The sequence below is a fragment of the Methylobacter arcticus genome (genome assembly GCF_050917435.1).
Taxonomy (GTDB): domain Bacteria; phylum Pseudomonadota; class Gammaproteobacteria; order Methylococcales; family Methylomonadaceae; genus Methylobacter_A; species Methylobacter_A titanis.
Map to the genome: position 1 here is coordinate 571,415 of NZ_CP159583.1, position 57,671 is coordinate 629,085.

A 57,671-nucleotide genomic window follows, 5' to 3' on the forward strand; every position below is an offset into this window, starting at 1 on the left:
TTACACGAAATCGCCGCCGATGGTGTGATAACGTTTCTGGGGATTTGGGTCATCCTGCCGTCGTTACTCGGCATTCTGGCGCATCGCCTCATCGGTGAGCATCGTCTTGCTGGGGCAAAATCTCATGTAAAACTCATAAACTACTGCATCCTGTTGTTGCTTAATTATTCCAACGCTTCTCTAAGCCTGCCCAAAGCATTGTCCCAGCCTGATGTCGATTTTCTAGCCGTCATGTTGATCATTGTCGTTATGCTGTGTATTGCTGCATTTGCTACCGGTTATCTGCTGGCGCGTATCTTCCGCGCAAATCGCAAAGACATGGCTTCGCTGATGTTTGGCCTTGGCATGAATAACAATGGCACTGGACTGGTGCTGGTCTCAGTCGCTTTAGCCGACCACCCGCAAGTCATGTTGCCAATTATTTTTTATAATCTCGTCCAGCATCTTACGGCTTCCTTCGTTGACTTTGCCCTGTTTCAGCGTGGAGCTAAATTGTATAAGCCCGCGTAGGCCATAGCTGTGTTTTTATTAAAGTGGGAGATTATCAACGTGACCACAAGCCGGATGGGGCATGTTGCCCCGTCCAAAACGTTTTGCGTTGGTTAAGTGCAACCTCTTTGCTTAGAAATCGCGAAAACGTTAAGAGCGGGGTTGCAAACCCCGCCCTGCCCACCACACTAACCGGTTACCGAACAGGACATGAGCGAGAAAACATTTCAACCAAACAATGAACCGTCGGCAAATAGCTATCGCAACCAACGGGTCGCCCTGCTCACCCAGCACGGCAAGGAAGCCGTGATAGCGCCTGTGTTGGCAGAGCTGCTGGGTTGCCGCGTGGAAAAAGTGGACGGGTTCGACACCGACCTTCTCGGCACCTTTACCCGCGACATCGCCCGTGAGGGAAGCCAGCTGGACGCAGCGCGGAAAAAGGCGCGCATCGGCATGGAACTGTCAGGGCTTTGCATCGGCATCGCCAGTGAGGGCGCATTCGGTCCGGACCCTTTGGCCTTCATGCTGCCAGGGAACATGGAGCTTTTGATCTGGATTGACGACCGGCTCGGCATCGAGGTTGTCGCAACCTCGTCCGGCAAGACCAATTTATCTCACTGTCTGGCCGAGAGTTGGGAGGAAGCCGAAGATTTCGCCCGATCGGCCGGATTTCCCGAACATTACTTGGTGGTTCGTCCGGTCGACGAAAATCACCCCGAACTCCGCAAAGGGCTGGCAGACTGGGCCGACTTAAAGGATGCGGTAATCTGGGCATTGGACTTGGCGCCGAACCGGCACGCTTTCATCGAGACCGACATGCGCGCGTTCGCCAATCCGACACGCCTTGAAAATATCCGGCTAGCTGCCGAGGACCTAGCGGGGCGCCTCGCTTCGCTCTGTCCAGCGTGCGGTGCGCCGGGATTTTCTCTGGCCGGACTGGTGCGTGGACTCCCCTGCGAGGATTGCGGTACGCCAACCCGCGAGGCAAAGGCAGATGTTCACCGCTGCGTTCGCTGTGAGCATCAGGTGCTGGTGGAGCGGGAGCGGGAATACGCCTCCGCTCGATATTGCGATTACTGCAATCCTTAAACTTACTGGAACGCCTCCTGCTTTTCATGCGGCATATCCCTATGCCGCACCCTTCGGGCGCGATGCGTGCAAATCGGCTGTCCTGCCGATTTGTGGCTACACATGAAACACCAAAGCTGTGTGTGCAAATTTATACCTTTTTAGGAGATTATGCGTGACTTCATATCATTTGACCCATCTGAAACAGCTTGAAGCGGAAAGCATCCATATCATCCGCGAGGTGGCTGCGGAGTTCGAGCGGCCGGTAATGCTCTATTCCGTCGGCAAGGATTCCGCCGTCATGCTGCAACTGGCGCTGAAGGCGTTCTTTCCCGGCAAGCCGCCGTTTCCGCTGCTGCATGTGGATACCACCTGGAAATTCCGCGAAATGATCGAATTCCGCGACCGGTTTGTGCGCGAACTGGGTCTGGAGCTGATCGTTCACATCAACGAGGAAGGCGTGAGGCAGGGAGTCAACCCCTTCACCTACGGCAGCAAGAAACACACCGACATCATGAAGACCGAGTCGCTCAAACAGGCGCTCAATAAATATCAGTTCGATGCCGCCTTCGGCGGCGCCCGCCGCGACGAGGAAAAATCCCGCGCCAAGGAGCGCGTTTATTCGTTTCGCGACCGGAACCACCGCTGGGATCCCAAGAACCAGCGCCCTGAACTGTGGAGTCTCTACAACGGCAGGATAGACAAGGGCGAGTCGATCCGTGTGTTTCCGCTGTCCAACTGGACCGAACTGGATATTTGGCAATATATCCATTTGGAAAACATTCCTATTCCAACGTTATATTTCGCCAAGGAACGTCCCGTTGTCCAGCGCGAAGGCACATGGATCATGGTCGATGACGAGCGCATGCCGCTGGAGCCTGGCGAGCAGCCTCAGATGAAAATGGTGCGTTTCCGTACCCTGGGTTGTTATCCGTTAACTGGTGCCGTCGAATCCACCGCCAGCACGTTGCCTGAAATCATCCAGGAAATGCTATTGGCAACCACCTCAGAACGGCAAGGTCGGCTCATCGATCACGACCAGACCGGTTCGATGGAAGATAAAAAGAAGGAGGGGTATTTTTGATGAAAAACATCCCTGTTTTTCACTCACCACATCCCTGTGCGTCCACAAATCAGCAGGATAGCTGGGTTTGCACGCGTCGCCCCCGAAGGGTGCGGCATAGGGATATGCCGCATCAAATCCTCACCCGGAGGATTTGTAATGGCTAAACGAATTCCCCAAGGTCTATTTGTAACCGGCACCGACACCAGCGTCGGCAAGACCCAGATTGCCGCAGCCTTGGCTCGCCTGCTCGCGGAACGGAAGCTGATCGTACGCCCCCGCAAACCGGTGGAATCCGGCTGTCGCCGGGAAGGCGGCTGTCTGGTGCCAGAGGACGCCAAATTGCTACAAGCTGCTGCTCGCACCGACGAGCCCTTGGAACTCGTCTGCCCTTATCCTATGGAACCGGCATTGTCGCCGGAACGGGCGGCAGCTTTGTCCGGTAAAATCTTGACTTTGGATGATGTGCAGGCGGCCTGCCTCGAAGGTGTGGCCGAAACCGACTTCCTGTTGGTGGAAGGCGCAGGGGGATTCTATTCCCCTCTGGCACCGGGTGCGCTCAACGCCGATCTGGCCGTGGCGCTGTCCTTGCCGGTGCTATTGGTGGCAGCGGACCGGCTAGGCTGCATCGGCCATACCCTGATGGCCGTGGAGGCGATCAATCGACGCGGTTTGGTTCTTGCGGGGGTGGTATTGAACCGGCTTGACCCCCACGGCGACCCGCTTATGGACAACGCAACAGACCTGTCCCAATGGCTGGGACAACCGATGATCGTGACCGACCGGTTCGATACGGGCACCGCTGGTCCCGGCTGGATGATGCTTTGTCCGGCGCTGGCAGCCCTGGCTGACCGGTTGGCGGCGTTCAACTCAAATTTAATGTCATAGAAGCTTCCATGAGTTTGAAAACCTTACAAATCTGTCTGGAACAGATTTGCATTTACCCGAAGAGCGTCAGGCAGGATAGCCTGACGTGAAACCCTGATTCGGCATTGAACGTTTACGAGGAATTGTAGCCATGATCCACGCCCGCTTATCCGATGCCGCCCAATGGTCTGGCGCGGAGCATCTTGGTCAGGATGCTGAATTTTCCGGAATCGCTATCGATTCGCGCAGGGTAAGCCCCGGCACCCTGTTTGTCGCGCTGAAAGGAGCGCATCACGATGGCCACGATTATCTTGATGAAGCGCATTCCCGTGGGGCTGTCGCCGCATTTGTCGCCAGGCCCATAACGGCGTCCTTGCCGCTCCTGGTCGCAGAGGACACGGTGCCGGCCCTGGGAAGGTTGGCGGCCGCTTGGCGGCGGCAGTTCCAATTGCCGGTGATCGCCGTGCTCGGCAGTAATGGCAAGACTACCGTCAAGGAACTGATTGCCGCGATTTTGCGGCAGCAAGAGGGCGATGCCGTACTGGCGACGCAGGGCAACCAGAACAATGCGCTTGGCGTACCGCTGACCTTGTTCCGCCTGGGGCCTTCGCATCGCGCCGCCATCCTTGAATTGGGCGCCAACGGGTATGGCGAGATCGCTACTCTCGGCGAAATGGCAAAGCCGGATATTGCGGTGATTACCAACGCCGGACTGGATCATCTGGCCGGATTCGGCGGGTGCGAGGGTGCCGCCCGCGCCAACGGCGAGGTATTTTCCGTAATGGCTGGCAATGGCATCGCGGTGCTGAACGGTGACGATGAATGCCTGCCAATCTGGCGGCAACAGGCGGGTGAGAGGCTGTGTATACACTTCGGATTCAAGTCAGGCGCGGATGTGCTGGGCAACTGGCAGCCCCGGTTCGACGGCGGTGATTTGATCATCGAGTCACTGTGGGGGCGGATCCAGACTCGTTTGCGCCTCATGGGTCGCCATAATGCCCTGAATGCCTTGGCGGCGGCAGCGGCCTGCCTGGTGCTGGACATTGAGCCGGAAGCGATTGCGGCGGGTTTGGCGGCCGTGCGGCCGGTAGCGGGGCGCTTACAGTCCCGGCCAGGCGCAGGCGGTGCGCATATCATCGACGATACCTATAACGCCAATCCCTCGTCGCTGGCGGCGGCATTGGACACATTGGCTACCATGCCGGGCAAAAAAATCCTGGTGCTGGGCGATATGGCTGAACTGGGCGATGACGCGGATACCTGGCACGACTGGGCCGGACAGGCTGCCCGAGCGGCAGGCGTTGTGGAGCTTTTTGCGGTGGGAAAGAGGGCACGCCTTGCCGCTGAAAGTTTTGGAGAAGGCGCTCAGCATCTGCCTGACGGCCAGGCCCTGGTTAAAGCCTTGCTTCCGCAGCTTCAGCTTGGCGTTAACGTTTTGGTCAAGGGCTCGCGTTGCATGGCGATGGAAAGTGTTGTCGAGGAACTTTTGCATCGTAGCCGCTAGCCGGTGCGCTGGAGCAAAGAAAGATCAGGCGAAAGGTAAAAGGCGAAGGGCGAAAAAACCTGAGCCTCAAATTAGGCCTCTCTTAGCCTTTAGCCCAATGCCGTTAAGTTAAGCGATTTAGTCCCTTCTCCCTTGAGGGAGAGGGAGAAGGTTAAGATGGGGGGGATAAACACTTGATTTTAATCTCCTCACCCGACCCTCTCCAGCAGGAGAGGGAGTTTTCTTTTTTAACTTAACGGCCTTGAACCTTGAACCTATATTGCGAGGAAAATGCCATGAAAAAATTTGAATTGCTGATAACATGGCTGACTGCTCACGCCAGCGCCCTGTATCGCTTTATTGGTAGTGTGACAGTCGGCATCATATTGTGCATCCCAACCTTGTTCCTGTTTGGCGATACCCTGCTGTCGCTGCTCGGACATGGTCTCACGGTGCTCGGACATGGTTTGCATTTGCTGTTTGAGGTTTTTGAATCGATAGCCGGACATTTCCTTGAGGAGGCTTTCCATCTGTCTAAGAAAGCGGCGGAAATTATCATTTTCTGGAGCAGCTTAGGCGTAGCCATTGGCTTATCGTGGACTCTTTCGCGCAAGGCGCATAGTGCCGCGCGACGCGCAGTCACCACCGTTCAGGAGCGACGGCTTGCAATGGCGGAATCGTCTAAAATCATGATCTGGATCCGGTTTGCGCTTATCATCAGTTCGCTAAGCGCGACACTTTATTTTTTCACCTAATGCCTGGTAGTCGGTTACTTTTATAATTTCTGGTAACGTTTTTCAATTTATCGCGTAATTATTCATCACCATCAGAAGAAAGGCACAAGGCTAAAGGCGAAGGGCGAAAAAAACCAATCTTATAAGACGAACCGACCTTTGGCCTTGTGTCTTTAACCCTTAACCTTGCACCTAAACAACTATCATTTATATGCCTGTCTCCACCGACAATAAGCTTAACCCGCAACGTAAGCAAGCCATGCAGACACTGCTCGGTTTTTTGCTGGGGTTGTTAGAATTACAGACGAAAACTGCCAAGTCATTGGATCGCCTTACGCGACTGGATTTTGTTGATGAGCTGGATAATCTGTCCGATATCGGCGAAAACATTGGCTTGCGCATGGATCGCGCGGCATTGACTGCCAGCGCTGCGGCGGAGACATCCGCCGCACAGACACCGCTGGTGACGCGTCTTGAAGGCGGGCGCGGCTGGCTGGTATTGTACGGATTTCGTGCCGGCCGGGTGCGTGTGGCGCTGGTGCAGGGCGAGGTGATTGAAAAACGTCTGCTCAAGCCCGAAGGCGTAAGGGAACTGCTGGGCTTGCCCGATGGCCATTTGGGAGACTGGTTGCTGGTGCAAGCCAAGGCGCCGCTTAGCTGTGCAGTCAGTCATGATCATCATGCGCATTTGCCGCCGTTACGTCGACTCATCGAACTGATGCGTGCCGACCATGCCGACCTGTGGCTGGTACTGGGACTGGCGTTGGGTTCCGGTTTACTGGCGTTAGCCTCGCCGGTGGCGGTGCAGGCCCTGGTGAACACGGTGGCAATGAGCGGCATGGGGCAACCTTTGCTGGTGCTGTCGACTATCTTGTTCTTCTTCTTAACGTTCGCCGGTGCGGTGCATGTGCTTCAGTCATACCTGGTGGAAATTGTGCAGCGGAGGATCTTTGTGCGCCTGGCGACGGATTTGGCTTACCGCCTGCCCAGGGTACATAGCGATGCCTACGAGCATCACCATGGCCCGGAACTGGTCAACCGCTTCTTCGACGTGCTGACGGTGCAGAAGGCTGGTTCGTCCTTGCTTCTGGATGGCTTGAGCACAGTGGTACAGACTTTAGTCGGCCTGATCGTGCTGGCTTTCTATCATCCTTTCCTGCTGGCTTTCGACGTGGTGTTGGTGCTGGCGATCTTTTTCATCATATTCGTGCTGGGACGCGGTGGCGTCGCCACCGCCATCCAGGAATCGTTATCCAAGTACGCTTTGGTCGCCTGGCTGGAAATCATCGCCGGCAACATACAGACCTTCAAATTCAACGGCGGGCCGGAACTCGCCGCCAAGCGCATCGATGCGCTCGCACTCGCCTATCTGGACGCGAAGCGCACCCATTATCAGATATTGCTGCGCCAGATCGTCGGTTCGGTGACCTTGTATGCGATAGCCCAAACGGCCTTGCTCGCCATCGGCGGTTACCTGGTCATCGAGGGCCATCTGACCCTCGGGCAATTGGTGGCCGCCGAATTGATCGTGTCGGCGGCCCTGGTCTCGCTGGTCAAGTTCGGCAAGCATCTGGAAGGTTACTATGACCTGATGGCCGGCGCCGACAAGATCGGCCATCTGCTGGATTTGCCGCTGGAGCGCGAGTATGGCATTGCGCCCGTCATGGCCGGTCCGGTCTCGCTTGCGGTAAAGGGCTTGTCCTTCGGTTTCGGCGCGAAACAGCCGGTATTTTCCAACCTCACAATACTGGTTCAGCCTGGCGAGAAGGTCGCCGTGTCCGGCGGCCACGGCAGCGGCAAAAGTACGTTGGCGGCGCTTTTATGCGGCTTGCGCCAACCGGGAAAGGGGCATATCGAAATAAACGGCGTCGATCTGGGCAACTTGCGCCTGGAGGCCTTGCGCAACCGGATTGCCGTGGTCGGCCGCATAGAAATCGTCGAGGACAGTCTCTTCGAAAACGTTCGCCTCGGCCGAGCAGAACTTGGGCTGGACGAGGTGGAGCAGGCGCTGGATGCGGTCGGCCTGATGGGAGGAACCGCCGGTCTACCGGAGGATGGCCTGGATACCGACCTTAGTCCCAGCGGCGCACCGCTATCCGCCACTCAAGCGCAACTGTTGATGCTCGCACGGGCCATTGCCGGACGCCCCGCCTTATTGATTGTGGACAGTCTTCTCGACGAGATTGACGAAGCAACGCGCGAGCGCATCGCTCCGGCGCTGTTTGCCGTCGACGCACCCTGGACCCTGCTGGTGCTGACCGGCTCGCCGAACGTCGCCGCTCTGTGCGGACGGGTGGTGGAACTGCGAGGAGTTGACACCCGTGCCTGAACTACATGCTCGCCTTTCCGCCCTCTCCAGCGCACACACACCGCGCCTGATCAGCACACTGGCGAGAGCCTGCATGTGGCTGTTCTTGGCTACGCCGCCGGCTTTGCTGCTGACGCCGTGGCAACAAACCATCAACGGCACTGGACGGGTCACAGCCTTTGCTCCCCTCGAACGACAGCAGACCGTGGAAGCGCCGGTTTCTGGGCGCATTGTGCAATGGCAGGCGCGTGAGGGCGCCAAGGTCAAGGCCGGCGAGGTGTTGATGGAAATAGCCGATGTCGATCCCGAACAGTTAGAACGCCTGCGTCGGCAGACTGACGCCGCCATCGCCAAACTGGCGGCCAAGGAAGAAGAATTGCGCGCCTACCGGCTGCAAATCGACAATCTGACCACCACCCGGGATTTGCAGGCCGCCACCGCTCAGTACCGGCTGGATGTCGCCCGCCAGCGCGCACTTTCAGCCGGCGAGGCGATAGCTTCAGCGCGGGCGACCCTGGATGCGGCAGCCGTTCAGACCGGGCGCTTGCAACGGTTGCTGGGTGACGGCCTGGTGTCGAAGCGTGACTTCGAGGTCGCCGAGCGTGACGGCATTGTCGCCCGGCGCAGCCTGAACAGCGCCCAGGCGGCGCTGGATGGAGCGCTGGCCGAACAGCGTGCCGCCGAAACGGAGATCGGCCGCATCCGCGCCGATGCCCAGGCGCGCATTGACTCCGCCAGCGCTTCGGCCAACAAGACCATAAGCGAACTGGAAGACAGCCGGAGCAGCTTACTCAAGAGTGAGATTGACCTGTCGCGCCAACAATCGCAAGTGGTGAAAGCGCCACGCGATGGCAGTATCTTGCGCCTTGTGGCCAATCCGCAGAGCGACATCGTCAAACAGGGGGATCCTTTGCTGGTTCTGGTGCCGGATCCGGACCTTAAGGCCGTGGAACTGTGGGTGGATGGCAACGATGCGTGGCTCATCATGCCAGGTCGCCATGTACGCATGCAATTCGAGGGCTGGCCGGCCATGCAATTCCAAGGTTGGTCGGAACTGGCGGTGGGCACTTTCGGCGGCACCGTCGCCTTCGTGGATGCCACCAACAATGACAAGGGCAAGTTCCGTGTGCTCATCGTCCCGGACCCAACCGACCGCCCTTGGCCGTCGGAGCGCTTCCTGCGTCAGGGCACGCGCGTCCAGGGCTGGGTATTGTTGAACCGGGTCACGATGGGCTATGAACTCTGGCGTCAGTTGAATGCCTTCCCGCCGGAAATAACGGAAGAAAAACCGGCAACTGACCCGATCCGCCAAAAGTTGAAATAACCCATGATGAAACAATTTCCGCCTTACCGCCTAGTCCGGGCCGCATGGCTTTTAGCCTCATTGTTAACGGGTTGCAGCTATTACTTTGACACTGCGCCCGACCGACACTTGGCTCGGCGGGTTGAAGAGCGCATGCAAAAAGGGGAAGGCTTGCCGGTGGAGCAGCTCTCGAAACCTCCACAGTTAAGCGTCGAGCAGGCCCTGCCCAAGTTCAGGGAAGGCCGCCTTCAGACCGGCCGCGCTTTGCCGTCTGCAAAGCCTGGCCTGAGTGGAGCCGAAGGGCCTGTCCCGAGCAAAGTTGAAGAGCCGGATAGTCCGCCTCCGCCCGAAGCCAGCAAACAGCTATCCATTGCTAGCGCGCGTATGCTGGCGCTGGAGAATAATCTGGACTTGAAGATCGCCCTGGTCGACCCGAAGATCGCGGCCACTGCGGTCAGCCAGGAACAAGCCAAGTTCGACGACCTGATCTTCGCCCGCGCAAAATATTCCTCCAAACATTTGCCGCCCGATATCACCGAGATAGACAAATTTGTTGCAGCGGATCCCAACTCGCCTCTTGCCGGACAAGAGGCTCTGCGCGTTGATTCGGAGCAGAAAAAAGAATTTCTGGATTTCGATGCAGGTATCTCCATTCCGCTACGCACCGGCGGGAAGATTACGCTGATCGCCCCGCTCGATGAAAAGTCCGTAAGAAAAAAAGGTCTCCAGGCGGAACAGTATGGCGCCGCGCTACGCTTCTCCATCAGCCAGCCCCTGCTGCGCGATGGGGGGATCGACACCAACGTCGCCGGTATCCGCATCGCCCGTTACGAGCAACAGGCCGTGGATGTGAGAACCCGGTTGCAGACGATTCGTGTGCTGGCCACCGTCGAACGCAGCTATTGGGGGCTTTATATCGTCTGGGGAGAGCTGGATGTACGCCGTCAGCAATACGAGAACGCGGCGGACAATCTGGCGATGGTGAAAAAGCGCGTGGCGGAAGGACTGACTGCAGCTGTGGAGATCAACCGTGCCGAGATTGGCGTGGCCGAGCGGCTGGAAGCGCTGATTATTGCAGAAACTACGCTTAAGATCAGACAGCGTCAGCTCAAGTTATTGCTGAACGATCCCGGCCTGGATTTGGACTCCCCCACGGTCTTGATCCCGGAGACTACGCCAACCCTGGTCGAATTCAAATTCGACCGCAAACAACTGGTGCAACATGCGCTGGAGGGACGGCTGGATCTGCTGGAGCTGGAACTGAAGCTTGCCGCCGACCTGACCAAGATTGATTATTTAAGCAACCAAACACTGCCGATGTTCATGCTCGACTATAGCTATGCGTCGCCGGGACGGGATACATCATCCTATGGCGGCGCTTTAGGCCAGACGATCAGTGGCAACTTTTCCGACTGGTCGGTGGGTATGCGCATGGAAATTCCGCTCACCAACGAATTGCGTAAAGCGCAGTTGGATCGGGCGGTACAGGACCGCATGCAGCGCCTCACCACCCAGCAACTGAGGGAGCTCAGCGTGCGTCGGGAAATTTATGACGCGCTGGATCAGCTGGAGCAGAACTGGCAACGCATTCTCGCCGCGCGGCAGAATGTCTTGCTCGCCGGGCTAAACTACGACGCCGAACTGAAACAGTTTCGCGAGGGGCTCAGAACCATGACCGAGGTGCTGGAAACCCTCACCCGCCTCGGCGAGGCGCAACTGCGCGAAGTGCGCGCCATCGGCGACTATCAGGTGTCCATGATCGACCTCGCTTTCGCCACCGGCACCCTTTTAGGCCATAGCCGGGTGGATTTGGGTATGCGTATGATTGCCGACTGATATAACAAAACCAATCCGATTAATCTTTGGCTTGGCTGTTGCGTTAAGGAATGAAAAATTAATAGGCGGAAATAAGGATTATCCGTTTTGTAGGGCGACTTCAGTCGCCCAGTGATTTTAGCCACGACGTCGGGTTAGCATAGCAGCTCGACATTTGCGGCACGAATGCACGCTGTGCGTATCTTTTCGGCTATCCGGTTTTGACAGGCAATTGCGCCGATTGGGTTTGAGCCGATACATTACACCTAACAATGGAGATACACCGTAATGCCACTGGTTAATGATTTATTCAATAGTGATTTTTTTATAGAAGTAGCTGACTTACTGGCAATCGCCATAGTAGTAGCAATTTCAGGTGCATTGATTTGGTTAGCCGCGAGGCGTTGTTTTTATAAACGTCGCCCACCGCGCCTGTTCGAGGCAAGCTTGCGGCATACACGCCATCCTAGGCGACTTGTTGACAGCTCTGCACAGGACAATACGGCATCCTATCCAGATGCAGTAACCAGACCTGCCTGGCATACACTGTCAGCAGAAGAAGCACTCCATGAATTGGCCTCTGATCATGGCACCGGCTTAAGCCAAACAGCTGCCGCAGATCGATTACACCGTTACGGCCCCAACCGGCTGACCGAGAAGCCGCCGCACCCTGCCTGGCATTTGCTGCTATCCCAGTTCAAGAGTTTTCTTATTCTGGTGTTGATTGCTGCGGCCATCCTGGCTGCCGCTATCGGTGATTTAAAAGATGGCATAGTGATTCTGGTGGTAGTCGTCATTAACGGCCTATTGGGATTTTATCAGGAATTTCAGGCCGAAAAATCGCTGGCTGCGCTAAAAAAGATGCTTGCGTTGCGGGCCCAGGTACGCCGGGACGGTAGTAATGTTGAACTGTCTGCCGACCAGCTGGTGCCGGGGGATATTGTCATCCTCGAAGCAGGCAGCAAAATACCCGCAGATGGCCGCATAATATCGGCTCATACCCTGGAAGTCGATGAATCCTCGCTGACTGGTGAGTCGATACCCGTAGCCAAGCAGAAACAGGCGTTTACGATGGCATCCCCGCCTCTCGCCGAACGTAGCAACATGCTTTATATGAACAATGCCGTCACCCGTGGCCGTGCTGAAATGGTGGTGACTGCCACCGGCATGGAAACCGAAATCGGCAAACTGGCGAACCTGTTAACGCAAACAGAAGACGGATCCACGCCGCTGCAAATTCAGCTCGACAGCCTGGGTAAACGCATGGCGCTGATTGCGCTGGCGGTCATTGTCGTTTTGTTTGTCAGCGCCCTGTGGCGCGGAGAACCGCTGATCCAGACGGCTTTTACCGCCATCGCCCTGGCCGTGGCTGCCATCCCCGAAGGCTTGCCGGCGGTGGTCACGGTAACGCTTGCGTTGGGAATGCACCGTATGGCGCGTCAGCGGGCCATCGTCAAACGTCTGGCCGCCGTGGAAACGCTGGGCTGTACCACGGTGATCTGCACCGACAAGACCGGCACCTTGACGGTTAACCAAATGACTGCGCGGTCAATCTTCTATAAAGGCCAAAGCTATAGCGTTAGCGGCGAAGGTTATGACATTGCCGGTGAAATTTTGCCAAACACTTCGACTAGGGATCTGTCGGATTTATTGTTGCCGCTGGCTTTGTGCAATAACAGCCATTTGCAAGGGAAGCAGGTAGTGGGCGACCCGATGGAAGGCGCATTACTGGTGCTTGCCGTTAAAGGCGGTATCGACAAGGAGCAGGCAAACAGCCAACTACCCCGAATTGCCGAAATCCCTTTTGATGCCGAGCATAAATTCATGGCGACATTTCATCGTCATGGCGACGGGATCAAGGTGTTCATTAAAGGCGCACCGGAAGTATTGCTTAATAGGTGTCAATCGGTTGTCGATAACAATGGAAGCCCTGTCCCCATTCAGCAAGACACGCTGTTGACACAAAACGAAATCATGGCCGGCACCGGTCTGCGGGTACTGGGAGTGGCAGTGCGAACGCTGCCCGCCGAAACAATTCAGCTTGATGGCGATCTGTTCCAATACATCGAGGAACTTACCTTTGTCGCGCTGGTAGGTTTAATGGATCCGCCAAGAGCCGAAGCCCGCGAGGCCATCAAGCTCTGCCAGCAGGCCGGCATTGCAGTCAAGATGATCACCGGCGACCAGAAGGTGACCGCTAAGGCGATTGCCAAGGAGCTCGGTTTGCTGGGTGAAGTCATTGAAGGCAAGGAATTGGCTGCTTTGGATGATCGCGCTCTGGCCGCACGCATCAACGCCATCGCCGTCTTCGCCCGCACTGCGCCCGAACAGAAAGTCAGGATTGTAAAAGCCCTGAAAGCCGACGGCCACATAGTTGCGATGACAGGCGACGGCGTCAACGATGCCCCAGCCCTGAAGAGCGCCGATATCGGCATCGCCATGGGCATCACCGGCACCGATGTCGCCCAAGAAGCGGCAACGATGATACTGACCGATGACAATTTCGCCACCATCGTCACGGCGGTCAAGGAAGGGCGAGGGATTTACGACAACATGGTCAAATTTATCCGTTTTCAGCTTTCCACCAATATCGGCGCTATCATGACGGTGGCCGGCGCACCGCTGCTGGGCATGCCGGTGCCCTTTACCGCAGTGCAATTGCTGTGGATTAACATCATCATGGACGGCACGCCGGCTATGGCGCTGGGCGTTGATCCCGTCCGCACCGGCAGCATGGACGAAGCTCCGCGCGACCCTAAAGCGCGGATACTGTCATTGCGGCGCTTCGGCAATCTTCTCAGCTACGGATTGACCATGTCTATCGGTACTTTGGGGATTTTATATTACGGCTTACAGGCGGAGGGTGTGTATGCCGCAAGCCTGCCGGGCGGGGGGAATGCGGCGCATGCTACAACGCTGGCTTTCACTACTTTCGTGCTGTTTCAAGTGTTCAATGTTTTTAATGCCCGGGCTGAAAAAGGCACCGCTTTCAACCGGCATTTCTGCTCCAACAGAATGCTCTGGGTGGCTATTTTCGGGGTGATTTCATTGCAGGTACTGGTTATTCACTGGCCGCCTGCGCAAGCCATCTTCCATACCACAACATTGACGCAGACGGATTGGCTGATTGCGACCGGCGTTGCCGCGTTTGTACTCATCCTTGAGGAATTGCGCAAATTTTTGTGGCTGCTATTGCGTTGGAGTTTTAAAAAATAGCCAGTTACAAGTAAGCCGGAGCAAGTTCGGAGTACAGGCTTCGCCTGTTTGCAAGCGAAGCTTGCACTCCGCATACCGTAGCCTATTAACACTGTACCGTCTTAAGCGGGTAGCCAAATAGTCGACCCAATGCTAAGGCGATTTTCTAAGCACACCCCATCAAAAACCAGGAGACAAAATGAAACAAATCAGTAAAACATTTTAAAAGGCTTATTCGCTATTGTAGCCCTTACGGTCCCCCTTTATTTGCTGTATTGGCTGGCGGCGACTGCAGAAAATGCTATCAGGCCTTATTAAAGTCCGCACACTTTTACCTTGAACCTTGAACCTTGAACCTAATTTATGTCCCACCAATCCGATTTAATCAGCACTGACATCAACGCCTATCTGGCCCAACACGAACGCAAGGAACTGTTGCGCTTTTTAACCTGCGGTAACGTTGACGACGGTAAAAGCACGTTGATTGGCCGCCTACTGCACGACTCGAAAATGATTTACGAAGACCAGCTGGCGGCGGTGCAAGCCGACAGCGTTAAATCCGGTACCACCGGCGCCGGCAAGATCGATCTGGCGCTGTTGGTCGACGGTTTGCAGGCCGAGCGCGAGCAAGGCATCACCATCGACGTGGCCTACCGCTATTTCTCGACGTCGACCCGCAAATTCATCATCGCCGACACGCCGGGACACGAGCAATACACCCGCAACATGGCCACTGGCGCGTCGACCTGCGATTTGGCGGTGGTTTTGATCGACGCCCGCTACGGCGTGCAAACCCAGACTAAACGGCACAGCTTTATCGTCTCGTTGCTGGGTATCAAGCACGTCATCGTCGCCATCAACAAAATGGATCTGGTTAGCTATAGCGAAGAGACTTTCAACAAAATCAAAGTCGACTATCTGGCGTTTGTGAAGACATTGGATTTACACGACATTCATTTCATTCCGATGTCGGCGCTGGATGGCGACAACGTCGTCAACCCCAGCGCCAATATGCCCTGGTTTACCGGCAAGCCGATGATGGGGCTGCTCAACAGCATCGCAATCGCCGGCGACCACAATTTCGTTGACGCCCGTTTCCCGGTGCAATACGTCAACCGTCCCAACCTGGATTTTCGCGGCTTTTGCGGCACGGTAGCTTCCGGCGTGTTCCATAAAGGCGACATTATTACTGCATTGCCGTCCGGCAAATCCAGCAAAATCAAAGCTATCGTCACCTACGATGGCGAGTTGGAGCAGGCATCCGCCGCTATGGCTGCGACCTTGACGCTGGAAGACGAAATCGACATCAGCCGAGGCGATTTGATTATCGGCAAGCAAGCCAATACGCCGACTGTGGCCGATAAATTCAAGGCCACTATAGTCTGGATGACCGAGCAAGCAATGATGCCGGGCCGGCAATATGTGATTAAGCTGGCAACCCGCAGCGTTTCCGGCTCGGTATCGATGATTCATCATCGCATCGATGTCAATACGCTGGAACACCACGACGCCAACGAGCTGAAGCTCAACGAAATCGGCTCCTGCACCGTCGTTGTCAATGCACCGGTGGTGTTCGATCCGTACCAACGCAACAAAGCCACCGGCTCGTTCATCGTCATCGACCGACTGACCAACGCCACCGTCGGCGCCGGCATGATCACTGGCGACGCCAGCGCCGAAGACTGGTCGCCGGTCACAGCCGAAGAACGCGCTACCCGCTTCGGCCAGACCGCCTCTATCATCCTCTTGAGCGGCGGCAACGCCAAACAGACGGCTTATCGTCTGGAGCGCAAACTGTTCGATACCGGTCATGCTGTAACGGTTTTGGAGCATGCCGGCGACGAATTGGCGCTTGCGATCAAAAACGCCGGTCTGCTCTGCCTGTGTCTGGGTCACAAGCCTTCTGCCGCCGATCTGGCGTTTGATTGCGATCAATATAAAGCCGATGACATATACGGCACACTGGTGAATCGTGGAACAGTTTTTTAATTAATTAGCTATGCCGAAAGCAGTAAGGCCAAAGGCGAAAAAATCTCACATTAACATTGAGGCCACCCTTTAGTCTTTAGCCTTGCACCTTTATTTTTATTGCAAACAGATAATTTATGTCGATTCAACCCAGAAAACAAACGCAACAAGTATTAGTCGGTAACGTCAAGGTTGGCGGTGGTGCGCCGATTGTCGTGCAGTCGATGACCAACACGGACACCGCCGATGTGGCGGCAAGCGTGCAGCAGATCATCGAGTTATCGACTGCCGGCTCAGAAATAGTTCGAGTCACGGTCAACACCGAAGAAGCGGCCAAAGCCGTACCGGAGATCGTCAACCGGCTCGAACAAAAAGGCTTTTCAGTGCCGATCGTCGGTGACTTCCACTTCAACGGGCACAAGTTACTGGAAAAATACCCGGACTGCGCGCAGGCGCTGGCCAAATATCGCATCAATCCGGGTAACGTCGGCAAAGGCAAGGCCCGCGATCCACAATTTCAGCAAATGATCGAATTTGCCTGCCGCTACGACAAACCGGTGCGCATCGGCGTCAACGGCGGCAGTCTCGATCAAATGGTCTTGACCCGATTGTTGGACGAAAATCGGCAATTGGCCAAGCCAAGAGATTTGTCGGCAGTAACGCGGGAAGCCATTATCCTATCGGCGCTGGAAAGCGCCGCCAAGGCCCGGGAATTGGGTTTGGGCAAAAACAAAATCACCCTGTCCTGCAAAATCAGCAACGTGCAGGAATTGATCAGCATTTATGAAGATTTGTCTAGCCGTTGCGATTATGCCCTGCATTTGGGGCTTACCGAAGCGGGCATGGGTTCGAAAGGCATGGTGGCTTCGGCAGCGGCCCTTGGCGTATTGATGCAACAAGGTATCGGCGATACGATTCGCGTCTCGTTGACCCCTGAACCCGGCGCGTCGCGTACCCGGGAAGTCATCGTCGCCCAGGAAATCCTGCAAACCATGGGTTTCCGTTCGTTTACGCCGATGGTCATCGCCTGTCCGGGCTGCGGCCGCACCACCAGCGACTATTTCCAGAGGCTGGCGCAAGACATTCAGGGTTATCTGCGCGATCAAATGCCGGTCTGGAAGGATAAATATAAAGGCGTGGAAACCATGGAAGTGGCGGTGATGGGTTGCGTGGTCAATGGCCCCGGCGAAAGCAAAAACGCCAACATTGGCATTAGTCTGCCCGGCAGCGGCGAATCACCGGTGGCGCCGGTATTCGAGGACGGCGTCAAAACCGTCACCCTGAAAGGCGACAAAATCGCCGAAGAATTCCAGGCTTTGGTCGAACGTTATATCGAGTCGCATTACGGTGCGCATTGAAGCAGCGCACTATTTTTATCCATGATCGTTGACAACAATTATCGCTCAAAGCTAGCTTTGAACTCCGAAACAACAGTGCATCGCAAAGCCGACGTTGAACTCCATACCGGAGTACAAGGCTCGCCTTGTACGTGTAACACGCCGGGTTTTCCCGGCAATAGTTTCTCAAGCCCTCGAGGTTCACCATGCCGCAATACCGTTCCCGCACTACCACCCAGGGCCGCAACATGGCCGGTGCACGCGCACTGTGGCGTGCCACCGGCATGAAGGATGAGGATTTTTCCAAGCCGATCATTGCCATTGCCAACTCCTTCACTCAGTTCGTGCCGGGCCACGTCCATCTCAAGGACATGGGTCAACTCGTCGCCAGGGAAATTGAACAAGCCGGCGGCGTGGCCAAGGAATTCAATACCATCGCCGTGGACGACGGCATCGCCATGGGCCACGCCGGCATGCTGTATTCACTGCCCAGCCGCGATCTGATCGCCGACAGTGTGGAATACATGGTCAATGCCCACTGTGCCGATGCGCTGGTGTGCATATCCAACTGCGACAAGATCACCCCAGGCATGCTGATGGCTGCCCTGCGTCTCAACATCCCCGCCATTTTTGTCTCTGGCGGGCCGATGGAGGCGGGCAAGCTGAACTGGAACGGCGAAACCCGTGCGCTGGATTTGGTCGACGCCATGGTGGCAGCCGCCGATGACAGCATCAGCGACGAACAGGTCGCCGCAGTGGAGCGCTCCGCCTGTCCGACCTGCGGTTCCTGCTCCGGCATGTTCACAGCCAACTCCATGAACTGCCTGACCGAAGCGCTGGGATTGTCATTACCGGGTAACGGCAGCCTCGTCGCCACACATGCGGATAGAAAACAGCTGTTTCTGCGTGCGGGTCGTATCATCGTAGAGCTGACCAAACGTTATTATGGACAGGACGACAGCTCTGTCCTGCCGCGCTCCATCGCCAGCTTCGATGCATTCCAGAACGCCATGAGCCTGGATGTGGCGATGGGCGGCTCCACCAACACCGTGCTACATCTGCTGGCCGCGGCCCATGAGGCGGGGGTGGATTTCACCATGAGCGACATCGATGCCATTTCCCGCCGCGTGCCATGTTTGAGCAAGGTCGCTCCGGCCACGCAGAAATACCACATGGAAGATGTCCATCGCGCCGGTGGCGTGATGGGCCTTCTGGGCGAACTGGATCGCGCCGGCGTGATCAACCGCGATGTGCCGACTGTGCATGCGCCTAGCATGGCTGCCGCACTCGAGCAGTGGGATATTCAGCGCACCAGCGATGAGGCGGTGAAAGATTTCTACCGTGCCGCGCCCGGCGGCATCCCGACCACCATCGCCTTCTCGCAATCCATGCGCTACCCGACGTTGGACGACAACCGCGCCGAGGGCTGCATCCGTGATAAAGCGAACGCCTATTCACAAGATGGCGGCCTCGCCGTGCTCTACGGCAACATCGCGCTGGAGGGCTGTATCGTCAAGACCGCCGGCGTGGACGACAGCATCCTCAAATTCATCGGCCGCGCTCGAATTTTCGAAAGCCAGGACGCTGCCGTGGCCGGCATTCTGAACGACGAAATCGTCGCCGGCGACGTAGTGGTTATCCGTTACGAAGGGCCAAAGGGCGGTCCCGGTATGCAGGAAATGCTTTACCCCACCAGCTATCTCAAATCCCAGGGTCTGGGCAAAGCCTGCGCACTGCTGACGGACGGACGATTCTCCGGCGGCACATCGGGCCTATCTATCGGCCATGCCTCGCCCGAAGCAGCCGAAGGCGGCGCGATTGGCTTGGTGGAAGAAGGCGATACCATCGAGATCGATATCCCCAACCGTCGTATTCACTTGGCAGTGGCGGATGAAGAGCTGGAGCGGCGCCGAGCGGCCATGGAAAACCGCGGCGCACAGGCCTGGCGGCCGGTCAAGCGCGAACGACATGTGTCCCCGGCACTGAGAGCTTATGCGGCCATGACCACGTCGGCCGCCAAAGGTGCCGTGAGAGACGTTTCCCAAGTTGAGCGCAACTAAGTTGAAGATTTCGGATAGATTAATGGTTCGGTTTTTGAATTCTCAAACAGGCTTCGGCGGTAAGTCATGAATAATCAAACGATTGTGCAACGCGATTTGAAGGTGCTCTGGCATCCTTGCAGCCAGATGAAGGATCATGAATCAGTGCCGTTGATCCCCATCAAATCCGGCCGGGGTGTCTGGTTGCAAGATTTCGAGGGCAAGCGTTATCTGGATGCGATCAGTTCTTGGTGGGTGAATCTTTTTGGGCATGCCAATCCGGTTATCAATCAGGCGGTCAAGCAACAGCTCGATACTCTGGAACACGTGATTCTCGGCGGTTTCACGCATGAAGCAGCGCTGACATTAGCCGAAAAACTGGTTGAAATCACGCCGCCGGGACTGGATAAATGCTTCTATGCCGATAACGGTTCGTCAGCCGTCGAAGTGGCGCTGAAGATGAGCTTTCACTATTGGCGCAATCTCGGTAAAACTCAAAAAACTCAATTCATTACGCTGGAAAACAGTTTCCACGGCGAAACACTTGGCGCACTGGCGGTCGGCAATGTTGCGCTGTACAAGGAAACCTATGCGCCGCTGCTGATGGATGTCATCACGGTACCCGGTCCGGATTGCTACTATCGTGAAAACGGCGAAACTTGGCAAGATTATTCAATTCGCCGTTTCTCGGATATGGAGCGAGCTCTGGCGAAACACGCCGATTCGGTATGTGCGGTGATCGTCGAGCCGCTGGTGCAATGCGCCGGCAGCATGCGCATGTATCACCCTGTCTATCTGACCCTGCTGCGCGAGGCTTGCGACCGATACGGCGTACATCTGATCGCCGACGAGATAGCGGTTGGTTTTGGTCGCACCGGCACCTTGTTCGCCTGCGAACAGGCGGCCATCAGCCCGGATTTCATCTGTCTGTCCAAAGGACTGACCGGCGGCTATCTGCCATTGTCGGCGGTGTTGACCAGCGACACGGTTTATCGGGCGTTTTACGACGATTACCAAAACCTCACCGCGTTTTTGCACTCGCACAGCTACACCGGCAATGCGCTGGGTTGCCGGGCGGCACTGGCAACTATCGGCCTGTTTCAGCAGCAGGATGTACTCGGCAACAATCGCCGGTTGGCGGCTGTCATGGCCAAAGCAGTCGAACGCTTCCGGGATCATCCCAACGTTGCCGAGGTTCGGCAAACCGGCATGATCGTCGCCATTGAGCTGGTCAAAAACAAACAAACGCGTGAAGCTTACCCGTGGCAGCAACGGCGAGGCTTGAGGGTCTATCAGTATGCGCTCGATCGTGGCGTGTTGCTGCGGCCATTGGCAATGTCATCTATTTCATGCCGCCCTATGTGATCACGGAACAGGAGATCGCACTGATGATCGAAGTTGCCTGGCAAGGCATTCAATACGCGGTGCGCGACTGATGTGCGTTTTGCCTTGCGACGGATCGCGTCTCGGCATCGCTTCTTCGGCAGTGTCGAACGGATTGACTTCACCGTTGGCGGGGGCTGATAAATTGGCAATACCGCAAGGTTTCGGCTTGCCGGGGGGCGAATATCAAAAACTGCTGAATTCGCATACCAAACTGGTGTCGTTCACGCAGGTTTCCAACGCACTGGGCACGGTGACGCCCGCTCGGGAAATGATCGAGATGGCGCATCGGGTCGGTGCGCGGGTGCTGCTGGACGGCGCTCAGTCGGTTTCGCATTTGCGCGTCGATGTACAGGCGCTGGATTGCGACTGGTTCGTGTTTTCCGGGCATAAAATATTCGGCCCGACCGGTATCGGCGTGTTGTACGGCAAAGCGGAATTACTGGAAGCCATGCCGCCATGGCAAGGCGGCGGTAATATGATAGAAGATGTGACCTTTGAAAAAATCGTCTATCAACCCGCTCCCGCCCGCTTTGAAGCAGGCACCGGCAATATCGCCGATGCGGTAGGACTGGGCGCTGCATTGGAGTACCTGCTGAAAATCGGTATCGACAATATCGCCCGTTACGAGCACGAGTTGCTGGTGTATGCGATGGATGCGTTAAGAAGCATATCCGGCTTGCGTTTGATCGGCACGGCTGCTGCAAAAACCAGCGTATTGTCGTTTGTACTGGAAGGACACAGCAACCAGGATATTGGCGTCGCATTAAACCGCGCCGGTATTGCGGTGCGCACCGGCCATCACTGCGCTCAACCCATCTTGCGTCGTTTCGGCCTGGAAAGCACCGTGCGTCCGTCACTGGCGTTTTACAATACCCATGAGGAAGTCGATCTGTTGGTTAAAACAGTGAGACGGATTCAGAGCGGCAAGGATTTTTAGCGGTAAGGGATTTTTGTAGGAGGAACTTTAAGCGAAGCTCCTCTTACTGAGCAATGCTTGTTACTTAACGTAGGGCGTGCCGCGCGCGCCTTTTCCATTTAGGGTTAAATTGATACTTAACTTCCTTCTGGCGCGCGCGGCACGCCCTACTCCGTTGCTTTGAAGGAACATTTCGGCGTCAGTTACTTTTATTCACCACGAAGGACACGAAGTTTATGTTTTTTCTTCGCGCCTTCGTGGTGAATAACCTGCCGTGACACACAGCCCCACGAAGATTCGTCATAATTTATCTGTATAACACTATAGATACGATTCCAGAAAAACGAATACCTGCACCGTCTCAATCATTTAAGAGACAATACGTTCTGATGACTACCCCGGACAGGATTGAACATGTCGCCGACTACATTGAAAACTGAATCCAACTCTACGATAACCATTCCCAGAGGCTACCGGGAAATTCCGTTCAACTACACGTCTGCGGACGATTGGCAGGTCGTGTCGTTCCTGCTGGGGACGGAGATAGCCCTGATTCTGGAGGAATTGCGCGACCGGCGCGTCACCGGGCGCTCCGCCCGCTTGCTGATGCGTTTTTTCGGGGAGATCCTGATTTACCGCCGCAATCCTTACCTGTTTCAGGAGCTGGTCAGCTCGGCCGGCAGACGCAAGCGCATGTTCGAAAATGCCGAAAAGCACTTGGGCATCATCGAACAGAATATCGGCGACGAAGCCCGAGTGCATAAGGTGCTGGTCGCGTCGCGCCAACTGCTGGACGATTTTCGCAACGACGTCGAAAAAGTGCCCGGATTGCGCCGCCGGATGAAAAGGGAGCTGGGCGCTGTGACGGGCGTCAGTAACGTATTGTTCGATCCGTTCACGCTGGTTTCCCATGCTACCGATGCGACCGACTGGCGCTTGTATCTGCCGGTGGCGGTGGTGATGCCTGAGAAGGAGGCGCAACTGTCGCCGCTGCTCACAGCCATCGCCAAAATGGGACTCAAAGCGGTGCCGCGCGGCGGCGGTACCGGGCTAACCGGCGGCGCAGTTCCGTTGCGGCCGGACTGCGTGGTGATCAACACCGAAAAGCTTGACCGCATTCGCGGCACGCGGGACATGGCATTCAAGCTTTGGGATGGGCAGACCGCCACGGCACAGGTGCTTGAAGTTGAAGTCGGCGTCATCACCGAAAAAGCCCATCAATACGCCGGCAGCCGGGGCTTGGTGTTTGCCACCGATCCCACCAGCGCCTGGGCGTCCTCGATAGGCGGCAATATAGCCGAAAACGCCGGCGGCAAGTGCGCGGTGCGCTGGGGCACCTGCATCGACAACCTGATTTCCTGGCGGATGGCGATGCCCGGCGGCAAGCGTTGGGAAGTGCGCAGAACCGACCATCAGTTGCGTAAAATCCTGCCGGAAGATAACGTGACTTTCGAAGTAGCGGACATGACCAGCGGCGAGTCGATCAAAACCATTGTTTTAAAAGGCAGCGAGATCAGGAAGAAAGGCCTGTGGAAAGACATCACCAACAAGGCCTTGGGCGGCGTTCCGGGCCTGCAAAAGGAAGGCACCGACGGCATCATCACCTCGGCGGAATTCATCCTTTATCCGAAATTCGAAGCCACGCGCACGATTTGCCTGGAGTTTTTCGGTCAGGACATGGAAGAAGCCAGCCGCGTGATTGTCGAGCTGTCCAAGGCGTTTCCGTTTCCCGATCAAGGCGAAGATACGCTGGTGGCGCTGGAGCATTTCGATGACGAGTATGTGCGGGCTATCGACTATCAGGTCAAATCGACCCGGTTCAAAACACCCAAAGCCGTGCTGCTAATCGATGTTGCGGGGCATACTGAAGATCAGACGCAACGCGGTATCGACAAGATACGCGCGATTCTGGACCAGTATCCGAACAGCGAACTTTTTGAAGCCCACGATGCGGCCGAGGCCGAGCGGTACTGGGCGGATCGCAAGAAATTCGGCGCGATTGCGAGGCGCACCAATGCCTTTAAGCTGAACGAGGATGTCGTGATCCCGCTGGAAACGCTGGCCGAATTTGCCCGCTTTATCGATGAGGTCAACATAGAAGAAGAGCGTTATGCGCAGATAAAATTCCTGGACCGGGCGGCCGCATTATTTCGCGAACCGCCGGTTGAAGACAATGCCGATTCATTTTTAGCCAGAGCCGGTGTTGCGCTGGAGCTTTATGCGAACGCCAAAAACGGGCTGCCTACCGCCGACGAAAAGACTTTGCGCAGCCTGTCGATCATCAAAAAGTTCAAAAAGGACTTCGCCGAACTGGCGCGCGGCTTCCCCAAAATTATCGCCGCCGTGAACCTTGCCCATCAGGAAGTGCGCGACCGGCGCATCGTGCTGGCGACGCATATGCATGCCGGGGACGGCAACGTGCATGTCAACTTGCCGGTGCTGTCCAACGACCGGGACATGCTGGAGCGCTCGGGCGAAGTCATCGATCAGGTCATGTTCAAAGTGCTCGAACTGGGCGGCGTGGTTTCCGGCGAGCACGGCATCGGCGTCACCAAACTCAAATACCTGGAACCGGAGCGCATCGCGGCGTTAAGCGCTTATCGCCGCGAAGTCGACCCAACCGGGCTGATGAACCCCGGCAAGCTCGAAGATTTCGCCGTGCTGGAACATATCTTCACGCCGTCGTTCAATCTGCTGGGGCTGGAAGCGCGCATCCTCCGTCACGGCCAGCTGGAAGAGCTGGCGAACAAAATCGCCCATTGCGTGCGCTGCGGAAAATGCAAACCCGATTGCGGCGTGTTCCATCCGGCGGACAGCCTGTTTTATCATCCGCGCAACAAGAACCTGGCGATCGGCGCGATTATCGAAGCCTTGCTGTTCGACGCGCAGCGCGAATATTCGACAAAATTCGAACTGCTGCAATGGCTGGAAGAAGTGTCCGATCATTGCACGACCTGTCACAAATGCGCCAAGCCTTGTCCGGTCGACATCGATTCCGCCGACGTATCGGTACTGGAACGCCGAATTCTGGCCGATTGGGGTTATAAGCACACGGCAGCGGCGACCAAGATGACGCTGCGCTATCTGCACAGCGACTCTCCGACCTTCAATAAGGTTTTCCGCTTCGGCGTGCTTCGGGCCGGTTTTGCAGGTCAGCAGCTGGGCGCGGTATTAGCCAAGCCGCTGCAACCGAAAAAAGGCCCGTCAAAACATTACCCCTTGCAATTACTGAGCTCGCCGATGCCGACCGTGCCGGCACTTACGTTGCGCGATTTGCTGCCCAACTGCAAGGAAGACCAGGTTTTGGTGTTTGAGCCCGATCAGGAAGCCGAACGCACCGTGTTCTATTTTCCCGGCTGCGGTTCCGAGCGCATGGTGTCCGACATATCGATGGCGGCCATTCATGTGCTGATGGGCTTGAAAACCCGCGTGGTGTTACCGCCGCCGTTCTTGTGCTGCGGGTTTCCGGCCTATGCCAACGGCCAGGCCGAAATGCATTCGCAAAACGGCTTGCGCGTGACCATCCTGCTGAATCAAATCCGGGACATGTTCACCCATCTGGAGTTCGACGGCTGCGTGGTGACCTGCGGAACCTGCCGCGAGGGCTTGAACGAGATGGAAGCGGCCAAGTTGTTCGGCGGAAGGCTGGTCGATATAACCCGCTATGCGCTGGAGCGGGACTTGCAATTGGCAAGCACCGGCAGCGAGTCTTATCTGTATCACGCGCCGTGCCATGACTCGCTGGACGGCAAGGCGCTGGACGTGCTCGATCAGCTCGGCGGATTCGGTAGCGTTCAGGCCGTACCCAATTGCTGTTCAGAGGCGGGCACGCTGTCCTTGTCCCGTCCCGACATCTCCGCCGCGATGCTGCATCGCAAGCGCGAATCGTTGGCGGAAGCTATGCCTGAAAAGGGCAGGGCCACCATCCTGACCAACTGCCCGTCCTGTATGCAGGGCTTGGGGCGGAACAAGGGCATGGGCGTTGACCCGCAGCATCTTGCGGTTGCGTTGGCTGAAAAGTTGTCAGGAAAATCCTGGTTGAAGCAGTTTAAGGTGCAGGCCGGCAAGGCTAAGGCGTTTAATTTTTGAGGTGACTTATTGGGCTATAATGCAGAAAATATGCATATAAGATGAAATTAAGATATATTAATAGGCGAAATAAACTATTCAACTACGGTATTTCTGCATGTTAATCGAGTTCTCTGTCAGCAATTATCGTTCTTTTCGCGAAAAGCAAACCTTTTCTATGGTTGCAGCGCCTAGATTGAAGAAAGGCGATAACGTATTTAAGCCTGTTGTTAAAGGCGAAAAAATTCCCGACTTGCTAAAAGTTGCTGCTATTTATGGCCCAAATGCATCGGGCAAGAGCAACCTAATAAAAGCACTTGGCATTGTTAGCGACACCGCTAAACGCCAACCCAGCGCACAACATATAGCTCTTCCTGTTTCCCCATTCCGTTTCGACCCGCAACTAGCCGACCAACCGAGCCGCGTTGAACTGCACTTTATTTATGCCGAACAGCGCTATGAGTTTGAGCTGGCTTTAACCCAAGATCGAATTATCGAAGAACGTCTGCTTGTTTTTCCGAAAGGTAAAGAAACGCTCTTATACGAACGTCGTCACTTGGCTTCCGGCGACGAATATACCTTTGGATCACAGCTGGAAGGTGGCAAAGATTTGCATGAGCTCTGGAAAAAAACCACCGGGCCGCAGGTGTTGTTTCTTGCGCAAGCCGTAGCAAATAGTAGTGAGGATTTAAATCAATTGAGGCACCCGTTGAAATGGTTGCAGTCTGGATTTTTAGTCGTTTCTGGAAATATGGATGGGTGGGCAAATAGTAGCCAAGAGCTTGCAGAAAAGTATCCTTCCTGCGCTAACGAGATTTCATCATTTCTACAAGATGTGGATGTTCCTGTCACAAATATTCGTGTCGACCAATTAGCGTCTAATTCAGCGGGTTTACTGCAATCAATTGACTCAAAACCAAAAAGTAGAACAATATTGACGCATCGAACAGCTTTGGGAGAAGCCGAGTTTGATTTCCAGGAAGAATCGGAAGGAACCAAAAATTTAATCGGATTTTGGCTACCTTGGGGCGTTCGTTCTCTATCAAGCTTCACCAAAGAAAACCGCATCCTAGTAGTAGACGAACTGGACAGTAGTTTACATCCTGAGATTGTTGCCTCTTTGGTGGCAAAACACATTAAATCCGACTCCCCCGCCCAGCTTATCTTTACCACACACGACACCCATTTGATGGATGCCAAGCTATTGCGCCGCGACCAGTTCTGGCTTACCGAGCGCGACGCCAACGGCGCAACGCAATTACGCTCTATCCATGATTTTGAGGGGCGTGAAAGCGAAGACTTGGAAAAGCGCTATTACGAAGGCCGCTACCGTGGTCTTCCCTTTGTGCGCAAAGGCTGAACATGGCGCGTGATTCTAATTCTCTCAAACGTCAAAAACCTAAATTTAAACCTCAGCCGAAAGTATTAGTCATTTGCGAAGACAGTAAATCAGGAAAACGCTATTTGGAAGATGCAAGCTTGCATTTTCGGGTCAACGTATTGGTGGAAATTACCCATTGCGGAAATACCGATCCAAAGGGAATCGTTACTGAAGCAATCAGCCGCCAAGGAAAATTCGATCGTGTCTTTTGCGCGATCGACCGGGACACTCATGAAACCTTTGACGAGGCGCTGAACTTAGTTAGGGACTCCAAAAAAGTCGAAATTATTGCTTCTTATCCATGCTTCGAGTTCTGGCTGTTGCTGCACTTCGGCTACAATCGCAAACCTTATGCGGCGGCAGGCAATCACTCGGCAGCAGATTTACTTATTAAAGATTTGCGGACTAATTCCGGCATGGAAAAATATGATAAAGGCAAGGTTTTGGGCATCTTTCAATTACTGCTAAATCGGCTTGCCGAGGCGCGCCGAATAGCGCCCATAGTTCTTGCCGAAGCCATAGCAAGCGAGCAAATGAATCCCAGTACCAGATTGCACGAGCAGCTCGATTTCTTTGAAGAGCTATCTTCGCCCCGGAAAGCCGCTCCTACTCCATAAGACAATAATTATGCTGATTTCCAAGCTCCACGTGGGAGTTCGGTTGTGAAATCTCCTCGCGGTCTCTCCGCTTAGACTCCATTCAAATCCACCCAAGCCGCTTGCAAGCGCCATAAACAAGGTACACGCCAAGACCGCAAACAAAAAGCCCGAAGATCAGACGGAGCTGCGGCCCCGCCATTTGGTTTGCGAAGTAGGCGCCAATCCACGAGCCGATGAACATGGTCGCGGCCAGAATGACGGCCGCCTTAATATCGACGTTTCCGTGCCGGTAATATTCGAATGCCGCGGCGAGACCGACGGGCGGGAGCAGCAACGCAAGGGTCGTTCCGGTCGCCATGTGCTGGGAGAAACCGGCCCAATATATAAGCGCGGGTACGATGATGATGCCTCCGCCGATGCCGAAGAAGCCCGCGGCAATGCCGCCGACAATACCGATAATCACGAATATGAACCATGGCGGCATTTGAGTTCTCCTTTCGAATAAGGTCGAGTACAAAAATTCTTGAGGCCGTCCAACATAATATAGACAACATCGCTTGTCCCAATAATCAGCTGAACATTCCGTAACTGACTGCCGGGCTGAAATAAAATCTTTGAACTAGTGCAACTGCATTTTTTACGATAATTCGGTTGTTGTTCGGCTGCCAAGCGCAGACTTTTTGCAAGCTCACAATGGCTCACTGTCTTTAGCGATAAGCGTTATCGGCTTAAGATGATTCCCGGTAGAAATGACTAGGCCATTCCTGCCGGGGGAGTTTATTCTCAGGAATTACTCAATGCCTGTAGCGGGTCGGTATATTTTAAGCCGAACGCTTCCGCCACGGCGGGATACGTTACGGCCCCGCGATAGGTATTGAGTCCGCATTGCAACGCCGGATTTTTACGCACGGCGTCCAGGCCTTCGTTTGCCAAATGCAAGGCATAGTCGGCCGTCTGGTTGTTCAGCGCAAAAGTACTGGTGCGCGGCACAGCGCCCGGCATGTTGGCGACGCAATAATGCACCACGCCGTCGATTTCATAGGTCGGCTGGCTATGAGTCGTAGGGCGCGTGGTCTCTACGCAGCCGCCCTGATCGACGGCCACGTCAACGATCACCGAGCCTTTGCGCATGGTCGGCAGCATGTTGCGGGTAATCAGCCAGGGAGCTCGTCCGCCGGGGATTAAAATCGCGCCGATGACCAGATCGGCGGTGTCGATGACCTCTTCGATAGTCGATTCATTGCTGATACGCGTTTGCAGTTGACCGCGGTAAATGTCATCCAGATATTTCAGGCGTGCATGGCTGATGTCCAGCACCGTGACTTGCGCGCCCAAGCCGACGGCGACCCGCGCGGCGTTGGTACCGACGATGCCGCCGCCCAGAATCACGACATTGGCGGGAGCCACGCCCGGCACGCCGCCTATTAAGACACCGCGACCGCCATGCGACTTTTGTAAATAGATTGCCCCCACTTGAGTCGCCATACGTCCTGCGACTTCACTCATCGGTATCAATAAAGGCAAACTGCCGTCTTCGGTTTGTACGGTCTCGTAAGCGATACCGGTGGTTCCGCTGGCCAACAGGGCGTCAGTCAGCGCTTTATCCGAAGCCAAATGCAGATAGGTGAACAGCAACAAGTCCTGACGCAGATAGCGATATTCCGATGCAATCGGCTCTTTTACCTTGACCACCATGTCAGCCGCCCAGGCATCTTCTGCATGGGCAACGATTTGAGCGCCGGCAGACTGATATTCTTCATCCGAAAGCGAGCTGCCTTCCCCCGCGCCGCTTTGTACCAGCACCCGATGACCCCGGCGCGTTAACGCCTTGACTGAACCTGGCGTCAGACTGACTCGATTCTCGTTGTCCTTAATTTCTTTGGGTAGTCCGATTAGCATGGGTTGACTCCTGATGAGCGGAATGTAATACGCGGTAATAACAGTCTTGCAGGTCGAATTTACCCGCAGCGCCTAAGAGCGTAGCATAATCCGAGGTGATTTTTTTAATTACAGCTTAGTGCGATTGTCCGGTTGAATAAAGCGACATTATTAGATACTTATATCGACTAAATAGATGGCACATGCAACTTTTTGATAAAAGTTGCATGTGCCTTGACAGGGCCTGACAAGGTAAAGTATTTTAAAAGCCAGCAAGCTGACCGGATAACCGGAAGCCGGTGTCTTGTGGCTTACCGGTTTTTTTTGGGCCAAAATCTAGGTAATGGCCGGTATTGTAGGTCGGGTTGACATCGCGTAACCTGACCGGAAAAGTTGCAAAATATCGCGTTACCCTACATCCATTAAGAGCCGGGTTATTTCTATGCACCTATTATTACCTGAACGCAGTCAGACGCCATTAAGCGACGATCAACATCGTTGTCTCCAGCAATTCATGGCCGCTTTATCGCCGGAGCAAGTTGCCTGGGTTGGGGGGTATTTGTCCGGGTTGGTTGCCAACAAGCTACCATCCGTCCCAAGCGCCGACGATATTGCCGATATTACCATTCTGGTCGGCTCGCAAACCGGCAACAGTGAAGCGTTGGCCGAACAAATGCACAGGTTGGCCGCCGGTCGCGGATTAAAAGCGGTCATCAAAAAAATGGGCGATTATAAGCTTCCGCAATTGAAGGCCGAGAAGAACCTTCTGGTCATTGTCAGCACTTACGGCGAAGGCGAACCGCCTGACAATGCCAGGGAATTGGTCGAGTATTTATCCAGCAAGCGCGCTCCGTCACTCAAGCACCTGCAGTTTGCCGTGCTGGGCTTGGGCGATTCCGGTTATGAGTTTTTTTGCAAAACCGGCGTTGATTTCGATCGCCGCCTGGAAGCGTTGGGGGCAACGCGGATCCATCCCAGGGTTGATTGCGATGTGGACTACGAGTCTAATGCCGAAGCCTGGATGGATGCGGTGTTAACTGAACTGTCCACCCGGCTGGACATAAAGCCCCAAGCGGCAGGACTGTCGTCGCCGTCTGTTGCAAGCACATCCGCCTATTCGCGCAAGCATCCGTTTCCTGCGGTATTGCTGGAAAATATCGTGCTGAACGGGCGAGGCTCGATCAAGGAAACTCATCATCTGGAATTGTCGCTGGAAGGTTCCGGCCTGACTTACGAACCGGGCGATGTGCTCGGTGTTTATCCGAGCAATGCCCCCGACGTGATCGATGCCCTGTTGCAGACCCTGCACTTTGGCGGTACTGAATGGATTATGCTTAATGGCAAGGACGGCTTTCTTTATGACGCGTTGTTTAGTCATTATGAAATCACCGCCATTACCCGGCCTATGGTGCAAAAATACGCCTTGTTGGCGAACAACCGCAAGCTGGATCAGTTGCTGGGCGACAAGCATAAACTGAACGACTATCTGCGTGGCCGTGAAATTATTGACCTGGTAACGGATTTCCCCGTTGAGCACCTGTCGCCGCAGGCCTTTGTCGATTGCCTGCGCAAACTACCGCCGCGATTGTACTCGATTGCGTCCAGCCTGAAACAGCATCCCGACGAGGTGCATATCACCGTGGCTGCGGTGCGTTACCACTCGCACGGTCGGAATCGTAAAGGGGTTGGTTCGACGTTTCTGGCCGAGCGCATTGACGAGGATGCGACCATTTCTGTTTATATCGATCACAACACTAATTTCAAGCTTCCGGTTGATTCTTCCACGCCGATTATAATGATCGGCCCCGGCACCGGCATCGCGCCTTTCCGCGCTTTTGTCGAAGAGCGCGAAGCGGTGGGCGCGACCGGTAAAAACTGGCTGTTTTTCGGCGACCAGCATTTCGAGACCGATTTTCTGTATCAGGCCGAATGGCAGCGTTACCTGAAAAACGGGGTATTGACCCGCATGAATGTCGCCTTTTCCCGCGATCAGGAACAGAAAATCTATGTTCAGCATTTGCTGGCGGAGCACGGCAAGGAATTGTATGCGTGGTTGCAGGAGGGCGCTCATCTGTACGTCTGCGGCGACGAAAAACGGATGGCGCACGACGTGCATGCGGCGCTGCTGAACATTGTGGCGACTGAAATCGGTTTGGACAATGCGCAAGATTATCTAGCGAATCTGCAAAAGGCAAAACGCTATCAACGCGATGTGTATTAACGGTGAGGGTTAAAACGATGACCGAACTAACTGCGGAAGAATTGGCAAAACGGGCTGAAGTCGAGCGGATCAAGGATGCGAGCAATTACCTGCGCGGCACGCTGGTCAAAAGCCTGCAAGACCCGCTGACCGGCGCATTGGCCGAGGACGACACCCAGCTGTCCAAGTATCACGGCATTTACCAGCAGGACGACCGCGACGTGCGGGACGAGCGCCGCAGGCAAAAGCTGGAGCCTCGCTACCAGTTTCTGGTGCGTATTCGCGTACCGGGCGGGGTGTGTACAGCGATGCAATGGCTGGAAGTGGACCGCATCGCCAACACTTGGTGCAACCCTGCCATCCGGCTGACCTCAAGGCAGGCTTTCCAGCTGCACGGCATTGTCAAGCGCGACCTGAAAAAAACCATTGCGGAAATCAACGCCGCCTTGATGGATACCATTGCCGCGTGCGGAGACGTGAACCGCAATGTCATGTGCAATCCCAATCCGTACCAATCGCGGCTGCATGCGGAAGTCTACGAATATGCCCGCCGCCTCAGTGAGCATTTGACGCCCCGAACAACCGCCTACCATGAAATCTGGCTGGACGAGGAACTGTTATCCTCGACTCGGCAGGATGAAGAGCCGATCTACGGTAAGCATTACCTGCCGCGCAAATTCAAGATAGCGCTAGCCATTCCGCCGAGCAATGATGTCGATCTATTTGCCAACGATCTCGGCTTTATCGCGATCGCCGAGGATAATCATCTGCTCGGGTTTAACGTCACCGTCGGCGGCGGACTGAGCATGACCCACGGCGACACGGAAACCTATCCGCGCCTAGCCGACGTGATCGGCTATTGCCCCAAGCACAAGACGCTGCAAGTCGCCGAGGAAATCGTCAAAATTCAGCGCGATTTCGGCGATCGAACCCAGCGCAAACACGCGCGCTTTAAATACACCATCGAGGACCGGGGCCTCGACTGGTTAAGGTTCGAGCTCAACCGGCGCTTGGGATGGGCTATGGAGCCGCCCAAACCTTTCGTATTCGAACATTCCGGCGACCGCTACGGCTGGGTCGAAGGGGCTAACGATGCCTGGCATCACACTTTGTTTATCCCGAACGGTCGCATACTCGACACCGAGGATTACCCGATGATGACCGGGCTGCGCGAGATTGCCAACGTGCATGACGGCGATTTCAGGCTCACCGCCAACCAGAATTTGATTATCGGGCAGGTTAGCAGCAAACGGAAACCGGTCATCGACGCCCTGCTGGAAAAATACCGGCTGGCTAATACTTATGACCAGACCGGGCTGCGCCTGAATTCGATGGCTTGCGTGGCTTTTCCGACCTGCGGTCTGTCCATGGCCGAAAGCGAGCGTTACTTGCCGTCGCTGCTCGACAAGCTCGATGCGATCATCAAACAGGCCGGGCTTGAACACGACCCGATCCTGATCCGCATGACCGGCTGCCCGAACGGCTGCGCGCGTTCATCGCTGGCGGAAATCGGTTTTATCGGCAAAGCGCCGGGCAAGTACAACCTGTATTTGGGCGCGGGTTTTTACGGCCAACGCCTGAATAAACTGTACCGCGAGAATATCAACGAGGAACAGATTCTTGCCGAACTAAGTCCTATTATTCAGCGGTATGCCCAAGAGCGGGAACCGGGCGAACGCTTCGGCGATTTTGTGATCAAGGCCGGTTATGTCAAGGAAGTGCTGGCGGGCAAAGATTTCCACTCATAAGCATGCCGCGCCAGCTGAGTTATTTACATGGCAACGCATTTACCCCTATTGACATCCTCTGCATGACGTCGGTTAAGTTGATGAAAAATCAAAGGACTAGCCATAGGCGCTGGCTCCGGAATCACTTGATTCCGACAAAAATACGGGGGCTAATGATCGTTCATAATAACTACCCTGCACCAGATCAAAACCGGTATTGCGGGCCAGGGAATCAGATCTCTTTTCATCAATATGTTGCAGAATACTTTGCCCGCCTGTATTGGTCACCAAGGCTTTCAATTGGTGTAGCTTTGCCGGTAAGGTATTGTCACGTACATTATCCAGATATCGCGCTGATAAGCTGACATAATCGGGGGATAATTTTTGAATGAATTCAAATGTTTGACTTTCTTTAGCAACGGAATCGAATTTAAGTCCAATTTGATAACCTCGATGTCGATAGTTTTCCAAGCCCTCAATCAGTACTTGATGATAACGTATATATTGGCTGTTTACGGCCAGTATGATAACGATATTTTTAGTTTCCAATCCGCACTGCGTAATGACTTCTTGAAAATAAGCGCCGTGATCCTGTTTCACGCCAAGTATATGGCGTGGATCTACCTCCAAAAAAAGCAGGTCGTGCAAATGCGTTAACGGTAAAAAATTTAGCATGTGCACGGTGCGGGATAAGCGGTCAAAATTAATGATAGATTCAAATTCATTGGTTTGGAGTGAATGATGAGGCAACAGGTTTTCAATTTCGCTTGAATACAGATGCTGAACTTCATAAGTGGACACTTTGATTTTGGCGGTATGTCCAATGATCGCCGCAGGTTTTAAGGTCTGTCGTAGCGGCGAAAAACTGCTGTCTATCCGAACCGGGCCGAACAGGCCGCTTATTTTCCCCTGTTCCAGAATAAAGGGCCTAAAACTGGAGCGATGCTCCTGCCCGAAGCGGTCATTGAAATATTCAACTAAATTTTGTAATGGCATAACCTTATTCCTTACCTCTAATAAAAACGCGTGATCATCAGCGGGTTTCCGCTTATGCCATTCTCTCCCGGCGAAAAAAAAGCGGGTCGGAACCCGCTCAAAAAACATCCTTGTATAGTAAGGAGGACGGACTTAAAAAGCTTTATCGTTTTGATGAGATTGGAAATAGTGTAGTGCGATTTTTGTTATTAATATAATGATATTATTCGATGTTTATATCGAATAAATTGATATATAGGCGGTATTTTTCATTCAGCCAACAAAGCGGTTAAGGGCCAAAAGGATCAACTTCATTGAAGATGATAACCGGTGGGTGCTTTATTACGCTTTCCGCGTTTAGTGACATTGCATTCGTCAAGAGCGCTGAACGACAATGATACCGCTGCAACGCCTATACGGCGTCAAGACAACCGTCGCGTTAGGCTGTGGCAAATGTTGCGGTCAGAAAAGTTTAAAGGGGAATTCCGCATGAGGACGATTAAGAACGAGCAAGAGGTGAGTGTGTCTCTTGCTCGCCTGAGGATTATTAACTTTTTCCGGGCAACATGCCGACCGAACCGGGTTTGATGCGTTTGCAAGTGACAACCATATCTTCCAGATGACACTGGCTTTTGCCTTGATTAGCGCCAGCGCATGGTGTGCAGGCCGCTTTACCTTCATCCTTCACTTTTTCAACATGCCAGCCGTAACCTTGCGATTGGCAAAATGTTTTGCTGTATCTTTTAATGTTATAGGCTTTTGATGCGGTTGCAATGGCTTGAGATTCTACGTCACATACCGCAGAGGGCAGTGTATTAGCCATAAGATCCCGGTAAATATATTCTGTTGCTAACGTTGTTCCGGAAAAAAAAGCTAATGCCGCCGATAGGCAGATCAAATTAAGTTTCATGGTGCTCTCCTGATTAGTATTTTACGCGGTGTGTGCCCACGCTAAGGTTGATAACAATTATCGCCTATCTACAGGCAGGTTAATTAAAGCCTGCTGTCTCTTTATAATAGGGCGTCTTGTCACGAGGATAATGAACTTCAGTTCAATACTCGGATATTCATCTGGGCTGTTTCTTCTTCCAGCTGCTGTTTGATGGGAGCGAATTTGTCATCTTCGCTTTGCTTGACTACGGTGATAACTATCAATAAAGCAGCTATTGTACAACCCACATACAGCCAGAAATTGTCTTTTTTTTGTGCTATTGCGCTCATTTTTTTATACCTTTTGTTGTGTTAAATCATCAATGGACGTACCTAAGGTTGATATGAATACTATGCCTTTCATCAACGCAGGAACCGATTTCCACCTGAGGTTTATGCATCCTCTGGATAAACTACTTCACGTTGATATTTTGAGCGGTCAACAATCTTGGTGGCCAAGTTGGCACAAGCATGATGCATAAAATATCCTCTTTTTAGTATAGTAGCGGATCAATACTATAAAAGAATCTCAAGAATACTGTCAATTAATATCGATTCGATACGGGATGGGTTTGTTAAAACTGTTCTGCGAATCTGGTTCGCAATTGATGCACTTCGTTCCCGGTACAGTGCTAGGCTGTGCCTGTATTCGTCAGGTCATCCTATGACCCTAAAGCAAATTCTGCGACAATAAGATGTTATAATCTGCTTATAAATTATTGGGCTGATGCCTGCTATCACTATTTACTCATCAACGCATTTATGAACGAAACAACAGTATTCAAACCTTGTGATCTGGTTATCTTTGGCGCTTTAGGCGATTTATCCCGCCGTAAGTTGCTTATTTCTCTGTATCGACTTGAAAAAGCTAATTTGCTTGAAGCTGATACTCGTATCATTGGCATAGATAGGCATGAGGGCGATAATTCAGGGTTCATCGAGATTATCCATGAAAGTTTGCAAGAGTTTTTAAATGAAATAATCGATGAAAAAATCTGGGCGAGGTTTTCGACAAGACTTGCTTATCTGAAAATAGATTTAACCCAGATGGATCAATACCCGCTGTTGAATGCCCTTATTGATGGGCAATCCAGGGTCATGGTGAACTATTTTGCCGTTGCCCCTTCCTTGTTTACCAATATTTGTCAGGGACTGTCTAAGTGCGGGGTTTTGAATGAAGAATCGCGCATGGTGATGGAAAAGCCGATAGGCCATGATCTTAAATCTTCAAAAGATATTAATGATGCGGTTGCCGAGGTGTTCAACGAAAAACAGGTCTATCGTATCGATCATTATCTGGGTAAAGAAACGGTACTTAATTTATTAGCATTGCGTTTTGCCAATGCCATTTTTACTACCAACTGGGATCACAATACCATTGACCATGTTCAAATTACCGTCGCTGAAGAAGTCGGTATTGAAGGGCGCTGGGATTATTTTGACAAGACCGGTCAGTTGCGTGACATGCTGCAAAATCATTTGTTGCAGATTCTGACTTTTGTAGCGATGGAGCCGCCGGTCAATCTGGAAGCGCAAAGCATACGCGATGAAAAAATAAAGGTTCTTGCCGCGCTTCGGCCGATTACCAAGGAAAATGTCGAGCTAAAAACCGTTCGTGGGCTGTACTCGGCGGGGGAGATCAACGGCAAGCCGGTGCCTGGCTATCTTGAAGAAGTCGGCGCTAATACGGAAAGTACCACAGAGAGCTTTGTCGCGTTGAAAGTGGCTATTGATAACTGGCGTTGGGCCGGGGTGCCGTTTTATCTGCGCACGGGTAAACGGATGTCCTATAAGCGCACTGAAATTGTCATTAAGTTCAAGCGGTTGCCGCATAACATCTTTAAAGAAAGCTTTGAAGATCTGCCGTCTAATAAGCTGATCATTCACTTGCAGCCGAATGAAGGCATAGAAATTCAGATGCTGAACAAAATTCCGGGTATCGATGAAAATATTAAGCTGCAAAAAACCAAGCTGGATTTAAGTTTTTCTGACACCTTCAAAAACAGCAAGATTTTCGGCGGTTATGAGAAGTTGGTGCTTGAAGCGATGCGGGGCAACCCCACCTTATTTCTTAGCCGCGAAGAGATTGAGCAAGCTTGGGCCTGGATCGATTCCATACAGGATGCCTGGGCGCATGCCGATGTTGCACCGAAACCCTATCCGGCCGGAACATGGGGGCCTGAGGCCGCTGACGAATTAATCGCCAGAGACGAAAGAGTCTGGGAAGAATGAAATAGATAACAAGCTGGGATAGCTATCGGCTATTGCCGCTGTCCATCCTGCCGCAACGATTAACTATAGACAGAAGGAACAACTATGCATCCCGTATTAGAACAAGTGACTAACGAAATTATTGAGCGCAGTCGTGAAACGCGTGCTGCCTACTTGGCGCGTATTGATGCGGCGGCTAAAAAAGAGCCGCATCGTGCCGAGCTTGCTTGCGGCAATCTGGCTCATGCCTTTGCCGCTTGCGGAGCCGGTGAAAAAAGCGATTTAACGGGTTATAAAAAAGCCAATATTGCGATTGTCTCTTCTTATAATGACATGCTGTCGGCGCATGAGCCGTTTAAGGACGCACCGGCGCTGATCAAGGCCGCCATTAAGGAAGTCGGCGGCGTTGCCCAGTTTGCCGGCGGCGTGCCGGCTATGTGCGATGGCGTCACTCAAGGTCGTCCCGGTATGGAACTGTCGTTATTTAGCCGTGATGTGATTGCCATGGCTACGGCCGTGGCTTTAAGTCATAACATGTTTGACGGTGCATTGTACTTGGGCGTCTGTGACAAGATTGTGCCCGGACTGCTGATCGGCGCGTTGAGTTTCGGCCATTTGCCCGCCGTGTTCGTGCCAGCCGGTCCTATGCCTAGCGGCCTGCCCAACAAAGAAAAAGTGCGCATCCGCCAGCTTTACGCCGAGGGTAAAATCGGCCGTAAAGAATTGCTGGAGTCCGAGTCCGCGTCCTATCACAGTGCGGGTACCTGTACGTTTTACGGCACAGCAAACAGCAACCAGATGATGGTTGAGATTATGGGCCTGCATCTGCCGGGTAGTTCGTTCATCAACCCTTATACGCCATTGCGCGATGAACTGACCAAAGCCGCAGCCAGACAGGTTTTAAAATTTACTGCGTTGGGCGATGATTTCCGTCCGATTGGACATGCGATCGACGAAAAAGCGATTGTGAATGCCATTGTCGGCTTATTGGCAACGGGCGGTTCCACCAATCACACCATCCATCTGGTCGCCATTGCACGTGCAGCGGGCATCATTATTAACTGGGATGATTTTGATAATCTTTCCAGAGCCATACCGTTTTTAACTCGTATTTATCCGAACGGTCATGCAGACATCAATCACTTCCAGGCCGCCGGCGGCATGGGTGTATTGATTGCCGAACTGTTAAAGAATGGCCTGTTGCATGAGGATATTCTGACGGTTGCAGACCAACGCGGCATGAAGAATTATGTACAAGAACCAAAATTGATTGACGGCAAATTAACCTGGGTGCCTTGCCCTGAAGCGTCTTTGGACGCGAAAGTTATCAGTACGGTCGCCAAACCCTTTGCAACCGGTGGCGGCTTGCATGTTATGCACGGTAATTTGGGACGCGGGGTGTCCAAAGTTTCCGCTGTGGCAGAAATACACCAGATCGTTGAGGCGCCTGCGATGGTATTTGATGATCAGGACGATGTGGTTGCGGCCTTTAAGCGTGGCGAAATGGAGAAAGATGTTATTGTGGTGCTCCGCTTCCAGGGGCCGAAATCCAACGGTATGCCCGAACTGCACAAATTGACGCCGCCTTTGGGCGTGTTGCAGGATAGAGGCTTCAAGGTCGGGTTGGTCACGGATGGACGCATGTCCGGCGCTTCGGGTAAAGTTCCCTCAGCTATCCACATGTGTCCCGAGTGTGAAGAGGGCGGTCCGTTAACGAAAGTGCGCACCGGCGACATCATCCATCTGAACACCCAAACCGGCGAGGTCAATGTACTGGTAGACGCGGATGAGTTTAATGCCCGCATTCCGGCAGCGAATAGCGCCAAAGGCCATCATTTCGGCATGGGCCGTGAGTTGTTTGGCGGTTTCCGTCTGGGTGCATCTTCCGCTGAAACCGGCGCCACCAACCTGTTTGTCGCCGATTAATAACTATAAAAATTTGGTAAAACAATGACTAAAAATAACTGGAAAATTCAACCTAACATTATTTTAAATACTTGCCCGGTGATGCCTGTAATGGTCATCCAGAATTTAGAGGATGCTGTTCCTCTGGCCAAAGCTTTGGTTGCTGGCGGCATCAAAGTGTTGGAAATTACGTTACGCACGCCGATAGCACTTGATGCGATCAGGCTTATCAGTCAGGAAGTCGAAGGCGCCATCGTCGGTGCGGGCACCATTACTACGCCCGAACAATTGAAAGCAGCAGAACAGGCCGGTGCCGTTTTTGCGATTAGTCCCGGATTAACGCCGAAGCTTCTAGCCGCTGCTCAGGCCGGAAATATAGCGTTGATTCCGGGCATAGCCACCTTGTCGGAACTGATGTTAGGCATGGAGTATGGACTGGATCATTTTAAATTCTTCCCTGCCGAAGCGGCGGGTGGCATACCCATGCTAAAATCTATTTCCGGGCCTGTTCCTGGCGTGACTTTTTGCCCGACAGGCGGTATTTCGCCGGAAAATTACAACAGTTACTTGCAGTTAAGCAATGTTGCCTGCGTTGGCGGGTCATGGCTGGTGCCAGCAGATGTGATAAAATCGAAAAATTGGGCTAAGGTGACTGAACTGGCAAAACAGACCCTAGACAGGGCTGTTTCGGCTTGATTGCATGCTTTACGCCACTAGCTAAATAGATGAATGATGTTTTGGGGGCTGTTATTGTATAAGCAAGTTCCCTTTAGAATACTAGCGAAGATCAATTGCACAAAAGGCCGGCTAAATCTCGTAACTTAATGATTTAGCTATCCTTTTTATGCCGCTACAGACTATGTTTCAACACCGAGAAAACCTATGACTAAACTGCGCAGTGTTACCTTAAATGAGAAAGCTCAGTCTTTATGTGAGCTGCCGATTTTATCTGGAGCTACGGGGCCCGATGTAGTAGATATTCAAACTTTGTACCAACAGACCGGTATGTTTACCTATGACCCCGGGTTTACCTCCACGGCCAGTTGCAGTTCAGCGATAACCTATATAGATGGCGAGAAAGGCATACTGCTTTATCGCGGTTACCCTATCGAGCAACTTGCAGAACATTGTACTTTTTTGGAGGTTTGTTATCTGCTGTTGAATGGCGAATTAGCCGACACCGATGAAATACAGAAGTTCGAAGACACCATAACCCTGCACACGATGGTGCACGATCAACTGACTAACTTTTTTAAAGGATTCCGTCGCGATGCACACCCGATGGCCATTATGGTGGGTGTTGTTGGTGCATTGTCATCGTTTTATCATGACGCGCTGGACATTAAATCTAAGAAAGATCGTGACCTGAGCGCCATTCGCCTGATCGCCAAAGTACCGACCATCGTGGCGATGTGTCATAAGTACAGCACCGGCTTACCGTTTATGTATCCGCAAAATAAGCTAAATTACGTTGAAAACTTTATGCGGATGATGCTGGGTACGCCTTGTGACGAGTTCTCGCCTAATCCTGTCTTGGTCAGAGCGTTGGACAGAATTTTGATCCTGCATGCCGATCATGAACAAAATGCTTCGACTTCAACCGTGCGCTTAGCCGGTTCCAGTGGCGCCAATCCCTATGCCTGTATTACTGCCGGGATTGCCTGCCTTTGGGGAGCAGCCCATGGCGGTGCTAATGAGGCTGTACTCAATATGCTGGAGGAGATTGGCGATGTTTCCAACATTACTACCTTTATAAACAAGGCCAAGGACAAAAGCGATCCGTTCAGGCTGATGGGTTTTGGTCATCGGGTTTATAAAAACTATGACCCGCGTGCCAAGTTAATGCGTGACACCTGTCATGAAGTACTCACGGAATTAGGTCTGCATGATGATAAAATATTCAAATTAGCGCTGGAGTTGGAGCGCATCGCCCTTGAAGATGAATACTTCGTCGAGAAAAAACTTTACCCGAACGTCGATTATTATTCCGGCATTGTGCTGCATGCATTAGGCATACCCAGTAACATGTTTACCGCGATGTTCGCTATGGGCCGAACCGTGGGCTGGATTGCTCATTGGGATGAAATGATAGCCGATCCTGAGCAAAGAATAGGGCGTCCAAGGCAGCTTTACACCGGCGCAACAAAACGTGATATTCTGCCGCAGCACATTAAACGGGCTTAGTGCTCGTAAAGTTAGCCCTTATTAATGGGTAATGCCGCGAACGACTGCATGCAGAAGTAAGTAACTGTTTTTGCGGTCGTTCGTCGTTTTAATTATTTGCTGAAGGGCATCTAAAAATTGAATTGATAAACGCTGAAATGTGTTGAATTTCTTCAATGCAAAGACTGTGTTCCATAATGTAATCATGCCATTCGATATTGTAATCCATCGATTTTAGCGTATCGAATGCGGCTTTGCCGGACTCGACTGCAACGACGGGGTCTATGATGCCGTGAGCCATAAATATCGGTGTAGCCTTATTGACGGCTGAATGTTCGGTTTTTAATTGTTCAATTGTCGGCAAATAAGTCGACAGCGCAACAATTCCGGCCAATTGATGCGGGTACTTTAAGCCGGTATGAAGCGCAATCACGCCTCCCTGGGAAAACCCGGCCAGTAAAATATGTGTTGATGGGATACCCTTGTCAATTTCCTGCTGGATCAATGGTTCAATCAAGTTGGCTGATTGATAGATACCGTCAATATCGACTTTGCGCTCCAGCGACATCTCCAAAATGTCGTACCAGGAGCGCATCGACATGCCTCCGTTGATGGTGACAGCCTGGATCGGCGCATTGGGAAAGATGAAATGGATATTGGCTTTCGCGGTTAACAGCAGTTCGGGAATCAGTCCTTCAAAATCATGACCATCGGCGCCTAATCCATGTAACCATATGACGGAATATAGGTGCTCGGATTCAGGCTGTATTTCGATGGTGTTAAGTTGTCCGGAATTCATAAATTCTCCAAAATAGTAATCAATGCAAGGGATTGCCGTTAAATTTCGGCAGATCAGGGTTCATAGTGTCCCATGGCTGGGCATCTGCAACCCAAATATCTTTTTTTGGCTGAAAAATACCGGGATCATCAAGCGTTGCGGCGGCGACTGTTCTTATGTTGGTAAAGGTGCTGTTCCTGCCAAACAACGAGGTTCCGCATTTCGGGCAAAAAGCACGATAAACGGTATTGCCGCTTGCCGCAACTGTGGCATATTCTTTATAGTTACCGGTTATGGTAAGCGCTGAGCTTGGAACAAATAGGCCGGCAAAATAGGGGGCGCCAATCGCTTTTTGACAGGTTCGACAATGGCAGTTGAAACCACTGATAGGTTTAGTCGATATTTTATATCTGACCGCACCGCAAAGACAGCCGCCGGTAATGGGTAGTTTCATGTTTTTCTCCTTCGACTGCACGGACAGATATTTGCTCTCCTGTAATTGCAGGGGAGATTTGCCGGAAAATCTTAGTGCAATAGGGCGAATATAGCTAAGTTTTAGTAAACAACACAGGGTCATAAACAATGTGGGATGATCTTATTTTAATCGCTTTATTGCTGGGTGCATATCTGTACTGGTTTAACGGGCAGCAGGTCAAGGAGATTGCACTTAAAGCAGTCAGGGCGCATTGCTCGAATCTGGATGTCCAAATGCTGGATGAGTATGTTGCGCTAAACAGCATCCGGCTGGCCAGAGACCAAACCGGGAAGATGCGTGTGCGACGGGCATTTTTGTTTGAGTTTTCTTCAACCGGGAATGAACGCTATAACGGAGCTTGTATTATGCTCGGGCGGCGAGTCAAATCCATTCATATGGAGCCGTACCGGTTTGACGAGGAATTTTAAAAAATAATTTTGTGGAGGATCAAATGAGTCAGTGTTCAGTCTGTGGTCATGAACGTAACGATAGTGATATTAAGTGTCCGGAATGTGGCCATTTTTACTCAAAAATTGCCGAGATTATTGCCGAACAGGAAGCACAGGAGGAAATGCAAACATTTCGTGGGCGATGTAAAAGAATCTTTAACGCGGAGGATAGTAAGCTCGCATTATTGACCGAGTTGAAGCTGATGAGGGAGGGACTGACTAAGAAAGGCCTATTTGCGCTTTTTGTGATTTTCGTGTTTGTGTTTGCTTTGGTTGCTTCTGTTTTGTAGTCATCATTAAGCGATGACGTGCGCCATACGCTAAGCTGTTAGCTTTCCACAAACAGCTTAAGGATGGCGCAGGGTCTACGCTAACCTATCTTTCCAATAGATCGAGTTTGCCTTCTTTCCCGTTCCAATCATCCGCATCAGGTAAAGGCGGTTTTACACCGGTAATAATAGGCCATTGTTTGGCCAGTTCAGCATTTAATGCGATGAAAACTTCCTGTCCTTCAGGCAATTCATCTTCGGCAAAAATTGCGTTGGCGGGGCATTCAGGTTCGCATAACGTGCAATCGATGCACTCATCTGGATCAATAACCAGAAAGTTAGGGCCTTCATGAAAGCAATCTACAGGACATACATCTACACAGTCAGTAAATTTGCATTTAATACAGTTTTCGGTGACTACAAAAGTCATAATTATTACCCGGAAAGTTGATTTCTAATTTAAGGCGTTATTCTAGCAGAAAGCATGGGATGATTGAATGCCGAGTTTGTTAAACACATCATTTAGCCGGGTTTGCTGTGATACCGAGGCAAGTAATGGCATCGTCAATAGAGGCTCATTTAGTCTTCGCGCCATTCTGAATAAGGATGTATTGCAAGATTGTTATTGTAATAACGTAAATCCCCGGTGACTTCCAGGCCTAGCCAGTCAGGTTTGGAAAAAGATTGTCCTGTTTCGTCCAGTTCAATTTCAGCGACTATCAAGCCCTGATTGTCGCCTGCAAACTCATCTATTTCCCAAAGATGATTATCATCAGTGACGAAATGACGGGCTTTTTCGATTAATGGTTTTCTGCAAAGATGCATTAATATTTCGTTTGCATCAGTCATTGGAATTTCATATTCATATTCATGCCGGTGAGTGCCGACAGTCGCCGTTTTGATATTCAGCCAGGCGTGATCATTGCTGATGCGCACCCTGATTGAGCTGGTTGCCTGAGAGCTTAAATAGCCTTGCCGATATTCTACCGAATGGCTAACGTATTTGCGCCAGTCATCATTGGCGAGCAAAAATTTATGTTCTATTTCTATAGCCATGAGTAGATGTCTTTAGTATGAGTTACCCTTCAGCTTGCGTAGCCAGACTAACCGGATTAATGGAAAAAATGATCGTCATCGGCAACTATGTCGTCATTATAGTCGTCCAGCGACAATGATTCTCCGGGAATTGTTTTTTCTTCCATTGCCCATTCTCCCAAATCAATCAATTTACACCGTTCGGAGCAGAAAGGTTTGGAGACTTGTTCAGGAGTCCAGGGTACAGAGCATCCGCAGTTAGGACACTTTACAATCAGTGTTTTATTGGATGTCGACATTAGAAGAGGCAGCGGGTCAGATAAAAAGGAATATCGTCAGGACTTTGTGTTGGGCGTTTATTGTCGGTAGACGGCACCATGAACCGGATGGTGCAGCGGTGTTTGCCGCCACTGATTTCTGCAAAGCAATGTATGGATTTATCCAGGCTGACGTTAAGCAGCTGGTGGAGCTGGTGAGGTTGGTGGGCGTCCAGCGAAAATTGAAAAAAACCGGCTTCAGCGATCTCATGAGTAGGGGCGCTGCAATGACGAATAAAATTAAGAATCAGGTCAATTGCGATACGAATGTCATTAAATGGGCTGCTCCAGTGTTCCAGGTCTTTTAATCGAGTAGCTTCATCCTGCTCAAGCCAGTAATGGAATTCGGGTAAGTCGAAAGAACAGGTTCCTCCAGGGATGGAACTACGTTGAGCAATGCTCTGGAATAGGTCGCTTTCCATGACAAGGGTGCCGATTTTTCCGTTAGTGGCATAGAGGTTTTTACTGGTTTGATTTAATGTGCTAAGTAGTTCTTCCAGTTTTTGAGTGTCGACGCTTTGGTTATGGGCAATTTTATTGAGTACGTTGGCATGCCGATCCAGCTCTTTCAGTATTTCTGATTTGAGATCATTGCGTCTAAAAATAGTCATGATATCGAGCAGCACGCTGATTGCAGCGCGTTTATCGTTAACCGTATCACCCGTTAAAAAATGGCTGAATTGCAGGAAAAGTTGTTCTAGCCGTATAAAAACCCGGATGCGTTCATTGAGTGGGAATTCATAGGTAATCGTGGTATTCACAGACAAGTTAATCCTGGTAAGCGCTTAATGAAAGGTATAAATTGTGCAGTTTTTTTACCTGTTCTGCAAGTCTATAATCAGTATTCGAGTTATCAATCAGGTCGTCGGCGTTTGCTTTTCTGAATGCCCTGGACACCTGGCTGTCGATTATGGGCTGTATTCTTGCAATGGTCAGCTTATCTCGAATCGTAACGCGTTCAATTTGTGTCTCAATAGGGCAGTCGATAACCAGTATCCGGTCAACAAGATGCGTCATGCCGGTTTCGAATAATAATGGAATGCTGATTATGGAATACGGAGCAATGAGTTGTTCAAGTTCTGTTTGCAGGGTTTTGTAGATTAATGGATGAAGTATCGATTCAAGTTTTTGTTTCTGTTTGAGATCGGAAAAAACCAGTTCCCTGAGGTTTTTTCTATTCAACGAGTCATCTGGGTTGAGGATGGTGGGGCCAAATTCCTGTCGTATTTGAGCGAGTGCCGGCTGCCCTTTTTCGACCAGTCGATGGGCTATTTCATCAGCATCAAGCACCGGGATATTTAAAGCAGAAAAGATCCGGGCAACTGTCGATTTTCCACAGCCTATGCCGCCGGTTAATCCGACTTTCAACACGATTTTACAAACCTACAGTGGTCAAATAGAGTTGGTTAAGATCGTTTCCCCATAATAGTGCGATCCATCCTGCTGCTGCTAAATAAGGTCCAAAAGGGATGGGCACGTTATGATCGTGTTTGACAAAAATAATCATGCATAGACCGATGATTGCGCCGACCAGTGATGATAATAAAATAATAATCGGCAGGTACTGCCAGCCTAGCCAGGCACCGAATAAAGCCAGTAATTTGAAATCGCCATAGCCCATGCCTTCTTTGCCGGTTATCAGTTTAAACAGATGAAATACCGACCAAAGGGCTGCATAGCCGACAACAGTGCCGATGATGCTGGCGTGAGCATCAGTAAATACATCAAATAGACTCAGGCACAGACCCAGCCAAAGCACCGGTAGAGTGATGGAATCAGGCAGTAACTGGTGGTCAATATCAATAAAGATTAATGCAATCAACGACCAAGTCAGCAGCAGGGCGAAGGCGGCTTGAGGCGTGTAGCCAAAATGCCAGGCGACTATGAAAGATGTTATCGCGGTGAAAGCTTCTATGATCGGATAGCGTAGCGAAATGCGACAGCCGCATTGCGCACATTTTCCCCTTAAAAAAACATAGCTGATGACCGGGATGTTCTGGTAAGGCTTGATCGGCGTATTGCATTTTGGGCAGCGTGATAAAGGAAAAGCCAGGTTGAAAGTTTCTTCTTTTTCGGTTTGCGCCGTTTCCTGATTAAGTTGCAAGTATTCGGTACATTCCTTGCGCCATCCTTGTTGCATCATGATGGGTAATCGATAGATGACGACATTGAGAAAGCTGCCGACCAGCAAGCCGATAACACCGGCTAAAAGTGAGAATAAAGGGCTTATAGTTAAAAAGGTATTAAGCTGTTGCATCGGTGTTTTTTGAGGAGTAAGTGAAAGGCTAAAGGCTAAAGGCTCAAGATAAATTGTATTGGCGCCAGGGTTTTTTCGTCTTTCGCCTTGTACCTTTCGCCTGATTTTTTTTCAAATCGCCGCACCCATTTTAAATATCGGTAAATACATTGCGACAATCAGACCGCCGACTAAAATGCCCAGTATCACCATAATAATAGGTTCCATTAAGCTGCTTAAATTATCGACCAGGTTGTCGACTTCTTCGTCGAAAAAATCGGCAACTTTCAACAGCATGGAATCCATCGAGCCGGATTCCTCGCCGATAGCCACCATCTGTATCACCATGTTCGGCCAAAGATTGGACTGTTGCATCGCAAATTGAAGCCGTTGCCCCGTTGCTACTTCCTCGCGCATTTTTAACACGGCTTCTGAGTAGATAATATTGCCGCAGGCTCCGGCGACGGACTCCAACGCTTCGACCAAGGGTACCCCGGCTGCGGACATGGTTGCCAAGGTTCTGGCAAAACGCGCAACGGCAGACTTGTTTAAAATGAGGCCGACTACCGGTAATTTCAGCAGAGTTTTATCCAGAAAGTGATTAAATGCTTTGGAACGTTTTTTAAAATAGCCGAATACGTAAACGGCGCCAATAACAACGCCAACAACAACGTACCACCAAGCCTGCATCCATTCAGACATATGGACAACCATTTTAGTGAAGGCGGGCAGATCCGCACCAAAACTTTTAAACATATCGTCAAATACCGGCACCACAAAAATCAGCAGGATGGTGGTGACGATAAAAGCGACAACAATAACCGCGATCGGATAGGTCAGCGCCTTTTTGATCTTTTTCTTCATCGACTCGGTTTTTTCTTTGTAGGTAGCGATTTTATCCAGCAGCGTTTCCAATACCCCCGCCTGTTCGCCAGCTTCAACCAAGTTACAAAATAATTCATCAAAATACAGCGATTTTTTGTTTAGCGCTTCGGCCAAGGTGTCGCCGCCTTCAATATCGGCTTTGATGCCCATCAGCAGGGCTTCCATGCTAGCATTATCATGGCCTTTACCGACAATCTCGAACGACTGAACCAAAGGCACCCCCGCTTTAAGCATGGTGGCAAGCTGTCTGGCGAAAATGGCTATGTCGCCCGGCGTGATAGTTTGGATTTTTGCGCTGAATAACGGTTTGGGTTTTTTCTTGAGTTTAATGACGCGGTAGCCTTGTCGTCTTAGCTCCGTTTTCGCGGTGATTTCGCTTCTTGCAGAGATTATGCCACCGGTTTTCTTTTTGTTTTTGTCGGTTCCCGCCCAGACGAAATCTATTTGTTCAGTTTGCTGTGCCATGATTATTCCTTGGTGATCCGATCAATTTCTTCCAGACTGGTTATTCCCATGCTTACCTTGTTGAGTCCCGATCTACGCAAATCATTAAAACCTTCAGCCAGCGCGCACTCCGCCAGTTGATCGGTATTGCCGCCGTTTAAGATCAGTGTACGCATTTTTTCGGTCAGCGTCAGGACTTGATAAATACCGACTCGACCTTTATAGCCATTGGTGCAATGATCGCAGCCGACCGCACTGAACATTTTAAGATCGCGTAACTCTTCTGGCTTAAAGCCGGTCTCAAGGAGCACTTTATCGGGAAGGTTGGCCGGGACTTTACAGTGTTCACAAAGCCTCCGGCCCAGACGTTGCGCCATAATCAAATTAACCGAAGAAATGATGTTGAAGGCCGGTATGCCCATTTGCAGTAGCCGATTTAAGGTTTGCGGGGCGTCATTAGTATGCAAGGTTGATAGCACCAAATGTCCGGTTTGTGCGGCTTTAACGGCGATTTCGGCGGTTTCCAAATCACGAATTTCGCCGACCATGATGATATCAGGATCCTGCCGTAAAAAAGCCCGTAAAGCACTGGCAAAGGTCAGGCCTGCTTTAGGGTTCATATTGACCTGGTTGATGCCTTCTACGGTGATTTCAACGGGATCTTCGGCGGTGGAAATATTGCGCTCCACGGTATTCAGGATATTTAAACCGGTATAGAGGGTAACGGTTTTACCGCTACCCGTTGGCCCTGTCACCAGGACTAAACCGTAAGGTTTGTTGATGGCTTCAAGGAATATCCTTTGTTGTTCCGGTTCAAAACCCAGTTTTTCGACGCCTAGCTGGGCGCTGGTAGGATCCAAAATACGCAGTACGACTTTTTCGCCGAATAGGGTAGGACAGGTATTTACCCGGAAATCAATGGCGCGATTTTTGGATAAGGTCATTTTGATACGGCCATCCTGAGGGATCCTACGTTCGGCAATATCCATTTTAGACATCACCTTGATGCGGGAGATAAGTCTGTTGGCGATGCTTTGGGGTGGCATGGCAACCTGGCGAAGTATGCCGTCAGATCGGTAGCGGATGCGGAAAATTTTTTCGTAGGGTTCCATGTGTATATCGGATACCCCCTGTTTGATCGAGTCTAGCAATATCTTGTTAACGTAACGCACAATAGGTGCATCATCAATGTCTGAGTTGACTTCGGCTTTAGCGGCATCTTCTTCGCCCCCGCTGATGTTCAGGTTGTCCAAATCCTCGTCAAGCATATCCGTCATTGAGGCATCGGCGGCCTCTAAGGCGGCCTCAATGGTTTTGGCAAGCTTATCTTCTTCAACCAGAACGGCTTCGGGATTAAGGCGGCTGTGGAACTTTATGTCATCCAGGGCGTGAAAATCGGATGGATCGGATATGGCGACAAATAGTGTTTTTCCCCGGGTAAAAAGGGGAAGCGCATGGCATTTTCGGATGAGTTTTTCACCTACCAGCGTTACCGGGAGTTTACGGAAGTCGATTGCATTCAGGTCAAAAAAAGGCATTCCAAATTCAATGGAGGCTTGGAATGCGATCACCTTGCTGTCAATAAGCTTATGGCTGACAAGATAGCGTATTAGCGAGACCTGTTTTTTATACGCTTCCTGGTTATGGGTTCGCGCATCATTGGCAGTGAGCAATCCTTTTTCAATCAAGCGCCGTATAAGGCCGCTAAATTGTAAATCTGTTAGTGCCGTATTCATAGGATGATTGCTTGGTCAGTTGTTTGCAATTATTTGAGCAAATATAGGTTAAAAAGGGGCAAGGCGATGGGCTAAAGGCTGTGGGCGCGAATTTATTCGCGTTGTTGACGAGTATTTAGTCAATTTAGAAATGACAGGTGCCTGTCACTGTGGGGGCGGCTTTAGCCGCCAAGTGGCGACTGAAGTCGCCCCCACATCCAGTTGCTTAACTGTCAGAATAAAGTTGACTGAATAGCTAGGCGCGAATAAATTCGCGCCCACAGAAGCAATAATCGCCCCTTCACCCGTCACCTGCCTTTCTTACAACGACCGAATTTTACGTTGCTGTTCTTCCAGGTTGTTAAGCATCGAACGTAAATCAGCCAGTTTGGCTTGTTCTTTATCGATAACTTCCTGAGGCGCTTTGTCGACAAACGCCGGGTTATTCAACTTGCCCTCGACTCTAGGCAGGTCGTTATGGATTTTTTGTATTTCCTTTTCCAGTCGTGCCAGTTCCGCTTCCTTGTCGATTAAGCCCGCCATCGGAATCAGGATTTTCATCTCGCCGACTAAGGCCATCGCCGATTCGGGCGTGGTGTCATCAGTGTTTAACCAGGTGATTGATTCCAGCCTGCCCAGCTTTTGTAAATAAATCCGGTTGTTGGCTAAACTTTGTTGATCGGCCTCCGAGCCGCTTTGCAATAATATCGGCAGTGGTTTGCTCGGAGCGATATTCATTTCGCCACGAATGCGGCGCACGCCCAGAATAAAACTCATTACCCAGTTGGTTTCGGCGATGGCGTTAGCATCGATTTGCGCTTCATCGGCAACCGGGTAAGGCTGCAACATGATGGTATCGCCTTTAATTCCCGCCAATGGTGCAACCCGCTGCCAGATTTCTTCGGTAATAAACGGCATAATCGGATGCGCCAAACGTAAAATCGACTCCAAAACCGTCAGCAAGGTTTTACGGGTGCCGCGTTGCAGCGCCTCGTCATCGGATTGCAGCGATATTTTTGACAGTTCCAGATACCAGTCGCAGTACTCATTCCAGGTGAACTCGTAAAGGGCTTGAGCCGCCAGGTCAAAACGGTAGTTGTCGATCGCGCTGCTGGTAACTGCGGTTACCTGATGCAGACGGGAGGTAATCCAGCGGTCCACCTGGCTGTATTCACAAGGTGCAGCAGACAAACCGTTATCCTGCTCTTCGGTATTCATCAGCACGAAACGCGCGGCGTTCCAGAGCTTGTTGCAGAAATTGCGATAACCTTCGGTGCGGGCAAGATCGAAACGAATATCGCGGCCTGTAGACGCCAACGAAGCAAAGGTAAAACGCAACGCATCGGTACCGTAAGACTGAATGCCGTCCGGAAAATGCTTGCGGGTATCCTGCTCGATTTTTTTGGCCAGATGCGGCTGCATCATGCCGGAAATGCGTTTGGCTACCAGCGCTTCCAGTTCAATGCCGTCGATGATGTCAATCGGATCGAGCACATTGCCCTTGGATTTGGACATTTTTTGGCCTTCGGCATCGCGCACCAGGCCGTGGATGTAGACTTCCTTAAACGGCACTTCGCCCTGAAATTTCAAGCCCATCATAATCATCCGCGCCACCCAGAAGAAAATGATGTCAAAGCCGGTCACCAGTACGCTGGTCGGGTAATGCTTGGCCAATTCCGGGGTTTGCTCGGGCCAGCCTAAGGTGGAAAAAGGCCACAAGGCGGAAGAAAACCAGGTGTCCAGCACATCTTCATCCTGTCTAAGCGCATAGTCGGCGGACAGATTATGCTTGGCGCGGACAGCCTGCTCGGAGTTGCCGACATAAATATTGCCCAGTTCGTCATACCAGGCCGGGATACGGTGCCCCCACCAGATTTGCCGCGAGATACACCAGTCCTGGATATTGCGCATCCAGTCGAAATAGGTGTTTTTCCAGTTGTCCGGCACAAACTTGATGTCGCCGTTTTCAACGGCGGCAATCGCAGGTTCCGCCAATGGCGCAACCTTGACGTACCACTGGTCGGTCAACAGCGGTTCTATAATGCTGTTGCTGCGGTCGCCGCGCGGCACCATTAATTTGTGATCGACGATTTTTTCCAGCAAGCCTGCGGCGTCAAGATCGGCGACAATTTGCTTGCGCGCTTCAAAGCGGTCTAGGCCGATGTATTTGGCTGGAATCAGCTCGTTTTCGCCGTCGTCGTTAGCGCGTATCGCGGCGTCAACGGTAAACAGGTTAATCAAGCCGCCGTGCGGCAAATCCTGAATAACCGAGGTATGACGGTGACGCGTCCAAACTTCGTAATCGTTAAAATCATGAGCGGGAGTAATCTTAACGCAGCCGGTGCCGAATTCGGGATCGACATAGTCATCGGCAATAATCGGTATGCGACGGCCTGTTAACGGCAGTTCCACAAACTCACCGAGCAGATGCTTATAGCGCTCGTCGTTCGGATGTATCGCTACCGCCGCATCGCCCAGCAGGGTTTCAGGGCGGGTGGTCGCAACAATTAAATGTCCCTGGCCGTTGGACAGCGGATAACGCAGATGCCACATGAAACCGTTTTCTTCTTCCGACAACACTTCCAGGTCGGAAACGGCGGTATGCAAAACCGGGTCCCAGTTGACCAAACGTTTGCCGCGATAAATCAGGCCTTCCTCATACAGCCGGATAAACACTTCCTGCACTGCATCGGACATGCCCTCATCCATCGTAAACCGCTCCTTGTCCCAGTCCAGCGAAGAGCCCATGCGCCGCAACTGGCGGGTAATCGTGCCGCCGGATTCCTCCTTCCATTCCCAGACTTTTTCCAGGAATTTTTCGCGGCCCAGATCATGGCGGGTAAGGCCTTCCGCATTGCACAGCCTTTCGACCACCATTTGCGTGGCAATGCCCGCATGGTCGGTGCCCGGTTGCCACAAGGTGCTACAGCCTTTCATCCGGTGATAGCGGGTCAGCGCATCCATGATGGTATCCTGAAAGGCATGGCCCATGTGCAAACTGCCGGTGACATTGGGCGGTGGAATCATGATGCAATAGGATTCACCCCCCGGTTTGGCGGCTGCCGAACCTGCTCCCGGCAGGTTTCCGGCATACACACCATCCTTGGCGCTAAAATAGCCTTTGTCTTCCCAGGTTTGATACCAGCGTTGTTCGATTGAATGCGGGGCGTATGTTTTTTCCATGGATGCGTTATTATTTTTGTGAAAAATTGGGTATTTTAGCAGGATTAAGCAGGTAGGGTGAGCAAACGGGCTTTATCGTTCGCCCACTTTTTTATCCGTGATTGGTGGGCTTAATATAATATTGTATCGTTTCTACGGCAACCTTGTGAACGATAACTATCGCGGGCGCGGGGCCCGCTCCTACAAACATGATTCCTACAAACATGATCCGTACAAACATGATTCATACAAATATGATCCGTACAAACATGATTCATACAAATATGATCCGTACAAATATGATCCGTAGGAGCGGGCCGCGCCCGCGAGCTTTAACAATTAAAAAGCAATAAACAGATGCTTAAGATGCTGGCGCAGATTCCATTTGGCATCGGTGTTCAATGCGCGTTCCAGGCAGATAAAGGCTTGCGGGTTTGCCAATAACTGGTCGACGGTTTTGTTCGACAGGGTATTGTCCAGGCAGATCAAAGCCGATTTTTCGCCGTCGTTGGCAAGGCTGACGCTGTTGGCGGTGAACTGGGGTTGTTCCTGCATCTGATAATTCAGGCGGAAGCCGTTTTTTAGCAACACTTCATCGCGTATCTCGTGCGGCTCAAACAGGCCGATCAGTTGCGCTTCTTTTTCGCTGATGTAAGCTTCCAGGCGTTGCAGGTTTTCCGCTTCCGAAGCTTCCGGGTCGGGCTTGAAATCGACGCGCGGAAAATGCGATTTGGTTAGTTGGTAGACTTTAAAACCGGCGTCTAAAGCTTGGGGGTTGTTGCCGTAGCCGTTAATTACCCGTTTAACGCGCTCGATGGTGATGTCGGATATTTTTTTGAAACCGGCTTTGTAGGCTTCGGAATCGGCTTTGATTTGTTCGGGCAGCTGGACGAGGATGAACTTGCGGTTGCCGTTGTCTTGTTTGTTGAGTTCCAAGACGGCTTGAGCGGTCACTCCAGAACCAGAAAAGAAGTCCAAAATCGTATCATTTGGCTTGGTGCAAGCTTGTGAAAGAAGTGTTTTTAAAAGTGATACCGGTTTTGAGTAGTCAAAAATATTGCCGCCTAAAATTTGCTGAATTGCTCGAGTGGCTTCAGTATTGAGACCAACTTTATCCATCATTAAAGAAGAAAATGGATTATATGTGCTTTTTAATTCATTCCTGTACCGCTTTAGCATTGGGCGTTTACTGCTGTCCTCAGGAAAATAAACTCGCCCTTCTACTATCAACTTATCCATTGATTTAGGAATGTAAGCCCAAACTCTATTAGGATTAAATGGAAAAACATTGCTTGTAGCCGGATCAATAAGATCATAAGCCTGATTTGGACGCATGGAAGCCGTCATGCCAACCGTTAAATCGCCTAATACCCACTCACCACGGGAGTCATTATCAGGATTTGAATAGTTATTAAAATCCTTTTCATATCCTGCAAAATCGTTTAATTCACCTTTGTGATAGCAAACAACATATTCATGATCAGTTGAAACATTATTATCAGCCATAGCCGATGAAGCCCGGCGTTTCCAAAGTAACTGGGCAACAAAATTCTCCTCCCCAAACACCTCATCCATCGCCTTGCGCAGGTTATGCACTTCATTGTCGTCTATCGAAACAAAGATCACGCCATCGTCTTTCAGCAGTTGCCGCGCCAGCAGCAAGCGCGGGTAGATCATGTTCAGCCAGTTGGAGTGGTAGCGGCCGTCGCTGTCGGGGTTGGTGTCGACTTTTATCCCGGCTTCCACGCCGCCGGTTTGTTCCCAATAGGCTTTGCGCTGTTCGTTGTAGTTGTCGGAATAAACAAAGTCCTTGCCGGTGTTGTAAGGCGGGTCGATATAGATGCACTTGACCGCGCCACGGTATGCGGCCAACAGGCATTTAAGGCTTTCCAGGTTTTCGCCTTCGATAATCAGGTTGCCGCCTGCCTTGTCGGGATTGACCGAGCGGGCTTCATCATAGGTCAGCGCGGCGGTGGTCGGGCTGTAAGCGGCCTGTTTGGCGTTGCGCTTGCCTGACCAAGTGAAGTCGTAACGTTCTTTGTGCTGGCTGGGCTCGCCCGCCAGTTGTTTAAGGTCATCGAGCTTAAGCCGGCCTTCGCCATCGAACAGGTCGGGAAACAGGCGCTTTAATTCTTGCAAGCGCTCTTGCTGGCCATCGGGGGTGTTGGGCATTTTGTTTTGCAGGGTGGATTCGTTCATTTTTATTTTAGGGTGATGATGCCTTGTAGGGGCGATCCGGCAGGTCGCCCATGATAATGTACGATATTTAAACAAGGGCGACCTGCCGGATCGCCCCTACGACGATTATATCTTTATATCGCCATAATCTTTAACCGGCGCGTGAAAGCTGGCTTGCTTATAGTTGCCCGAATCTTCTTTAACTTGGTAGGTAATATCGCCGCCAATTTCGGCACGAATGCCCAAGGCCTGAAAATGTTTGACTGCGCATTGTATTTTGTTGCGTTCGTGTTCGGTGAGGGCTTTGTCGTCGTTGATGTCGTTGGTGCTTTTGGTTTCGATGACGAAATACAGTTCGCTGCTTTCAGCGTTTTTAAGGCTGCTTTGTTTGACGACCAAGCCAAAGTCCGGGCGGTAATATTCACCAATGGGCGTCGGGATTTTGTAAAATTCAGGCAGTTTCAGCAGGCAGACAACTTTCGGGTCGTTGTCGGCTTGGCGGGCAAAGTTATGTTCCGGTTGGGAATCGGCGTCGCAGATGGCGTAGTCGTAAATGCCTTTGTTGGGCGTGGGCTCAACCGGCGCAAAGGTATGAATCGCCTCTTTGAATAAATCCAGCGGAAAGCTGTCGCCGGTTTCATGGTAACTGAGGGTGCGTAGCATTTCGGCCAGTTCAATGCGCCTGAGTTCTTTGCTGGCTTGTTGAATAAATAACGGCGGATTGCGCAGTATCTGGGCTTTGTTGTCCAATGCTTTGATGATTCTGAATACTACGCTGTAGCTGAGCGAAGTGTTCTCGCTGATTTCTTCAACAATATCCGCCGCCGAGTAACTGGCTTTAAGCTGGGCGATTTCCCGGCCGATTTCTTCGCCTTGGCCTTGGATGTTTTGCAGTGCTTTGATGCGGGTCAGGCGTATCTCGGCTTCGTAGCTGGCGATTTTTATTTTGTTAAGCGCTTCAATGCCGCAGCGGATAATTTCCGCTTCATCAAAACTCACGGTGTATTGAGTTTTTCTCGCCAATGCCTGCCAAAAATTACGAAAGCTGTCGCTATTAAAGCGCGTATCGTTGCGGGTCAGTTTGTTTTGCTTTTTGTTGCCTTTGCTGTTTTTACGCAGCGGCGGTTGTTTGCCGTCTTTACCGAATTCTTCCGACAATTGCGCCTGATATTGCAAAGCGAAGGTTTCGTAGGTTTCGTTGGGGATCAGGGTTAGCACGTTGATTTCATCGTCGGCATCGTCGCTGGCCGGGTCATAAATGCGCTGGCCTTGCTGATTGACGCAGATGCGCAGGCCCCGGCCTATCTCCTGACGTTTTTTGATTTCGCTGTAGGTCTGGTTAAGCGTGGCGATGTTGAAAATATTCGGGTTATCCCAGCCGACGCCCAGCGCGGAATGCGAGAAAATGAACTCGACCGGGTTGTCCAGCGACAGCAGTTGCTGTTTGTCTTTGAGGATAAGGTCGTAGATTTCCCGGTTTTTAAGCATCGCGCTTTCGTTGTCGGTAAATTCGCCTTTGCCGGTGCGCGCAAAGTAGTAGCCTTGCAATGCCACAATTTGTGCGGGGCTGAGCTGTTTGCCGGTGCGCTCCTGATGAACGCGCTGATATTCTTCGGCAAACAGCTGTTTTATCAGCGGCTCGGCACCGATGTAATTATCGACTTTGTCGATAAAAATCAGCGACAGGCATTTGATGCCGCGCGGGCTGAGTTTTTTCTGT

General features: G+C 52.0%; 42 protein-coding genes and 2 pseudogenes (2 of these 44 running past the window's edge). 26 read left to right on the top strand and 18 right to left on the bottom strand.

Going from position 1 to position 57,671, the window contains the following annotated elements; all coding sequences use genetic code 11:
* From ABXJ76_RS02860 to ABXJ76_RS02945, 18 genes and pseudogenes are all read left to right on the top strand, one after another.
* Nucleotides 1-510: the 3' portion of a bile acid:sodium symporter family protein gene (locus ABXJ76_RS02860; protein ID WP_432743912.1), read on the top strand. It extends 561 nt beyond the left edge of the window; 510 of the gene's 1,071 nt are visible here — the last part of the coding sequence; its start codon lies beyond the left edge, outside the window; it ends in the stop codon at nt 508-510.
* Nucleotides 511-699: 189 nt separating this feature from the next.
* A complete protein-coding gene (locus ABXJ76_RS02865; protein ID WP_432743914.1) occupies nt 700-1,578 on the top strand; it encodes a DUF6671 family protein in 879 nt (292 codons plus the stop codon).
* Nucleotides 1,579-1,732: 154 nt separating this feature from the next.
* Nucleotides 1,733-2,641 (top strand): sulfate adenylyltransferase subunit CysD, encoded by a 909-nt coding sequence (gene cysD, locus ABXJ76_RS02870; protein WP_432743916.1) that lies wholly within the window; start codon nt 1,733-1,735, stop codon nt 2,639-2,641.
* A 138-nt stretch (nt 2,642-2,779) separates the two neighbouring features.
* Nucleotides 2,780-3,508 (top strand): dethiobiotin synthase, encoded by a 729-nt coding sequence (gene bioD, locus ABXJ76_RS02875; protein ID WP_432743918.1) that lies wholly within the window; start codon nt 2,780-2,782, stop codon nt 3,506-3,508.
* A 130-nt stretch (nt 3,509-3,638) separates the two neighbouring features.
* Nucleotides 3,639-4,991, top strand: a complete 1,353-nt coding sequence (locus ABXJ76_RS02880) for a UDP-N-acetylmuramoyl-tripeptide--D-alanyl-D-alanine ligase (protein ID WP_432743920.1) — start codon at nt 3,639-3,641, stop codon at nt 4,989-4,991.
* A gap of 275 nt (nt 4,992-5,266) precedes the next feature.
* Nucleotides 5,267-5,725, top strand: coding sequence for a hypothetical protein (locus ABXJ76_RS02885; protein ID WP_432743922.1), 459 nt, complete (start codon nt 5,267-5,269; stop codon nt 5,723-5,725).
* A 190-nt stretch (nt 5,726-5,915) separates the two neighbouring features.
* Nucleotides 5,916-8,033, top strand: coding sequence for a peptidase domain-containing ABC transporter (locus tag ABXJ76_RS02890; protein ID WP_432743924.1), 2,118 nt, complete (start codon nt 5,916-5,918; stop codon nt 8,031-8,033).
* Nucleotides 8,026-9,336, top strand: a complete 1,311-nt coding sequence (locus ABXJ76_RS02895; RefSeq protein WP_432743926.1) for an HlyD family secretion protein — start codon at nt 8,026-8,028, stop codon at nt 9,334-9,336. Before ABXJ76_RS02890 ends, ABXJ76_RS02895 begins: the two co-directional genes overlap by 8 nt.
* A gap of 3 nt (nt 9,337-9,339) precedes the next feature.
* Nucleotides 9,340-11,151 (top strand): TolC family protein, encoded by a 1,812-nt coding sequence (locus tag ABXJ76_RS02900; protein ID WP_432743928.1) that lies wholly within the window; start codon nt 9,340-9,342, stop codon nt 11,149-11,151.
* Nucleotides 11,152-11,418: 267 nt separating this feature from the next.
* Nucleotides 11,419-14,346 carry a calcium-translocating P-type ATPase, PMCA-type gene (locus ABXJ76_RS02905; protein WP_432743930.1) on the top strand — a complete coding sequence of 976 codons (2,928 nt, stop codon included), beginning with the start codon at nt 11,419-11,421 and terminating at the stop codon, nt 14,344-14,346.
* Between the two features lie 342 nt (nt 14,347-14,688).
* A complete protein-coding gene (cysN, locus tag ABXJ76_RS02910) occupies nt 14,689-16,314 on the top strand; it encodes a sulfate adenylyltransferase subunit CysN (protein WP_432743931.1) in 1,626 nt (541 codons plus the stop codon).
* Nucleotides 16,315-16,430: 116 nt separating this feature from the next.
* Nucleotides 16,431-17,651, top strand: coding sequence for a flavodoxin-dependent (E)-4-hydroxy-3-methylbut-2-enyl-diphosphate synthase (ispG, locus tag ABXJ76_RS02915; protein ID WP_432743933.1), 1,221 nt, complete (start codon nt 16,431-16,433; stop codon nt 17,649-17,651).
* 185 nt (nt 17,652-17,836) lie between these two features.
* The gene (ilvD, locus tag ABXJ76_RS02920) at nt 17,837-19,690 is read left to right on the top strand and encodes a dihydroxy-acid dehydratase (RefSeq protein ID WP_432743935.1); all 1,854 of its coding nucleotides are present in this window, start codon (nt 17,837-17,839) and stop codon (nt 19,688-19,690) included.
* A gap of 66 nt (nt 19,691-19,756) precedes the next feature.
* Nucleotides 19,757-21,105, top strand: a pseudogene (locus ABXJ76_RS02925) (adenosylmethionine--8-amino-7-oxononanoate transaminase).
* The gene (locus tag ABXJ76_RS02930; RefSeq protein ID WP_432743937.1) at nt 21,105-21,992 is read left to right on the top strand and encodes an aminotransferase class V-fold PLP-dependent enzyme; all 888 of its coding nucleotides are present in this window, start codon (nt 21,105-21,107) and stop codon (nt 21,990-21,992) included. Before ABXJ76_RS02925 ends, ABXJ76_RS02930 begins: the two are co-directional and overlap by 1 nt.
* Before the next feature lie 393 nt (nt 21,993-22,385).
* Nucleotides 22,386-26,060: a DUF3683 domain-containing protein gene (locus ABXJ76_RS02935; protein WP_432743939.1), complete on the top strand. Its 3,675-nt coding sequence runs from the start codon at nt 22,386-22,388 to the stop codon at nt 26,058-26,060.
* A gap of 97 nt (nt 26,061-26,157) precedes the next feature.
* A complete protein-coding gene (locus tag ABXJ76_RS02940; RefSeq protein WP_432743941.1) occupies nt 26,158-27,399 on the top strand; it encodes an AAA family ATPase in 1,242 nt (413 codons plus the stop codon).
* A 2-nt stretch (nt 27,400-27,401) separates the two neighbouring features.
* The gene (locus ABXJ76_RS02945) at nt 27,402-28,037 is read left to right on the top strand and encodes an RloB family protein (protein WP_432743943.1); all 636 of its coding nucleotides are present in this window, start codon (nt 27,402-27,404) and stop codon (nt 28,035-28,037) included.
* Nucleotides 28,038-28,119: 82 nt separating this feature from the next.
* On the opposite strand, the gene ABXJ76_RS02950 is transcribed toward ABXJ76_RS02945, so the two are convergent.
* Both ABXJ76_RS02950 and ald read right to left on the bottom strand, forming a co-directional pair.
* A complete protein-coding gene (locus ABXJ76_RS02950) occupies nt 28,120-28,503 on the bottom strand; it encodes a TSUP family transporter (protein ID WP_432743945.1) in 384 nt (127 codons plus the stop codon).
* Between the two features lie 299 nt (nt 28,504-28,802).
* The gene (ald, locus tag ABXJ76_RS02955) at nt 28,803-29,918 is read right to left on the bottom strand and encodes an alanine dehydrogenase (RefSeq protein WP_432743947.1); all 1,116 of its coding nucleotides are present in this window, start codon (nt 29,916-29,918) and stop codon (nt 28,803-28,805) included.
* Nucleotides 29,919-30,339: 421 nt separating this feature from the next.
* Between ald and ABXJ76_RS02960 the strand changes: the two genes are divergently transcribed.
* Complete coding sequence (locus ABXJ76_RS02960; RefSeq protein WP_432743949.1) at nt 30,340-32,118, top strand: assimilatory sulfite reductase (NADPH) flavoprotein subunit; 1,779 nt, start codon at nt 30,340-30,342, stop codon at nt 32,116-32,118.
* A 17-nt stretch (nt 32,119-32,135) separates the two neighbouring features.
* On the top strand, nt 32,136-33,845 hold the full coding sequence (gene cysI, locus ABXJ76_RS02965; RefSeq protein WP_432743951.1) for an assimilatory sulfite reductase (NADPH) hemoprotein subunit: 1,710 nt from the start codon (nt 32,136-32,138) through the stop codon (nt 33,843-33,845).
* A gap of 96 nt (nt 33,846-33,941) precedes the next feature.
* Here cysI and ABXJ76_RS02970 read toward each other — a convergent pair whose 3' ends face one another.
* The 3 genes from ABXJ76_RS02970 to ABXJ76_RS02980 all read right to left on the bottom strand — a co-directional run bounded on the left by ABXJ76_RS02970 (nt 33,942) and on the right by ABXJ76_RS02980 (nt 36,020).
* Nucleotides 33,942-34,820, bottom strand: coding sequence for an EAL domain-containing protein (locus ABXJ76_RS02970; protein WP_432743953.1), 879 nt, complete (start codon nt 34,818-34,820; stop codon nt 33,942-33,944).
* A gap of 526 nt (nt 34,821-35,346) precedes the next feature.
* Entirely contained in the window at nt 35,347-35,709 is a 363-nt protein-coding gene (locus tag ABXJ76_RS02975; RefSeq protein WP_432743955.1) for a hypothetical protein, read from the bottom strand.
* 137 nt (nt 35,710-35,846) lie between these two features.
* Entirely contained in the window at nt 35,847-36,020 is a 174-nt protein-coding gene (locus ABXJ76_RS02980; RefSeq protein ID WP_432743957.1) for a hypothetical protein, read from the bottom strand.
* Between the two features lie 471 nt (nt 36,021-36,491).
* On the opposite strand from ABXJ76_RS02980, the gene zwf reads away from it, so the two are divergent.
* The 4 genes from zwf to gltA all read left to right on the top strand — a co-directional run bounded on the left by zwf (nt 36,492) and on the right by gltA (nt 42,029).
* A complete protein-coding gene (gene zwf, locus ABXJ76_RS02985; protein ID WP_432743959.1) occupies nt 36,492-37,961 on the top strand; it encodes a glucose-6-phosphate dehydrogenase in 1,470 nt (489 codons plus the stop codon).
* Nucleotides 37,962-38,045: 84 nt separating this feature from the next.
* Complete coding sequence (gene edd / locus ABXJ76_RS02990) at nt 38,046-39,866, top strand: phosphogluconate dehydratase (RefSeq protein WP_432743961.1); 1,821 nt, start codon at nt 38,046-38,048, stop codon at nt 39,864-39,866.
* Between the two features lie 24 nt (nt 39,867-39,890).
* A complete protein-coding gene (locus ABXJ76_RS02995; protein WP_432743962.1) occupies nt 39,891-40,541 on the top strand; it encodes a bifunctional 4-hydroxy-2-oxoglutarate aldolase/2-dehydro-3-deoxy-phosphogluconate aldolase in 651 nt (216 codons plus the stop codon).
* A gap of 186 nt (nt 40,542-40,727) precedes the next feature.
* Nucleotides 40,728-42,029, top strand: a complete 1,302-nt coding sequence (gltA, locus tag ABXJ76_RS03000; RefSeq protein ID WP_432743964.1) for a citrate synthase — start codon at nt 40,728-40,730, stop codon at nt 42,027-42,029.
* 88 nt (nt 42,030-42,117) lie between these two features.
* On the opposite strand, the gene ABXJ76_RS03005 is transcribed toward gltA, so the two are convergent.
* Both ABXJ76_RS03005 and ABXJ76_RS03010 read right to left on the bottom strand, forming a co-directional pair.
* Nucleotides 42,118-42,807 (bottom strand): alpha/beta hydrolase, encoded by a 690-nt coding sequence (locus tag ABXJ76_RS03005; RefSeq protein WP_432743966.1) that lies wholly within the window; start codon nt 42,805-42,807, stop codon nt 42,118-42,120.
* A 19-nt stretch (nt 42,808-42,826) separates the two neighbouring features.
* A complete protein-coding gene (locus ABXJ76_RS03010; protein ID WP_432743968.1) occupies nt 42,827-43,240 on the bottom strand; it encodes a GFA family protein in 414 nt (137 codons plus the stop codon).
* Nucleotides 43,241-43,368: 128 nt separating this feature from the next.
* On the opposite strand from ABXJ76_RS03010, the gene ABXJ76_RS03015 reads away from it, so the two are divergent.
* Together ABXJ76_RS03015 and ABXJ76_RS03020 are read left to right on the top strand one after the other, a co-directional pair.
* Nucleotides 43,369-43,689: a DUF3301 domain-containing protein gene (locus tag ABXJ76_RS03015; protein WP_432743970.1), complete on the top strand. Its 321-nt coding sequence runs from the start codon at nt 43,369-43,371 to the stop codon at nt 43,687-43,689.
* Nucleotides 43,690-43,712: 23 nt separating this feature from the next.
* A complete protein-coding gene (locus ABXJ76_RS03020; RefSeq protein WP_432743972.1) occupies nt 43,713-44,000 on the top strand; it encodes a hypothetical protein in 288 nt (95 codons plus the stop codon).
* A gap of 85 nt (nt 44,001-44,085) precedes the next feature.
* Here ABXJ76_RS03020 and fdxA read toward each other — a convergent pair whose 3' ends face one another.
* The 11 genes and pseudogenes from fdxA to ABXJ76_RS03075 all read right to left on the bottom strand — a co-directional run.
* Nucleotides 44,086-44,409, bottom strand: coding sequence for a ferredoxin FdxA (gene fdxA, locus ABXJ76_RS03025; RefSeq protein WP_432743974.1), 324 nt, complete (start codon nt 44,407-44,409; stop codon nt 44,086-44,088).
* Between the two features lie 149 nt (nt 44,410-44,558).
* Nucleotides 44,559-45,035, bottom strand: a complete 477-nt coding sequence (locus ABXJ76_RS03030) for a CYTH domain-containing protein (RefSeq protein ID WP_432743976.1) — start codon at nt 45,033-45,035, stop codon at nt 44,559-44,561.
* Between the two features lie 164 nt (nt 45,036-45,199).
* Nucleotides 45,200-45,313, bottom strand: a pseudogene (gene yacG, locus ABXJ76_RS03035) (DNA gyrase inhibitor YacG); the annotation flags it as partial.
* Nucleotides 45,313-46,092: a cell division protein ZapD gene (zapD, locus tag ABXJ76_RS03040; RefSeq protein WP_432743977.1), complete on the bottom strand. Its 780-nt coding sequence runs from the start codon at nt 46,090-46,092 to the stop codon at nt 45,313-45,315. The gene zapD and the pseudogene yacG, both read right to left, overlap by 1 nt.
* A gap of 7 nt (nt 46,093-46,099) precedes the next feature.
* Entirely contained in the window at nt 46,100-46,702 is a 603-nt protein-coding gene (coaE, locus tag ABXJ76_RS03045) for a dephospho-CoA kinase (protein WP_432743979.1), read from the bottom strand.
* A 4-nt stretch (nt 46,703-46,706) separates the two neighbouring features.
* The gene (locus ABXJ76_RS03050) at nt 46,707-47,588 is read right to left on the bottom strand and encodes a prepilin peptidase (RefSeq protein WP_432743981.1); all 882 of its coding nucleotides are present in this window, start codon (nt 47,586-47,588) and stop codon (nt 46,707-46,709) included.
* A gap of 111 nt (nt 47,589-47,699) precedes the next feature.
* The gene (locus tag ABXJ76_RS03055) at nt 47,700-48,917 is read right to left on the bottom strand and encodes a type II secretion system F family protein (protein WP_432743983.1); all 1,218 of its coding nucleotides are present in this window, start codon (nt 48,915-48,917) and stop codon (nt 47,700-47,702) included.
* Nucleotides 48,918-48,919: 2 nt separating this feature from the next.
* Nucleotides 48,920-50,632, bottom strand: a complete 1,713-nt coding sequence (gene pilB, locus ABXJ76_RS03060) for a type IV-A pilus assembly ATPase PilB (protein ID WP_432743985.1) — start codon at nt 50,630-50,632, stop codon at nt 48,920-48,922.
* Nucleotides 50,633-50,932: 300 nt separating this feature from the next.
* Nucleotides 50,933-53,794, bottom strand: coding sequence for a valine--tRNA ligase (locus tag ABXJ76_RS03065; RefSeq protein ID WP_432743987.1), 2,862 nt, complete (start codon nt 53,792-53,794; stop codon nt 50,933-50,935).
* A 318-nt stretch (nt 53,795-54,112) separates the two neighbouring features.
* Nucleotides 54,113-55,972, bottom strand: a complete 1,860-nt coding sequence (locus ABXJ76_RS03070) for a site-specific DNA-methyltransferase (protein ID WP_432743989.1) — start codon at nt 55,970-55,972, stop codon at nt 54,113-54,115.
* A 105-nt stretch (nt 55,973-56,077) separates the two neighbouring features.
* A protein-coding gene (locus ABXJ76_RS03075; RefSeq protein ID WP_432743991.1) for a DEAD/DEAH box helicase family protein crosses the window boundary here: on the bottom strand, nt 56,078-57,671 show its 3' portion. Its footprint extends 1,151 nt past the window's final position; the window shows 1,594 of its 2,745 coding nt (coding positions 1,152-2,745); its start codon lies beyond the right edge, outside the window; the stop codon is at nt 56,078-56,080.

Excerpts from the sequence above, each read along its gene's own strand:
- ABXJ76_RS02950 (WP_432743945.1), bottom strand. The coding sequence starts at position 28,503 with ATGCCGCCATGGTTCATATTCGTGATTATCGGTATTGTCGGCGGCATT.
- ABXJ76_RS03010 (WP_432743968.1), bottom strand. The coding sequence starts at position 43,240 with ATGAAACTACCCATTACCGGCGGCTGTCTTTGCGGTGCGGTCAGATAT.
- ispG (WP_432743933.1), top strand. The coding sequence starts at position 16,431 with ATGTCGATTCAACCCAGAAAACAAACGCAACAAGTATTAGTCGGTAAC.
- ABXJ76_RS03055 (WP_432743983.1), bottom strand. The coding sequence starts at position 48,917 with ATGGCACAGCAAACTGAACAAATAGATTTCGTCTGGGCGGGAACCGAC.
- ABXJ76_RS03050 (WP_432743981.1), bottom strand. The coding sequence starts at position 47,588 with ATGCAACAGCTTAATACCTTTTTAACTATAAGCCCTTTATTCTCACTT.
- cysI (WP_432743951.1), top strand. The coding sequence starts at position 32,136 with ATGACCGAACTAACTGCGGAAGAATTGGCAAAACGGGCTGAAGTCGAG.
- ABXJ76_RS02970 (WP_432743953.1), bottom strand. The coding sequence starts at position 34,820 with ATGCCATTACAAAATTTAGTTGAATATTTCAATGACCGCTTCGGGCAG.
- ABXJ76_RS02905 (WP_432743930.1), top strand. The coding sequence starts at position 11,419 with ATGCCACTGGTTAATGATTTATTCAATAGTGATTTTTTTATAGAAGTA.
- ABXJ76_RS03015 (WP_432743970.1), top strand. The coding sequence starts at position 43,369 with ATGTGGGATGATCTTATTTTAATCGCTTTATTGCTGGGTGCATATCTG.
- pilB (WP_432743985.1), bottom strand. The coding sequence starts at position 50,632 with ATGAATACGGCACTAACAGATTTACAATTTAGCGGCCTTATACGGCGC.
- edd (WP_432743961.1), top strand. The coding sequence starts at position 38,046 with ATGCATCCCGTATTAGAACAAGTGACTAACGAAATTATTGAGCGCAGT.
- ilvD (WP_432743935.1), top strand. The coding sequence starts at position 17,837 with ATGCCGCAATACCGTTCCCGCACTACCACCCAGGGCCGCAACATGGCC.
- ABXJ76_RS02975 (WP_432743955.1), bottom strand. The coding sequence starts at position 35,709 with ATGAAACTTAATTTGATCTGCCTATCGGCGGCATTAGCTTTTTTTTCC.
- ald (WP_432743947.1), bottom strand. The coding sequence starts at position 29,918 with ATGCTAATCGGACTACCCAAAGAAATTAAGGACAACGAGAATCGAGTC.
- bioD (WP_432743918.1), top strand. The coding sequence starts at position 2,780 with ATGGCTAAACGAATTCCCCAAGGTCTATTTGTAACCGGCACCGACACC.
- ABXJ76_RS02945 (WP_432743943.1), top strand. The coding sequence starts at position 27,402 with ATGGCGCGTGATTCTAATTCTCTCAAACGTCAAAAACCTAAATTTAAA.
- ABXJ76_RS02980 (WP_432743957.1), bottom strand. The coding sequence starts at position 36,020 with ATGAGCGCAATAGCACAAAAAAAAGACAATTTCTGGCTGTATGTGGGT.
- ABXJ76_RS03030 (WP_432743976.1), bottom strand. The coding sequence starts at position 45,035 with ATGGCTATAGAAATAGAACATAAATTTTTGCTCGCCAATGATGACTGG.
- ABXJ76_RS03020 (WP_432743972.1), top strand. The coding sequence starts at position 43,713 with ATGAGTCAGTGTTCAGTCTGTGGTCATGAACGTAACGATAGTGATATT.
- ABXJ76_RS02865 (WP_432743914.1), top strand. The coding sequence starts at position 700 with ATGAGCGAGAAAACATTTCAACCAAACAATGAACCGTCGGCAAATAGC.
- ABXJ76_RS02935 (WP_432743939.1), top strand. The coding sequence starts at position 22,386 with ATGTCGCCGACTACATTGAAAACTGAATCCAACTCTACGATAACCATT.
- ABXJ76_RS03005 (WP_432743966.1), bottom strand. The coding sequence starts at position 42,807 with ATGAATTCCGGACAACTTAACACCATCGAAATACAGCCTGAATCCGAG.
- ABXJ76_RS02880 (WP_432743920.1), top strand. The coding sequence starts at position 3,639 with ATGATCCACGCCCGCTTATCCGATGCCGCCCAATGGTCTGGCGCGGAG.
- gltA (WP_432743964.1), top strand. The coding sequence starts at position 40,728 with ATGACTAAACTGCGCAGTGTTACCTTAAATGAGAAAGCTCAGTCTTTA.
- ABXJ76_RS02900 (WP_432743928.1), top strand. The coding sequence starts at position 9,340 with ATGATGAAACAATTTCCGCCTTACCGCCTAGTCCGGGCCGCATGGCTT.
- ABXJ76_RS03065 (WP_432743987.1), bottom strand. The coding sequence starts at position 53,794 with ATGGAAAAAACATACGCCCCGCATTCAATCGAACAACGCTGGTATCAA.
- ABXJ76_RS02995 (WP_432743962.1), top strand. The coding sequence starts at position 39,891 with ATGACTAAAAATAACTGGAAAATTCAACCTAACATTATTTTAAATACT.
- ABXJ76_RS02960 (WP_432743949.1), top strand. The coding sequence starts at position 30,340 with ATGCACCTATTATTACCTGAACGCAGTCAGACGCCATTAAGCGACGAT.
- cysN (WP_432743931.1), top strand. The coding sequence starts at position 14,689 with ATGTCCCACCAATCCGATTTAATCAGCACTGACATCAACGCCTATCTG.
- zwf (WP_432743959.1), top strand. The coding sequence starts at position 36,492 with ATGAACGAAACAACAGTATTCAAACCTTGTGATCTGGTTATCTTTGGC.
- fdxA (WP_432743974.1), bottom strand. The coding sequence starts at position 44,409 with ATGACTTTTGTAGTCACCGAAAACTGTATTAAATGCAAATTTACTGAC.
- ABXJ76_RS02940 (WP_432743941.1), top strand. The coding sequence starts at position 26,158 with ATGTTAATCGAGTTCTCTGTCAGCAATTATCGTTCTTTTCGCGAAAAG.
- ABXJ76_RS02890 (WP_432743924.1), top strand. The coding sequence starts at position 5,916 with ATGCCTGTCTCCACCGACAATAAGCTTAACCCGCAACGTAAGCAAGCC.
- ABXJ76_RS02885 (WP_432743922.1), top strand. The coding sequence starts at position 5,267 with ATGAAAAAATTTGAATTGCTGATAACATGGCTGACTGCTCACGCCAGC.
- ABXJ76_RS02930 (WP_432743937.1), top strand. The coding sequence starts at position 21,105 with ATGTGCGTTTTGCCTTGCGACGGATCGCGTCTCGGCATCGCTTCTTCG.
- ABXJ76_RS03070 (WP_432743989.1), bottom strand. The coding sequence starts at position 55,972 with ATGAACGAATCCACCCTGCAAAACAAAATGCCCAACACCCCCGATGGC.